Origin of the sequence: Phnomibacter sp., assembly GCF_036803085.1 — a bacterium.
Classification (GTDB): domain Bacteria; phylum Bacteroidota; class Bacteroidia; order Chitinophagales; family Chitinophagaceae; genus Phnomibacter.
The window spans coordinates 184,314-241,984 of record NZ_DAIRUZ010000006.1 but is presented as its reverse complement, the minus strand read 5'-3'; the positions used below and the strand labels follow the sequence as shown (position 1 = coordinate 241,984).

The window sequence follows — 57,671 nt, the reverse complement described above, 5'->3', positions numbered from 1 at the left end:
GAAATACAGGCATTTTAATAGCAAAAGCAATGAAGAAGAACCAGAAGAAATAAGCCTGTTCTTTAGCTGTAAGCACTACTGCTTTAAAACTATTCCATGCAAAACTTTGGTCGGCAGTTTTATTGTAGAGATAAATGATACCAATCAACATTAGCACAGAGCCAATGAAGGTGTAAATGAAAAACTTAAATGTAACAGCGATACGTTTTTCGCCACCCCAAATACTACACAGGAAATACACCGGAATAAGTGCCAGCTCCCAGAAGAAGTAAAACAACAACGCATCGGCACTCAGAAAAACGCCCATAAGGCCGCTCATGCTCAGCAGCATCAAGGCATAATAACTGCTGCTGTTGGCATAGTTATTATTCCACGTAGCCAAAAAGATGAGCACAAAGCTAACAGCCGTGAGTAGCGTAGTAATTTTTGCAGGGCCATCTAACAACAAAGCAAAGTTGCTGTTGATGCTACCCAGCCAGCTGGTGCTATAGCTAAGCGAAGCATGCCCTGCAGGCAAATACACCGCATACAATACCACCGCCAATACTGCAACGGAAGCAGCCAGCGAAAGTGCCTTTACCAACTGCTGCTGTTGTACAAAAAACAACAGTAAGCCTACCAACAGCGGAATGAATATGAATGAAGAGAGAATCATCTGTAATTATTTGTGCGTTTGCAGTTACAGTTTTACGTAAAAAACCAATCGGATAAGCAGGATGATAGCGATAACAATCATAAGCAGGTAACTACCAACATTGCCACTTTGCAATAACCTCAATTGGCGACTGCTGTAGTGAAGCCCCTTGCCTACTCCGTTTACTAAACGATCGATGCCGCTCTTTTCTACCACGGTGTTGAAGAAACCGCCAATGGCCAGCAAGGGCTTCACAATGATTGTATCGTACAATTCATCTACATACCACTTGTTTTCGAGCACTTTGCCCAAGCCAGTTGCTTCTGCATCTACTGATTTGCTGTATTTGCGAATAGCGAGCACAATCATCACAACAATCAGACTCACGCTAATTGCAATCATCATCCACTCCTGACTGTGACTCAATGGCTCATGTTTTTCGAGGTATTGCTTCGAGCCTTCAAAAACAGGTGTAAGGAACGTATTGAGTTTGTGCCCATCGTGCATAAATAATGCAGGGATACCGATAATACCTCCAACCACACTCAGCACTGCCAGCACTATCAAGGGAATGGTCATTGCCTTCGGGCTTTCATGCGGATGGTGGTGCGATAAATCGCTGCGGTGTTCACCCATAAAAGTCATGGCGTATAAACGGAACATATAAAATGCAGTCATCAAAGCGCCGAGCAAGCCAAGTATGTAGTAAATGGGGTTGGCTTCAAATGCATGCACCAGTATTTCATCTTTTGAAAAGAAACCACTGAATGGCGGAATACCAGCAATGGCCAAACAACCCATGAGCATAGTAAAATGTGTAATGGGCATAAACTTTTTGAGCCCACCATAAAAACGCATGTCTTGCTGATGATGCATGGCATGAATAACACTGCCAGCACCCAGGAACAACAGAGCTTTGAAAAAAGCATGTGTCATTACATGGAAAACTGCTCCGGTGAAAGCACCTACGCCCAAACCAAGGAACATGTAACCGAGCTGGCTAACCGTAGAGTATGCCAACACTTTTTTAATGTCGTTTTGCTTAATGGCAATAGTTGCAGCCAGCAGCGCTGTAGCCAAACCAACGATAGCCACCACATGCATACTTGCCGGCGCCAATGCATACATGAGGTTGCTGCGGGCAATCATGTAAATACCGGCGGTAACCATGGTAGCGGCATGGATGAGGGCTGATACAGGTGTAGGGCCAGCCATGGCGTCGGGTAGCCAAGTGTACAAAGGAATCTGTGCACTTTTACCCATAGCACCAACCAGCAGCAACAAAGTAATTCCAGTAAGCACAGCAGTTGAAGCTTCGCCAGGCAACTGCGTAAATATGTTTGCGTAACTGGTGCTGCCAAAGGTTTGAATCATCCAAAACACAGCTATCAAAAAACCGAGGTCACCTATGCGGTTCATCACAAAAGCTTTCTTAGCCGCATTGTTGTATTCTCGGTTTTTAAACCAGTACCCAATGAGCAAGTAAGAGCAAAGGCCCACCCCTTCCCAACCAATAAACATGATGACATAGTTGCCGCCCATTACCAGCAGCAGCATGCTAAATACAAACAGGTTGAGGTAGGCAAAGTAGCGGGCAAAATGAGCATTGCTTTCTTCGTGCATGTATGCTGTAGAATACACATGTATCAGAAAACCAACGCCGGTAATCACCAGCAAAAACAAAGCTGTGAGTTGGTCTACCTGAAACTCAAATGGAATGTTGAGCGAACCAACTTTGATAAACTCGAACAGTTGGAAAATCTGCGACTGGCCGGCAGCAGCACTGTTGAACACCAATATGCTCAGCACAAAGGCAATCAACACTACTCCACTGCCTACAATACCGGTAGCAGTTTTGCTCAGCCGGTTGCGCAGCAATCCATTGATCAGGAAGCCTGCCAGTGGAAGTAATGGTATAAAAGGTGCAAATTTCATAATCGTACTATTCTTCAGTTAGTTCTTCAATCGGTTCAGGAAGTTGATATCAACGCTATGCACGTTGCGGTACATCAATACGATAATAGCCAGGCCCACACTTACTTCTGCAGCGGCTACCACCATTATGAAAAACACAAACAACTGGCCTTCGGTACCGGCCGTAATATTGGCTGGATCGAGTGCCAGCATTCGTTGATGATGCAGCTTTGAGAAAGCCACCAGCAACAAGTTCACGGCATTCAGCATGAGCTCAATGCACATAAACACAATGATGGAATTTCTACGGGTAAGCACACCGGTTACTCCAATGGAAAAAATGATAACCGCTAAAAAAATGTAATAAGATATAGGCATAAAATACCGTTTGTTTCTTGTGAAATTTAATCGCCCTTTTTACCAATCACTACTGCACCCACCATTGCACTCAAAAACAAAATGCTGCTGATTTCGAAAGGCACCACATAATCGGTAAACAGTTTGGTACCCAAATTTTTGATGAGTCCAATTTCACCTGTGCCCGGCTTCGTGATGATAGCAGGATCTGGCGTATCCAAAGCGGCAATCAGCACTATCATGAGCATGCCACCGGCAATGCCGCTACTCCACAGCAGGTATTTGTTTTTTTGTTGCTCCGATTCCTTGTTGAGGTTCATGAGCATTAGCACAAACAGGAACAATACCATGATGGCACCGGCATATACAATGATGTTGACAATGGCGAGAAACTGCGCATTCATCAAAATGTAATGACCACTAATGGCAAAAAACGTAATGATGAGAAACAGTACGCTGTACACCGGATTTTTTCTGGTAATCACCATGAGAGAACTGAACACGGCCAGTGCACTCAAAAACCAGAATGTAATTTGAAAGGTATTCATTGGTTGTTTCAATAATAGTGAGGTCAAAGTAGTATGCAAGGCATACGTGTGTGCAAGTGCAATGCGTGTGAGCTGCGGCAGTTAAGCCACTTTCAATTATTCGTTCACTGGCTTACGAACCCTGCCACCGGCAGCTTTTTCATAAGCTTCTTTTTCTGTCACCGGATTGGGAATCAGCAATTCTTGTTTGTTGTAAATGAAACCCTGGCGGTTGAAGTTAGCTGGCGCAAAAGTTTCACTCAGGTAAATGGCATCTTTCGGACAAGCTTCTTCGCACAAGCCACAGAAAATGCAACGCAGCATGTTGATTTCATACTTGGCGGCATACTTTTCTTCACGGTACAGGTTTTCTTCACCGTCCTGGCGTTCGGCTGCCTCCATTGTAATGGCTTCTGCAGGACAAGCCACTGCACAAAGCCCACATGCGGTACAGCGTTCACGGCCTTCTTCGTCGCGGTTCAATACATGCAACCCACGAAATACCTGGCTGAACGGACGAGTCTGCTCAGGATACTGAATGGTAGGACGTTTTTTGAAAAGGTGCGAAAAAGTGATGGCCATGCCCTTGGCAATACTTGGCAGATACAGCTTCTCCGAAAAAGTCATCGGGCTGCGGTCTACCTGCTTCGATCTGTTGGTTAATGGTTGCATATCTGAACAGCGTTTGCGATTAATTCAAAACGAAGAAATTTCGCTGTGGTTGTTTTAGGTGAAGGATGAATTATTTAGGCCAGCCATTTTGCAAATACAATACCACGGCTGCAGTAATGAGCATATTGATAAGGGCCAGCGGAATGAGTTTCTTCCAACCCAAATTCATCAATTGGTCGTAACGGAAACGCGGTATGGTCCAGCGTACCCACATAAAGAAGAATACAAAGAATACTGTTTTAATCATCAGTGCTCCAAAGCCCAGCAACGTAAGTACATTGGGATCGAGCCCCCATTTGGTTTCATCTACAAAAGGCAGGATATCATACCCACCAAAATAGAGTGTGCTCATGATAACACTGCTGATGAACATATTGATGTATTCAGCAAACAGGTAGAAACCCAGTTTCATAGAGCTGTACTCCTGGTGGTAACCAAAGTTCAGTTCGTTCTCAGCTTCTGGCAAGTCAAATGGTGTACGGTTACATTCGGCAAACGCACAAATCATGAAGAGTAAAAAACCGAGCGGTTGTAAAAAGAAATTCCAGCCAATGGTTTGCTGCGACACCACAATGTCTTTGAGGCTAAGCGAACCCGTCACAAATACAAGGGCGATAATAGAGAGGCCCATAGCCAGTTCGTAACTAATGTTTTGCGAAGCACCACGGATAGCCGCCAACAATGAAAACTTGTTGTTGCTACTCCAGCCGCCAATCATTACACCATACACACCGAGTGCTACCACGGCAAACACATACAGCATACCAATATTGATGTCGGCTATTTGCAGACTAACAGCACGGTCGCCAATAGTGAGTGTATCGCCCCAAGGAATAACAGCACTGGTCATAAGGGCGGCCAGCATAGCCAGGCCCGGGCCAAGCACAAACAATACCTTGTTGGCTTTATTGGGAATGATGTCTTCTTTGGCAAACAGCTTGATGGCATCGGCCACAGGCTGCAGCAAACCAAACCAGCCGAAGCGGTTGGGTCCAAGACGGTCTTGCAAAAAACCAGCCACCTTACGCTCAGCGTAAGTGCTGTACATCGCAAAGCCCAGAGAGATAGATACAACCACCAGTATCAACAAAAATTTCTCCAACACCAGTGCCCAATCCAATGTGATGGCTAATAGTGAAAATGTCATTGCTTATTGATTATTCGTGATTGTTTTTCTTAAATACAGCACTGGTTGCAGGACCGTTGATTTCGCTCAGTTCAATCGCCGGATTGTTTACCTCACTCACACTGTGAATGTCCATGAGCAAACGAGGCTTGCGGCCATCCAGCACTTTTTGAATGGTTTCTTCCGGCTTCTTCAAGCCCTTGTACTTACCCTGTCCAATTACAGAATGACGATCGATAGGAGCCAGTCCTTCTATGGTCCAGTCGCTGGCTTTCTTTTTATCGAAACGGCAGTCGTTGCAAATCCAACCGGTCTTACCAGTTTTTTCGCTGGTTTTAATTTCACCCCATTCATCCTTACGGGCCGTTACACGAAACACTTCATCGCCACGCATCCACAGGGTTACTTCGCCGCAGCACTTGTCGCAATCGCGGTGTGCTGTCATAGGCTTGGTAAACCAAACACGGTTCTTGAAACGGAACGTTTTATCAGTTAATGCACCAACGGGGCAAACGTCAATGACGTTACCAATGAATTCGTTGTTGAGGTTTTGCTCAATGTACGTAGCAATTTCAGCATGGTCGCCACGATCGAGTACACCATGCACCCGCTTTTCAGAAACCTGATCGGCAGTAAATACGCAACGATAGCAAAGAATGCAACGCGTCATGTGCAGTTGAATGTACTGGCCGAGGTCACGTTTTTTGAATGTGCGGCGCTGAAACTCGTATCGGGTACCGTTTTTGCCATGCTCGTAGCTCAGGTCTTGCAGGTGGCATTCGCCGGCCTGATCGCAAATGGGGCAATCCAGCGGATGGTTGAGCAGCAAAAATTCCACCACACCGGCACGGGCATCGAGCACCCGCTGGCTGGTAATGCTTTTTATTTCCATGCCATCCATTACGGTGGTGCGGCAGCTGGCTACCAGCTTGGGCATGGGGCGAGGATCTTTTTCAGAGCCCTTGCTTACTTCCACCAGGCAGGTTCTGCACTTACCACCGCTACCTTTCAATGGCGTGTAAAAGCACATGGCAGGCGGCGTAACATCACCGCCAATTTTGCGGGCTGCCTGCAAAATGGTGGTGCCATTCGGTACTTCTACCGTAATGTTATCAATGGTTACTTTCAACAGTTGGTCCGACATATGTTGAATCCTTACTTTTTAATTTGATTGCTGCTGTTGCAACAATATTGGAGCATGTTTGCGTAGCTGTACTGTGTATAACATCTGTACACTTACGCATTACAATCAGGCGGGTGTGGGTACGTGAATCGGATCGGCATAGTGGGCCAATCCGTAGTTGCGCTGCAAGCACTCCTTCGGATTGTTGACATGCCATTCAAATTCATCGCGGAAGTGACGGATGGCAGCTGCAACGGGCCATGCGGCCGCATCGCCCAAGGGGCAAATGGTGTTGCCTTCAATCTTGCTTTGAATGTCTACCAGCAAATCGATGTCGCTCAGTTTGCCCTGACCATTTTCCAGGCGCCACAAAATCTTTTCCATCCAGCCGGTGCCTTCGCGGCAAGGTGAACACTGACCACAACTCTCATGACGATAGAAGCGGGCCAATGTATACGTGTGTTTTACAATGCACTGGTCTTCATCCAACACAATAAAACCACCAGAACCCATCATAGAACCGGTAGCAAAACCACCGTCGCTCAGGCCTTCGTAGTGCATCATGCGTTGCTCACCTTTCGCAGTTTTCAGCAGCAGGTTAGCTGGCAAAATGGGTACAGAAGATCCACCGGGAATACAGGCTTTCAGGCGTTTGCCGTTGGCAATACCACCACAGTATTCATCGCTGAAAATGAATTCTTCCACACTGATGGTCATATCAATTTCGTACACACCCGGCTTGTTGATATTGCCGCAGGCACTCATGAGTTTGGTACCCGTAGAACGACCTACACCAATTTTTGCATAGTCATCTCCACCATTATTAATGATGGGCACAACTGCTGCAATGGTTTCTACGTTGTTTACCACCGTTGGGCAATCCCACAAACCTTTTACCGCAGGAAATGGCGGCTTAATGCGAGGGTTACCCCGCTTGCCTTCCAGGCTTTCAATGAGGGCAGTTTCTTCACCACAGATATAAGCTCCGCCACCACGCTGTACATATACTTCGAGATTGTAGCCTGTGCCCAAAATGTTTTTGCCCAGCCAGCCGTTGTTCTTGGCTTCGGCAATGGCTTGTTCCAGAATATCAGGAATCCATGCGTACTCACCACGGATGTAGATGTATGCACTATTGGCACCCAATGCATAAGATGAAGTGATGATACCCTCGATGAGAATATGCGGAATGAACTCCATCAGGTATCGGTCTTTGAAAGTACCGGGCTCCGATTCATCGGCATTTACTACCAGGTAACGGGGTACACCTTCTGGCTTTGCCAAAAAGCTCCACTTCATACCGGTAGGAAAACCGGCACCACCGCGGCCTCGAAGACCACTTTTTTTCACTTCTTCTGTTACTTCATCGGGCGTCATGCTTTTGAGCGCTTTCTCTACACTCCGGTAGCCACCTTCGCGGCGGTAAACGTCGTAGTAGCGAATGCCTTCTACATGTGCTTTTTCCAACAATAATTTACGTCCCATGCTATTGCTTTAGCCTGCTGTGCAGGATTATTGTGCTTTGGTCAGAATCTGCGTTTCTAAAAAAGTGCTTAGTTGTTGGCGGCTGCCTGTGTTCTGCACTCTTCTATAATGCGGTCAATTTTTTCTTTTGTCAGATGCTCTTTGTAATACTTACCCATTTGCATCATGGGAGCGTATCCGCAGGCACCAAGGCATTCGGCTGTTTTGAGGGTAAACAAACCATCGGCAGTTGTTTCACCTACACCAATGCCCAGCTTTTCTTTGATATAAGCCAGTATGTCGTCGCTGCCCCGCAGCATGCAAGGACCGGTATGGCATACTTCAAACACATGCTTACCAACAGGCTTCAGGTTGTACATGGTGTAGAAGGTAGCCACCTCATATACTTCAATGGGTTCCAGCTTCAGCAAGCCGGCTACATAATCCATGGTTTCGGCACTCAACCATCCCCACTGTTCCTGTGCCAAATGCAGCAAAGGCATGAGTGCACTTTTCTGCCTTCCTTCAGGATAACGGGCGATGATTTCTTCCACCTTCGCCAAATTTTCTTGTGAAAACTGTACCATATTTCAGTTATTCAAATTCCATTTTTACAATCTCAATTCCTACTTCGTACTTAACACATCTTACTTCTACCCTCGTCCTTCGCACTTCAGTTTACGCATCCAGCTCACCTGCTATCAGGTTCAGCGACGACATGGTTACGATGGCATCACTCAACATGGCCCCTTTTACCAGCTCGGGGTAAGCCTGATAGTAAATGAAGCAAGGACGACGGAAATGCAAGCGGTACGGAGTACGGCCACCATCGCTGATGAGGTAGTAGCCCAACTCACCGTTGGCACCTTCCACAGCGTGGTATACTTCACCCTTCGGCATTTCTATTTCACCCATGATGATTTTGAAGTGCCAGATCAGCGCCTCCATCTTGGTGTAAACGTCTTTCTTTTCGGGCAGGTAATATTCCGGTACATCGGCGTGGTACACATCGGCTTCGGCACCTTTGAACTGTGCCAGCTTTTGCATGGCTTGTTCAATAATGCTGAGGCTCTGCCACATTTCGCCATTGCGTACCATAAATCGGTCGTAGTTATCGCCGGTGGTACCTACGGGAATATCAAACTGGAAATCTTCGTAGCTGCTGTATGGCTTGGCCACACGTACGTCGTAATCTACACCGGCAGCCCGCAGGTTGGGGCCGGTAAAGCTGTACGCCAACGCTCTTTCGGCACTGATGGCACCAGTGCCTTGTGTACGATCCATGAAAATGCGGTTGCGGCTGAAGAGGTTTTCAAACTCTTTCAGCACCACAGGATATTCTTTCAGGAACTTTTCAATCTTCGTAAATGCAGTGTCGTTAAAGTTGCGTTCGAAACCACCAATGCGACCAATATTGGTAGTCAATCGGCTGCCGCATACTTCTTCGTAAATTTCATAAATCAGTTCACGATACTGCATTACATACAGGAAGCCTGTGTAAGCACCTGTATCTACACCCACAATAGAGTTACAAATAAGGTGGTCGGCAATACGGGCCAGCTCCATGATGATGACACGCAGGTAATCTACCCGCTTCGGCGTTTGAATACCCAGTAGTTTTTCGCAGGTAGTGTGCCAGCCCATGTTGTTCAGCGGGCTACTACAATAGTTAAGTCGGTCGGTAATAGGTGTTACCTGATACAGCGGACGTCGTTCGGCCAGTTTTTCAAAAGCCCGGTGGATGTAACCAACGGTTTGCTCTGTATCTACAATGGTTTCACCATCCAATTCTACCACATTCTGAAACACGCCATGTGTAGCCGGGTGCGTAGGCCCCAGGTTCATGGTGGTGGTTTGCTTTTGAATGCTGCCTTCTGGCAGTGGAATGTGGTGTGTTACTGATTGATTACTCATATGCTACAGGCTCTTGTGAGAGCTTTAATGCTGTCGTTAAAAATCTTTATCCGGGCCGGTTAGTTGTACGAACCGCCACGGCCAAACATCTCATCGTCTTTGTCAATACGGCTCTGGTCTTCCAGCGGGTACTCTTTGCGCAGCGGGAAATAATCCATTTCATCTACATTGAGAATACGCTTGAGCTTGGGATGGCCCACGAAGTTGATGCCATAGAAATCATAGGTTTCACGTTCCATCCAGTTGGCACCAGGAAATATACTGGTGGCAGTGTACACATCTGGTTTTTCGATAGCTGTGAACACTTTCATGCGCAGCCGCACGTTAGCAACCAGGTTGTGCAGGTGATATACCACGGCCAGCTCAGCTCCGGTATTGTCGGGATAGTGAACGGCACAGATATCGGTCAGAAAACGAAAGGCAAGCGTTTCGTCTTCAAACAAAAACTGAAGGATTTTCAGGTTGAGCTCTTTGGGTGCCGTTACCGTCAATTGGTCGTAGGTATTTTCCCACTGCAAATTGTCAGCACCAAACTTGTCGTTCAGTTTTTCTTGTATGGTTTCGTAGGTAAGCCCCATTGAAAAAGGTCTTAATGATAATTGGATTATTGAATGCCGTATTCGCCGAGCAAAGCTTTGTATTGCTCACCATTGCGCCGGCGGATGCTTTCTTTACCCACCAAGTCTTGAATTTTCATCAGTCCATCGAGTATTGCTTCGGGCCGAGGAGGACAACCCGGTACATATACATCTACCGGTATTACCTGATCGATGCCTTGCAGTACACTGTAAGTATCGAAAATGCCGCCAGAAGAGGCACAGGCACCAACAGATAATACCCAGCGTGGCTCGGCCATTTGCAAATACACCTGGCGCAATACCGGACCCATTTTTTTGGCAATGGTACCCATTACCATCAGCAGGTCGCACTGGCGTGGGCTAAAGCCTACCCTTTCGCTACCAAAGCGGGCAATATCGTAGTGGCTACCCATGGTGGCCATAAATTCGATACCGCAACAGCTGGTGGCAAATGGCAGCGGCCATAAAGAGTTTTTACGGCCGAGGCCTACTACTTCGCTCAGCTTGGTCACAAAAAAACCTTCGCCTTCGATGCCGGGAGGTGCTTCGGCTATTTTGATGCCGCTGTTAAATCGTACGGGGCGTCCCTGATATATCAAATCACTCATACGCTATTATTTGAATGGTGAAAGAAAACTGATGCTTCGATAACCGATTTCAGCTGAAAATGTTTTGCTGAAATCACTGTTGGTTATAGTGTTGGCATCAATCTTCCCATTTCAATGCTCCTTTTTTAATGATGTAGGTGAAGCCTGCAAAAAAGAAACCTACAAACATCAATACTGCCCAAAAACCGTCCCATCCCAATGATTTGAAATTGACAGCATAGGGATAGAAGAAAATTACTTCCACATCGAACAGAACAAACAAGATAGCCACGAGGAAATACTTAACTGCCATGGGCTGGCGGGCATTGCCAACCTGCTCAATACCACTCTCAAAGTTGTCGAGCTTGTCGCTGGTGTTGCGTTTTGGCCCAAGGTAATGGCTTACCGCAATCATAACGGCAATAAAGCCAATGGCAAAAAGCAACTGAATTCCGATGGGCAAATACTGTGAGGGGCTTCCGATTACTTCAGCTAATGAATACATGCTGCTTAAAGTTGATGCGGCGCAAAAATAAGTTCCTGCGTACTAATAACCGTGTGAATTGTACAAATTCAATAAATAAAAATCCCCCGCATACAACGGGGGATTTTTATTTATACAAAATCACTTTAAATCTAAGGTTTTCGCTGGCCCGAGCCACTTGCAGCACTTGCGGCAGGAGCGGGTTTAGTGCCGGCTCCGGAAGTTCCTTTGTTAGCTCCGTTTGCCTTCAGCAATCGTTGCGCTTCGGCTACTGCCATTTGGCCGTATGCGTTTACAGGGTCGATCGCCAAAATTAAATTGGCAGCATCCAGTGCTTTTTGATAATCCTGTGCTTTTACCAGGTAGTAAAATACTTTGTAGCCATGGTTTTGAATAATACGGCCTTTGTTTTTGGCAGTATCCTTCATCAAGAACTGGGTGTATTCATCCAGTGCAGGAATAGCTGAACCCTTACTTGTATCAGGGTCGGCAGCTACTGCAGCTCTCGATTTGAAAATATAACCCTGAGGCTGATCGGGGTAATTGCTGATATAGGTAGAGGCAATTGTTTGACAAGCGTCATACTGTTTTGCCTTGTAGGCGGCATCGCTCAAAAAGTACAGCGTACGGGCACTGTTGTCAGGCTTTACTTCTTGCTTGCGGGCCATCCATTTGTAGGCGCCTACCCAATCTTGCTGAGCGGTATAGGCATTGGCCATACCATCCATGATGATTACTTTGCCAGCCACAGATGTATCGAGACCAATAGCTTTTTCAGCCATGGTTTCTGCTTTTACTACATTGCCGGGCACTTTCAGGTAAGAAGCCGCCATGTAGGCATAATCTTCTCCTTCAATTTTATCTACATCTTCCTGAGCAATGTATTTTTCCATGTATTCCATGGCTTTAACCGAATCTTTCAGGCGGTCGTAGTTGAAGCTGTACAGCTTATTCACTTTGGCAAATTTTTCGCCATTAAGGCTGGCTTCAATGTCTTTGGCTTTTTGCAAAGACTCCTGGTATTTACCAGCACGAAACAGGTAGTCAGCATAGAAATAATCGGTCTCTACGTCTTTATCGGCATTAGCAATAAAAAGCTCGATGTATTCTTTGGCCTTATTTACATCACGGTTTTTGTAGTGGTCATACATGCTCAGGTAAGACAATGAAAACTTATCGCTGGCTTTGATGGCTTTTTCGTAGTAGTCCAGATACATTTCGGGGTTCTTCTGGCTTTCGAAGATTTTACCAATACGCCAGTAAGCAGCGGCAAATGTGGGATCCAGCGCAATGGCTTTTTCGAAAGCCCGCTTGGCCTGTCCGCCAAACTCACCACCTCTCTTGAGGTAGGTAATACCCAGGTTCAAAAACATATCTGGAGTAGCACCAAGGAGTTCTTCGCTTTGTGCTGCTTTTGAGGCAGCATAATCAACATCGCCCGTTTTGCTATCACCACCGGCATTAGCCCGTACAATAGCATTCAAAATAGCGGGGTCGCCGTATTTCTTATTTTTTTTGGTAGCGGTAGCCAAAATAGCCCCTTCAAAATGAGCTTTCGCTTCAGTGGCTTTGCCTTCCAACAATTCAATTTGGGCCTGCGCCACTACCAGCAGCGGGTTTTGAGCGGTGGCAGCCATTGCTTTACTGTACAGTTCTTTGGCTTTATCACGCCATGTATTGGTGCGGTGCAATTGTGCCTGAACCAGGTACACCTGACCCAGCCAATAATTATACTCTGCATTGGCCGGTTCTTTTGCTACTAATCCTTCGAAAATGGTTTGAGCCTTATCTACACGGCCATCCACCAGGTCCTTAAACCCTTCCTGCTGTGTTTGAGCAAACACGCCAAACGCCACTGCCAGGGACATCATGGAAAGAAAAAAACGCTTCATCATGCTTAGTTGTGTTTTTTGCAAATTGTTCTTTAGAATGAGGTGTGCTGAACTTGTGAGGGTGTCAAATTATTATTCTAAGACGAAAAGATGGGATGTTCGATACAAAACAAAGGATTTCTTAGAAATCCGTTAACAGAATTTACTATTTTATGTTCATGTTTCTAACATTAAACTGCATTCTGCCGGGTAACAAATAGGCTCTTTTGAAAATGAGCTGTCCTCTTTCATAAATCAGGAAGTTGACAAAGCCTTTGCCCAGGCCCTGATAGTTTTCTTTTACGATATAATTGAGGCTTCGGATGAGTGGATAGCGGCCCAATGCAATGTTGCCCTGATAAGGTTTTACATAGGCAGCTTCGTCGCAGGTTTCACAGGCCAGCGAGGCCACGTTTACTTTGGAAAGGAAACTCAATTGGTCCTGATCGTCGCTATTGCCAATCCAGCTTACGCCAATCATACCAATGGCGTTGGGGTCATTGGCCACATATTCAATCACTTCGGGACTGGTTTTGGCAGCCACTACATTTTTACCTAAGGGCTTGCCGCGGAGCAGGCTATCCATTGCAAATCGAACGGTACTGGTAGCACTCAGGCCATCCATCACCACTTTGTACTTAAAACTGCTATTGCCTGCCAGCATGTTTTTAATATCGCCCATGGTAAAAGTGCTGTCCTTGGCCTTTTTATTGGTTACGATGGCAACGGCATCGTAGGCGAGTATGCCCCAAGCCGGCTTAAACCCGAGCTTTTGCTCAAACTGTGTTGATTCATCTTCGCTGAGGCCGCGGGTTACAATCACCATGCGGGTGCTGTCGCTTTCCAAATCTTTCAGGCATTCGGCCTCTGGTTTGTACTCTGCTATAATTTCTGCGTTGGGAAACGAAGACTGAAACACCTTGATCTGTGAATCAATAACGGGTTTGAATGATTCATCAATGCTGATACGAATGCGGCCACTGGTAGGTGTATCGTCGGACACAACCGCAGGTGACGTGCCGTTATTACCGCAGGCCATCAGCAAAAAGCCGAGCACAAACACTACCCAAGCGTTATGTTTCTTATTCATCTTCATGTTGAAATTCCTTTTCTAATTTGGCTGCCACATAACCCCGGTAGGCTTTGAACACACCATACAGCATGAACAAAATGCCTATCACCCATTTCATTTTGCCTGTAACAAAATTGCTGCCCTCGAAGTAGTCGTATCCAATAATTTTTTCTGAAAACATGATGAATACGCCAAAGAAAACCATCAATGAGGCCATGAAGTAATCCATCATAGCCCTCACATTGGGTGTACTTTTTCGACGTGATGTTTTGCGAGTCTGCATAATTTTTAGGAAAGGGTGGAAAGATAATCAATTCAAGGCTTGTGCAATGTGTGTAATGGTCACCGGTTTGTCAGTCAGCAATCTTAATACCATTATTTCTGCTGCTAAGATGCCAAGTGGGGCATTTTCCACACAAGGCTGAAAGGCAAACATTACTTTTGCCCCTCAAAAAAAGCCGTGTGTGCATGAAGATATTGATGGTATGTCTGGGAAATATTTGCCGCAGCCCGTTGGCAGAGGGCATTATGCGGCACAAAGCACTGGCAGCCGGTTTGTCTTGGGAAATTGACAGCGCCGGCACCGGTAGCTGGCATGTGGGCGAACCACCACACCGGCTGTCGCAAAAAACGGCGCTGCACTATGGCGTAGATATCAGCAGCCAGCGGGGCCGCCAGTTTCACGCCAGCGATATGGAGCGGTTTGATGTGATTTTCTTTATGGAAGAAAGCAACCGCCGCGATGCCAAAGCCTTGGCCCGCCATACCTGGAATGATGCAAAAGCCCACCTTTTGCTGAACGAGGTAACACCCGGTGCCAACGAGCCCGTGCCCGACCCTTACTACGGCACGGAGGAAGATTACCACCATGTGTTTCGTCTCATCAGCAATGCCTGTGATGCTTTTATTGCCCGACAAATGAATGTGTAACTTTTCTGATTTTTCCAATATGTCAAAACCTTCTTTGCCGCAAGGCACCCGTGATTTCAACGCTTCGGTGGTACGCAAACGCCAGTTTATTTTCAGCACCATTCAGCAGGTTTTTCAGCTGTATGGTTTTGAACCGCTGGAAACACCGGCCATGGAAAACCTCGACACCCTGATGGGCAAGTATGGCGAAGAAGGCGACAAACTCATTTTCAAAATTTTGAACAACGGCCTCGACCGCCCCGAAAAGCATGCCAAGGCCAAAGAAGATTTTGACAAAATACTGCAGGGCAAAAATGTAAAAGACCTAACGGAAAGGGCTTTACGCTACGACCTCACCATTCCATTTGCCCGTTATGTAGCCATGAATCATGGGCAGCTCACCTTTCCTTACAAACGCTACCAAATGCAACCCGTGTGGCGTGCCGACCGGCCGCAGCGTGGCCGCTACCGTGAGTTTTACCAATGTGATGCCGATGTGGTGGGCAGCAAAAGTTTGCTAAACGAAGTGGAGCTGGTGCAATTGTATGCCACCGCATTCAGCCAACTGGATGTGCCGGTAGATATCCGCATCAACAACCGCAAAATACTGGCTGCACTGGCCGAAGTATGCGGCGGTGCCGATAAGCTGACCGACATTACCATTGCTATTGACAAGCTCGATAAAATTGGCATTGATAAAGTAAAAGAAGAACTAACGCAACGTGGATTGCTGCCGGCACAAATTGCAGCCATTGAGCAGTACCTGAGCATAGAAGGCAGCAACGAAGAAAAGCTGGCGCAACTCAACAACATTGTAGGCAGCAACAGCATTGGCGCTGAAGGCATTGCTGAGCTGCAAACCGTTATCAACTTTGCACCACTGCCCGATAGTCGTTGTACGCTTACTGCCGACTTCACCCTAGCCCGTGGCCTCAACTATTACACAGGAACCATTTTTGAAGTAAAAGCCATAGGTGTGCAAATGGGCAGCATTGGCGGCGGTGGTCGCTACGATGATTTGACCGGCCTGTTTGATGTGCCCAATATTCCCGGCGTTGGCATCAGCTTTGGTGTAGATAGGATTTTTGATGTGATGGAAGAGCTGCAACTTTTCCCAGAAGCGGTGCAGCAAGGCACACAGGTATTGTTCTTCAATTTGGGCGATGCAGAAAGTAAGGCCGCCTTTGGTTTGATGCAACAATTGCGCAGCCGCGGCATCTCTGCCATGCTGTATCATGAGCAAGCGAAGTTTGACAAGCAATTCAAGTTTGCCGATAAGAAAGGCATTGCCTATGTAGTGGTGATTGGCTCCAACGAACTGGATCAAGGCATTTGCAAAGTGAAACATTTGGCCAGTGGTAACGAGCAGGTATTTACGCAGCAAGATTTTGCTGCTCAATGGCAGCCGGCCTAATCAGGCAGGTTTTGTTTGTTGCGTTGTTTTTTTACTTACCCACAGTACACCTGCTACCACCAGTACGGTACCAATGGCTTGCTGCCAACCAAAGGGTTCGCCCAAAAAATACCATGCCTGAAAAATGGTGACGATGGGGCCCACTGAACTAATGATGGCCACGTTGCTGCTGCCCACCCGCTTAAGCCCGGCTGATACGAGCAGTGACGGCACCACCGTGGTAAATACGGCCATCAACAACATGTACCCATACACCTGCGGCGAGAAAGAAAGCAGTTGCTGTACAGCACCACCCATTACAAAATAGTGGAGAAAAATAGCGGTGGTTGCACTGAGCATGGCCACAGCCGTAAACTTAGATACGCCTACTTGTGGCACCAGTTTTCCGCTAAACAATACATACAACGAAAACGTGATGGCGCAGCCCACAATAAAGGCAGCACCAATCCAAACATTGCCCGTTTGCGGCTGGTCAAAATCGGCTGCAAAAGCAACACCAATACCTGCGTAGGAAAGCAGTAAAGCCAACACCTGATGCCGTTGAATTTTTTCTTTGAAAAACCAGGCACCAAACAACACTACCATGGTGGGATAGGAAAACAAGATGACTCTTTCGAGGCCGGCAGAAATATGTTTGAGCCCCCAGAAATCGAAAAAGGAACTGATGTAATAACCGAGCAAACCCAACAAAATGGTGGGCAATACATGCGACTGTTGCATGAACGATTGATGTGTGGCATTTCGCTTGTGCTGCTGCCATTGCAACAGCAACATGGCCACATAAAATGGCAGCGAAAACAACATACGCAGCACCAGCAGCTCACTCACACTCATGCTGCTTTGGCGGTACACCAGCTTGGCCAGCACGGCTTTGCCCGAAAACAAAACCGCAGACAACAGCACCATCAGCACTCCGTAAAGTGCTACCCGATCTTTCTGCTGTTGTTGATGTGCTGCTTGCAAAGTGCTGCGAATGTACAGCCAGCACCTTTGCCAAATAAAAAAGGACTGAATCATCAGTCCTTTTTGTATGCTTCTACTCGTTTATAGTTTTTGCAAAATCATCCGGTGATTCCAAAACTTGGCGAAAGATTCTTTGGTGCCCGTCACATCCAAATCGGCCACCACCACATGAATGCTGACGATTTTGCCCGCATCATTTCTTTTGAATACAGCAGTGCCGTTGTATTCCACAATAGAAAAACGGTCGGCTTCGATTTTAGATAATGTAGCAGAACCGATGGCAGAACTAATGCTCAATACACCCGATTCAAAATTGACCATGGCTTCGGATACTGCACTGCCTTGCGGAAAAATGTATTTGCCGGCATATTGCTGCAAAGTGCTGTCTTGTTGGGCATGCACAGCAGTGCCCACACCAATCATCAGCAGTAAAACAACCAGAATTCTTTTCATTGTTAAAAGGGGTTTGAAACAGAAAATTAGAAGGAATAATAATCAACCACGACTTAAATTTTCATACACCACTGCAGCACCCTGGCCTACGCCAATGCACATAGTAGCCAGCCCGTAGCGACCGCCGCTGCGTACCAGTTCGTGTATGAGGGTGGTTGAAATTCGGGCACCGCTGCAACCTAGCGGATGGCCAATGGCAATGGCGCCACCGTTCACATTCACTTTTGCCGGGTCGGCTTGCAGCTCCTGCACACAGGCCAGCGATTGCGACGCAAAAGCCTCATTCAATTCTATCACATCCATGTCGTTGATGTTGAGGCCGGCTCTTTGCAACGCTTTTTGCGAAGCAGGCACCGGGCCAATGCCCATCACCGCAGGGTCTACACCCGATACCGCCATACTTACCACCCGGGCCAATGGCTGCAGGCCAAACTTTTTTACAGCAGTGTCGTTCGCCAGCAGCAAAGCACTTGCGCCATCATTGATGCCCGATGAGTTGCCAGCAGTAACCGTACCCGATGGTACAAACGCCGGTTTCAATTTGGCTAATTGCTCCATGGTTGTTGCCCTTGGATGTTCATCTTGCGTCACCTGCGTTGCTTGTCCTTTTGCATCGTACACAGCTACGGGCACCAGCTCATCCTGCCATTTGCCCGCTGCCAATGCCGCCGCATATTTCTGCTGCGATTGCAGGGCAAATGCATCTTGAGCCTCACGACTGATCTGCCACTGCCGAGCCACATTTTCTGCCGTTTCGCCCATGCTGTACGGGTGGTACAGCGCCGTCAATTGCTTGTTGATGAAGCGCCAGCCCATGGTGGTATCAAACGTATTTACTTGCCGCGAAAAAGCCGATTCTGCCTTGCCCGTTACAAACGGAGCACGGCTCATGCTTTCGGCACCGCCGGCTATGTATACATCGCCATCGCCATGGTGAATGGCCCTTGCCGCATCCATAATGGCTTGCAGGCCACTGGCACACAAACGATTTACTGTTGTGCCCGCCACACTTACCGGCAAGCCAGCCAGCAGTGCCGCCATGCGGGCCACATTTCGGTTGTCTTCGCCGCTCTGGTTGGCCGCACCGGCAATCACATCTTCAATGGCAGCCGCATCCACCGTGGGGTTGCGTTGCAATAATTGTTGAATGGAAGTGGCCAATAAATCGTCGGGGCGAACCGAAGCCAAAACACCGCCATAGCGGCCAATGGGTGTACGAACAGCATCAATGATATAAACAGCACTCATACAGGCAAGATGTGATTTTAAATCCGTTGAAGAACAAAAATATCCTTCCTGGTGCTTCGTTATTTACCTTTTACAAAAAACAGGTTGCACCGGGCAATGGCATTCCTTCTTAGTAAAAGCTTTGCAGCCCGGCGGCTTATCTTTGCCGCATGCAAAACATTCGCCAGCTCAGCAAGGAAGAACTCACCCAATGGATGACCGCTCAGGGTTTGCAAAAATTCAGGGCCAACCAGGTGTGGGAATGGCTGTGGACCAAACAGGCTCACAGTTTTGCCGACATGACCAACCTGAGCAAAGAACTGCGCCAGCAGTTGGGCGAACATTTCAGCCTGCCAGCCCTCATTATTGACGAGTCGCAATACAGCGCCGATGGGACGGTAAAAAGCCGTTTCAAAACCTGGGATGGCCATGCGGTAGAAGGCGTACTCATTCCGACCGACGAACGCAAAACAGCCTGTGTGAGCAGCCAAATTGGTTGCAGCCTCAGCTGTAAGTTTTGCGCCACCGGCTATCTCGACCGCAAACGCAACCTCACGTTTGATGAAATCTACGATGAAGTGGTACTCATCAACCAGCAGAGCCTGCGGGTGTACGATCAGAAGCTCACGAACATTGTATTTATGGGTATGGGCGAACCACTACTCAATTATCAAAATGTATTGAAGGCCATCGAACGCATTAGTGCACCCGATGGTTTGGGCATGAGTCCACGCCGCATTACAGTAAGTACCGCAGGTGTGGCCAAAATGATTAAGAAACTGGGCGATGACGAAGTGAAATTTAAACTGGCCCTGAGCCTGCATGCCGCCAACGATTCCAAGCGGCATGAAATCATGCCCATCAACGATACCAACGACATCAAATCGTTGATAGAAGCGCTGAATTATTTCTATCAAAAAACGAAGAACGAAATTACCCTGGAGTACATTCTTTTTGATTCTTTCAACGATAGTTTGAAAGATGCAGATGAGCTCATCAAACTCTACCGCCAAATACCTGCCGACCTCATCAACATCATTGAGTATAACCCCATTGATATGGCGCAGTTCTGCAAGCCTACTGAAGAAAAAACGGATGCGTTCATGGCCTACCTCGACAAGCATAAAGTGAATGCCCGCCTGCGTCGCAGCCGAGGCAAAGATATTGATGCGGCTTGTGGTCAATTGGCCAATAAATAGGTGCAGCACCGTTTTCTATATGGCATATAAAAAGGAGCATTCATCGCTGAATGCTCTTTGTCGGGAAGACCACGCTTCTAGCGTGGCGACCCTCCCGCCCTACAGCGGGATGCGCTACCGGCCTGCACTACTCCGGATGATCATTCATCCATCTGCCAATTCCTCGTTTCTTGATTTGAATTTCTAACTGCAAAGCTTCTCGTTTGCTTTCGCAAATGATTATTCTTCTTACTGCCCATGGCACTCCAGTTTTGGTGCTGGGTGTAGCCTTGGAATTATGCTTTTGCAACCGCACATCCACATCAGCACTAGAACCGCAATAGTATCCCTGATGTTTCAGGCTTTGAAGTATGTATACGTAATGAGGCATAAAAAAAGAGTGATGGCTTTCGCTCATCACTCCTCTTTGTCGGGAAGACCACGCTTCTAGCGTGGCGACCCTCCCGCCCTAAAGCGGGATTCACTACTCGGGATGTTCAGCTATCCATCTGCCAATACCCCTCTTTTTGATAATTATTTCCAACTGCAATGCCTCTTGCTTTGTGGCACACTCTACAATGCGTACCAGTACCCATGGTACACCATTTCTGGTACTGGTTGTGGCTTTAGCATTATGCTTTTCTAGCCTTGACTCCACATCTGCAGATGCACCACAGTAGTAGCGATGATGTTTTAAACTTTGAATGATGTAAACAAAATGGAGCATAAAAAAAGAGTGATGGCTTTCGCTCATCACTCCTCTTTGTCGGGAAGACAGGATTCGAACCTGCGACCCCCTGGTCCCAAACCAGGTGCGCTACCGGCCTGCGCTACTTCCCGAACTATCTTTAAAAACCAGTGCTTTAGATTTTAGTCTCACTGCTGAAACTGCGAATCATACCCAGCATCATTTTACTCATTTGCTCGTAGCGAGTATAAAAATGCTCAAAAGTAGTTTGGTCAATCCAGCCGATTTCTTTGCCCAGTTCCATGAGTGCAACACAACTATTAATGTTGCCTCTGGCAATGGTCAGGAAATGTTTCTTTTCCGGATGCGTCATACGGGCAGTGCTTTCAGCCAAATTAATGACCGTGCCCATACTGGCTTCTTTCCACTGCGTGGCGAAGTCGGCATTTAAATCGTTTTGCTGAAACAAAAACTTGAGCACCTCGATGTTCTGCGTTTTTGTAACCTGATAAACCTCTAACTTTTCAAAGTCAAACATGCGTGTGTTTAAATGTGGGTCGAGATCAGATCTTCAACATTTTCGGGTTTTGTTCTGGTCACGCACCTATTTCAACCATTAAGTCTTTCATCATCCAAAGGTTCTGCCAATTTCATTTTAGAACCTTAAAAAAACCATTTGCGGTGAGGGCGGGATTCGAACCCGCGGTACAGTTTAACCCGTACGGCAGTTTAGCAAACTACTGATTTCAGCCACTCATCCACCTCACCGGCCGAACACCTTCTCTTTTTGAAGGGGCAGCAAAAATAGTTATTTATGCTTTCGAGCAAAATCAATTTTCAAAATTTGCCTTCCATTGCAATAAAACAGTGGTTGGAATTTCAAAAAGGTCACGTTTGCGGGCAATCTCTAAAAGCGGTAACGTATTCAATTCCAGCAACTTATCTGTTCTGGAGATGATATAAACTGGTGATTTATTTTGCGCAGAAAAAGCTGAACAGAATTTGTGCAACTCCGCAGTATCTGTAAAAACTTGTATCCGAAAACCTGGATTTTTGGCATTAAAAAGGAAAGCTGGATTGAAATCTTTGTATGCCACCACTGTGTTTTTGCCCTTGTTTAAAATGGGCTGTAACAGCGTAACCGGATTTTGCTGATAGACCAACGGATAAGCAATGGCCAGAAAAAAAGTATTGAATAACAAATAAGTGCCCGCCAGCCACGCAATGGCATTGCCGGGTTTGCTTTGTGGCCGTAGGGCGGCCAGCAAAATGCCAACGGGCAGCACCAGCAAACCAAGGGCCCACCAGCGATAAGGGGCTGTTTCCGGTTCCATGCCCAACGCCACAAAACCACCTATGGGCAGTGCCAGCCCGATTATCCCCAGCACCCACCAGGTGTATTTTTTCCAAGTGGCATTTCCGTGCAGTATTTCTGTAAGCAGATAGCCCAGCAGTACCGCTACAAATGGATAGCAAGGCATGGGATAGTTGGGCAGTTTTGTGCTGCTAATGGTAAAAAACAAGATGTATACCAATGATACCAGCAGGCTAAACAACACCAGATCAGACATGGGCTTACGGCGCATCAAGCCTGCGAGTGAAGCAATGTGCGTACTAAAAGGCAACATGCCAATAAGTACAATGAGGATGGTAACAAAAAACGGACCGCCATGGCCTTCCATTTCGCTGCTAAAGCGGCTAAGGTTGTGCTCCAGAAAAAAACCTTGTGTAAAGGCCCCTTGTGTGGCCTGATGTACTGCCCAATACCAAGGTGCTGCTATGCCTGTGTACACCACAGCTGCCAGTAATAACCGTACATCTGTGAGCACCCACCACTGCTTGCGAATTACTACATACAACAGTATTACAATACCGGGCAAACCCAATGCTACCGGACCTTTGGCCAATGTAGCCAATGCCAATGAGGCTGCTGTAGCCAGCAACCACCAAGTGCTTTTTTGCTGTAAATACTGCAACGCAGAAAACAAGCCAAGTGCTGTAAAAAATATGAGGTACGGGTCGGGTACGGCCAACCTGAACTCGAATAAAAAATGCGTAGACAGCGCCAGTGCAAGAGCCGAAAAAAAAGCATGCGTAGCGGTGCTGAGTTTTCGTACAAACAAAAAAGTAATAAGTACGGTACCAATACCCATGATGGCACTAAAAAAACGGGCTTGCCATGCGCCATCGCCAAACATAGAGAAGGCCACATGCATGAACCAATAATGCAACGCTGGTTTATCAGTACGTAGGTCGCCATTAAAAGTGGGCACCACCCATGCGCCGGCATGCCACATTTCTCGGGCACACTGGGCATTTTTGGCTTCGTCTAAAATGTACACCGGAGCTGCGCCCAAGTGTAAAAACAATAAGCCTGCAACCGCCAGCAGCAACCACCAAAACCTTTTTTGATAATAAACATTCGTGTACATACCTCAGCATTAAAACCGAGGGCAATGTACCGCATTTTTAGTGCTGTTATCTCTGTCGAAAAATGCCTGATAAGTAATGGACAACTCAAACCCTCCCCTGCCCAGGCTAGCGGTACGCAGTGGCGAAATATTAATATCGTAGCTCAAGGCCGCAGAAAATGGTTTGAAATCGAGTTTTACCACAGGAATAACCGCATCTTTCAAACGCAGAAAGCCCCCGAAATGAATGTTGTATTGACTGTCGGTAAAATCGTATCCGCTCAAAGCAAAACCTACCATGCCGCCGGCCAGCGTTTCATTGTAGCTGTTTTGCCGGGTATGGTCTGCCTGCAAAGTGAGGTAAGTATTGGGCGTCATGCCAAAGCGGAGCCCGAATGAATACACCCATTTTGGGCTCAATTCAATATCAGGGTTTCTGTAAAATGAATTGGATGGCCTGTTGAAGTGATGATAAGCCACACCAACGAAATAATTATCGTATTCACTTTCGCCCATACCCGAGTTGAAAGACAACCCCACACTGGCATCGCCATAGCCACGATTGTAATTGGCCAACGATTCATTGATGCTCAACATCGGATTCCAGCCGGTACCATCGTACTGGCTGTTGGTGGTTACTTTACTTTGATCGATAGATCGCTGCACATATCCCCCCATAAAACCCAGCGACAGATATTTGGTTTTGTTATCGCTCAGCGATTTATGATAGTTAATGGTTGGTAAAAGATGGGTGGTTTTGAAATTAGTAGTACCCGCCATGTCATACATCATTTGCCCGCCGATGGTAAGAAAATCGTTGGCGGCTCCAATAGGCATTTTGTATTCAGCATTAAATGAACCAGTACGATAAGGTACAGTAACAGCCCCCCATTGGGTACGATACACACCCTGCGCCCTGAAGTCGCCGGTAAAAATGCCCGCCAGTGATGGATTGCGCCACAGCGGTGCTTCAAAAAACTGTGACAAATGGATATCCTGACTGAACAGCCCCAAAGGCAGCAGTAAGATAAAGAATGATATGTGCAGGTAGTGTTTACGCATGATGGCTGTTTGCTACTTCAATAGCGTTACGTTACCTTTTAATCCAAAAATTTCATTATTGCCACATTGCACTTCAACCAGATAAACATACACATCCGGAGTAAGGGCGACGCCTTTGTACGTGCCATTCCAACCGGTTGTCGGATCATTCAATGCAAAATTCTTTCGTTCATACATCACTTCTCCCCACCGGTTAAAAATGATCATACTCTTAATACCTATTACTCCCTCTCCACGAGGATAGAACACATCATTCTGTCCATCACCATTAGGCGAAAAAGTATTGGGTAAAAACACATTATCGCCAGTGCAATAGGGCTCTACAAAAATGGTATCCTTTGCCACACAGCCACCTGCATTGGTAGCAGTAGCAGTGTAGGTAATACGTCTGTTAACTGTTGCATTAGGCTCGGGACAAACAATGCAACTAAGGCCCTGTGCCGGCGACCAACTCCACCTGATGATATCGGGCGATGATTGTGTACGCAATGGTACGACTACTCCACCTGCAGTTCTAATGCTGGTTTCTACAATATTAAACTGCGGAATTGGATACACTACTACAGATACAAATGCAGAGTCGGTGAAACAGCCTAAAGAATCGGAACCGGTAACTCTATAGCGGGTAGTGCTTACAGGCCGGGCTACAGGATTAGCCACATTGGGGTTGCTTAACCCGGCTGATGGCGACCAGGAAAGTATATCATAACCCTGCGACCGTAACTGTACTGATTCACCCACACAAATGGTATCGCCTAAGCCAATACTTAAAATACCGGGAGCTTTTACCCTTACCAAAGCAGTATCGCTGGAAGTACACCCGTTTACATCGGTACCAGTAACACGGTAAATGCGATTCGATGGAGGATTAGCAAGTGGTGATGCGCAACTGGTACAACTTAACGTTGGGTCTGCATCCCACACATACGTAGCTGCGCCTGTGGCCAGTAATGCTTGTGGTGTGCCGCGGCAAATGTATAAGCCCGGCCCTGCTACCACCCTCGGCGTATCATTCACAATCAATGGTTGCAACACGGTATCAGTACATCCAAACCTGTTTACACCAATCAGTTGTACGTTATACGTACCAGGCAGTGTATAACTTACCAGCGAAGGGATGAGTTGATTGCTCACCTGCCCGTTGCCAAAACTCCATTGATAGCTCATTTGCGTTGTATCGGCATTGAGCCATACACCCGTAAACTGCACCTGCGCCGGCACACAAACGGCTGGTGGAGCATTGTAGGCCAGTTGTGGCGATGGAGAAATTATCACAGGTACATCCAACGTGTCGGAAGCATAACAATTATTGGCCGTCCACACTTCAAAAGTAACCTGATACACACCCGGCGTTCTGTAAGTATGAGTAGGATTTCGAAGCGAAGACTCAATGCCATCGCCAAAGCGCCAGCGGTACCGCACCACTATATCGTTGGTAATAGAAGAATCGGTAAACGATACAGTAGCTGAATCGCAAAAGGCGTTTTGCATAACCGATTGTATGAGTGCTCTTGCACCAAGCACATGTATGGTATCCGTTCCCTGAACAGGTACTTTACAGCCAAGGCCGTCTTCCAAAATAAGGCGTGGCACATAAGAACCCGGCGTAAGATAATTGTGGTTTGCCGTGTTGTTTCCTGTAAGGTCAGAAGTACCGTCGCTGTAATCCCATGTATAATATCGGGTGTTAATGGTTGTAGCCGAAAAAGAAACCCCCAGCGGCGGACATCCAATGAGCGGTCCATAGGTAAAAGTACCTTGTGGGCCACGAATTTCTACCTGACGGGTTACCGAATCCACACAACCGCCATTGCCCACCACTCGAAGCTTAACATTAAAAATACCGGGGCTTGTAAATGTATGTGCAGGACTTACCACAATGGAATTATTGCCATTGCCGAAGTCCCAAAAGTTTTGCCTGTTGTTGATAGAAGTATTGGAAAAAATCACCAACAAAGGCGGGCAGGTACTAAAAGAATCACTCATAGAAAAACTGGCCCTGGCATTGGCTACGGTTATGTACTGAGGTCTTGTTAATGTATCCACACAACCATAGCTATCTGCAATGGCCAGCGAAACAGTGTACACGCCTTCGGCTGCATAAGTTACCGAAGGATTGAGTATGGTGCTCTGTTGTCCATTGCCAAAATCCCAGTTATACGTTAGTACAGAACCATTTGAACCAATGGATTGATTAGTGAAACGAATTGGAGTGTTCAAACACACCAACGTATCGCTGGCAATAAACCGGGCGGTAGATTCATGCACTTCTACAGCGGCGGGGCGTGTAAGTGTATATCTGCAGCCCAAAGAATCGACCACTGTTAGCCGTACATTGTAAACACCCGCTGCATTGTACACCACTCCAAAGGGGGCCGACGTAAATACAGAGTCGTTACCAAATCCGAAGTTCCACTCCCAGCTTCTTACAGGATTAGTACTGGTAAACCTGGTAGAGTCTGTAAAATTGACAAGGCTACCAACGCATACATCTTGCCTGATTGGCCCAAAGTTGATGCGTGTACCTATGTCTGCAATAGTAAAGGTTTGCAAGGTTGTATCGCTGCAACCATTTCTATCTGTAATCACCAGTCGTACTACAAGGGTTGCAGTATCTGTCAATACCCGATCTAAAAAATTGACACCGGTGTTGATGGGAGACTCCGCATTAATCGTCCATTCATAGTTGGCAATATTAGCCGGATTGAGCTTAGGGCCCCGGGCATAAAACCGAAGTTCGTTACTCCGGCAGGTGCCCATTTTTTCCATTTCAATATTGGCCTCTTCATCATAAATATTTATCCCTATAGATGCTTCATGCTCACATAAAGAATCTGAAGCCACCAACCTTACGGTGTAAGCACCTGTATTGGTGTAGGTATAATTGGGACTATAGGTAGATGATGAATCGCCATTGCCGAAATACCATTTCCACTGTGTACCGCCAATGCTGGCATTAGTAAAAAAACGCTGAAACTGATTGGTACAACTAAATGAATCTGTAAACCTGGCAATCGGCGGACGTACGTAGATGTAGCGATTCACCGTCAATGTATCATGGCATTGATTATTACTCACAATCAACCGCACATTCATCCATCCTGTATCGTTATACTGATAGGTTGGATTTTGTGTGCCAGAAGAACCGCCATCGCCAAAAAACCATTGCCAGCGGGTAATAGCGCCAGTGCTTTGATCGGTAAAAGATACATCCGTAGAAGGGCATACATCCCTTGGCGTTGCAGTAAATGCAGCTACAGGCTTTTCACTTACCAGAACATTACCTGTGAGTGTGGCCGTACACCCGCCCAGTGTAGTTATTGTTAGCCGAACAGTAAACGAGCCTGCCACTCCAAAGGTTTTGGTCGGATTGCGAACTGCTGCAGTGGTACCATCTCCAAAATCCCATGCATAGCTTACAATAGAATCATTGGTTACAATAACGGGTACAAAGGTTTGCACATAGGGCACACAACCATCAAAAGGCAATCCGCTGATTGATGTAATTCTGGGCGCTTCCACTCTTACAGCTGCCGGAACATTCAGTGTGTCAATACAACCATTATCATGTCGCACAATCATGCGTACACTAAATGTGCCCAACGAATTGTAAGTAGCAGTTGCAGATTGCTGCGTACTGGTTTGGCCGTTTCCAAAAGTCCAGCCTATGACGGTGCTATTGGGTGTGGTATTTTGAAAATTAACCACATGAGGTACCCGGCACCCAATAGCAGGACTATAACTAAATGTTGGCGCTGGCTTATCAAGCACCGTAAAACTGCCTTGAGTTGAATCAACACAACCACCCTTCCACACAGCCATACTAAATGTGTACACACCGGGGGTATTAAAAATGCGACTCACATCTCTTTGCCGCACCACCACTCCATCGCTAAACCGCCATATGGTAGAATCAAAAGTGGCAAAGGGGGTTGACGTATTTTGAATTGCCACCGGGCGACCAATACAAAATGGCCCAGCACCTATGTTAAAGGCTGCCGTAGGGCTGCCCACAGTTACTGCTGCTCTTTGTATAATGGTATCAGAGCAACCTCCTGCATTGGTTACAATCAGTTCAACATCATATTCTCCGGCAGCATTATAGGTATGAATCGGGTTGGTGGCAGCGCTGCTGTTTCCATCACCAAAATTCCATTGCCACGAGGTGATGTTAGTACCAATACTGGTACTGGTGAATGCCACATTAACCGGCACCACGCAATTTCGGGCCACAGTTTTTGTAAACTGTGCCAACAGCGAGTCTCCCACCCGAACATAATTATCCAACGATAAAGTGCGGCTGCAACCTTCACTATTTTGCACAGTAAGTGTAATGGTAAAACTGCCGGGGGTGGTATATGAGTGTAATGGATTACGTTGATTACTGAGAGTGCCGTCGCCAAAATCCCATGTCCAGCTTTGTAATGTACCGCTGCCCGCTATGCTACTGTCGGTAAATTGAACACTCAATGGCAAGCAACCAAACCGGGGAACAGCCCCAAAATTTACAGTTGGGTTGGCATATACGTTAATGAAAGAAGTTTTAGTGATAGTTGCAGAATCGGTAGTGCCTCTGTATACGGTAAGGCTTACTGTATAAACCCCCGGCGTAAAATAAGTTGTGCTCGGGTTTTGAGCCGTGCTGATTACACCATTGCCCAAGTCCCAGCGCCAGCGATCGGGTGTACCAGTAGATTGATCAGTAAATATGACCCTGATAGGTGCGCAACCACTCAATTGATCGGCGGAAAATTGCGCCGTCAATTGTGCATTGCCCTGTAAGCAGGCAAACAGTAAACTCCATAAAAAAAGTAATCGGATATTCATGTATTTGCCTCGTCCTCCGGGTGCCTGTGCCCCTCCATTGTGTATTGTATGCCTCAGCCTCTGCCAAGATAGTTTTGGTTTTGTGCCTGCTATTGGGTGTTTATTCAGATGTACACATTTGTTTACCCGCCAGCCACTGCACCTTTTGCTCATAAGTTACAAATTGCCTGCCAAAAAAACTGCTCTCAAACTGCAATGCTTAAATGTGGACAACCAATTACAATCTGGCTAAGTTTGTACCCAATCATTACCCAATTGTAACCACCATGCTCATCAGCGATATTCTTTTTCAATTAGAACTACTGGCGCCGCTTGCCTGGCAAGAGTCTTACGACAATGCCGGTCTCATAACGGGAAAAAAGTCCTGGAATTGCACAGGTATCATTTGTAGCCTCGATGCTACCGAAGAAGTAATTGCAGAAGCCATCGAAAAAAACTGCAATCTGGTAGTAGCGCATCACCCTATCCTTTTTCGGGGGGTAAAAAAACTTTCCGGCGACAGCTACCCCGAAAGAGCCATTATTAAAGCCATCAAACACGATATTGCTATTTATGCCATTCATACCAACCTGGATAATTATCAGTTTGGTGTAAACTACTGGATGGCTGAAAAGCTAGGCCTCAAAACCAAAAGCCTGCAGGTGCTGCAACCCCGGCCCGGCACTTTGCAATACCTCATTACTTATGTACCCGCTGCACAATCAGCAATGCTGAGAGAAGCACTGTATGCTGCCGGAGCCGGCGCCATTGGCCAATATGCCGAATGCAGTTTCAATACCGAAGGCATGGGCAGTTTTCGTCCGTTGGAAAATGCCCAGCCCGCCATTGGTGCAGCCGGCGGGCCGCTGGAGTGGGTGGAGGAAACCCGCATAGAAGTAGCTGTTCCTGCTCATTTGGCGGGCAAAATAATGGCTGCGCTTCACCAGGCACACCCCTACGAAACCCCTGCTTACCAATTGATTTCATTACAAAATGAGCTACCACAAACCGGAGCAGGTATTATTGGAGAGCTATCTGGCAGTATTACCGAAACAGATTTTTTGCAGCGCATCAAAACGGCGTTTGGCTTACAAATCATCCGGCATACGCCGTTTATCAACCGGCCCATTCGCACCATAGCCATGTGTGGCGGAGCTGGCAGCTTTTTAACTGGTGCTGCCATAGCCGCCGGCGCTGATGCATTCATAACCGCCGATGTGAAATACCACGAGTTTTTCGATGCTGATGGCCGCCTTTTACTGGCCGATATTGGCCACTACGAAAGCGAACAGTACACAGTACAAGGGCTGGCCACATATTTGAAGGCCAAATTCCCTACCTTTGCCGTCCTTCATTCAGCCGTACAAACCAATCCGGTCCGTTACTTTGCCTGAGTTTGGTTTCAATTCGCTGATTTTCAATTAAAATTGATATTTATCCATGGCCACTGTTAAGGATTTTTCGGTTCAGGAAAAACTCGCATCGCTGGTAAGACTCCAAAAGATTGAATCTAAGCTCGACGAAATGAGCATCCTCAAGGGCGAACTTCCTATGGAAGTAGCCGATTTGGAAGATGAACTGCAGGGTTTGCATCACCGCCGTACCCGCATCGAAGAAGAAATTAATGGCATCAACGAATTTGTTGACCAGAAAAAAGCCAGCATTGTTGAATCTGAAGAGCTCATCAAAAAGTATGAAGCTCAGAGCAACAACGTAAAAAACAGCCGCGAATTCGAAGCCATCAATAAAGAAATTGAGATGCAGCAGCTGGAAGTAAAACTGGCTGAAAAGCACATCAAAGACGCTCAGGAAGAACTGCAGGAAAAAGCCCGCCGACTCGATAGCGCCAATAAAGCTATTCAAACCAAAGAGGGTACACTGGCTGCCAAAAAAGGCGAACTCGAAAAAATTATTGCAGATACTGAAAAAGAAGAGCTTCATTATCAAGGTCTTGCCAACGAAGCCCGTGGCAAGGTTGAAGAACGCCTGTTGGCTTCTTACGACCGCATCCGCTCTAACTACCGCAATGGCCTGGCCGTGGTACCCGTACTGCGTGATGCCTGCGGCGGTTGCTTTAATGCTGTGCCCCCGCAGCGCCAAAGCGAAATTCGCCAGCACAAAAAAATTATTGTGTGCGAAAACTGCGGCCGCATCCTCGTAGATCAGGAGACCAACGATAGCATCGAAATTAAATAAGCCTTTGGCCCAACTATATCAAAAGCGAAGTTCCACGTGGGCTTCGCTTTTTTGTTTTCTTTGCAGGGTGAGGATTTTTCTACAGGCCATTTATAGCTTCATTTTTTTACTGACCTTTTTGCCGGGGCAAGCCCAGCAAGATTTCCGGTTCAACGACCGGTGCTATCAAGCCTATCAGCACATCATTGCCCTTCGGTTGCAACCCGCCATTAAGTTGATTGCAGCCGAAAAAGCTGCCGACCCCAACAACCTCGCCACCGTGCTGCTCGATAATTACATCGACTTTTTCACCCTCTTTTTTAATGAAGAAAAAGCAGCCTACGACAGGGCTAAACCACTGCGCAGCCAGCGGTTGGAGCGATTAGCCACCGCACCCAAAACATCGCCACTCCGCCTTTTTTCCCAAGCCATTGTACACCTGCAATGGGCAGCCATCCATATTAAGTTCAACCAAAAATGGGCTGCCGGCTGGGACTTTAGAGATGCTTTTAAACTTGCCCACGATAACAAAGAAAAATTTCCGGGTTTTTCGCCCAACAACATGATAACTGGCCCCATGGAAATGGTGGCATCCACCATACCCAAAAGTATGCGCTGGCTAAGCAGTGTTATGGGCCTTAGCGGAACCATGCAACAAGGGCAGCTTCAGCTCCATCAGTTTTTGCAAGCCAATGATTACTGGGGCAAACTCTTTCGGCAAGAAGGTATTTTTTACCACTGCTACCTGCAAAACTACCTGCTCAACCAGCCCGAAGAAGCTATGGCTTTTATTGAGCAACAGCAGCTCGACCTGGTGAACAATCACTTGTTTGCTTACATGGCGGCCAACCTGCACCTCACCAATAAACGCAGCCGCACTACCCAGGTTATTATTCAGCAACGTAAGCAATCGGCCGACTACCTCATCACTCCCGTTTGGGATTTTGAAATGGCTTACGCAAAACTGTTTCATCTGGAAGCAGACGCCCATGTGTACTTCCTTCGTTTTTTGCAGCATTTCAAAGGCAGTTTTTATGTAAAAGATGCCTGGCTGAAGTTGGGTTACCACTACTTTTTACAAGGCAATATGCCACAATACCGGTTTTGTATGCAGCAGGTGATAGCCAAAGGAAATACGCTGGCTGATGCTGATAAAAGAGCCATGAAAGAAGCCAAGGCACAGGTATTGCCCAACCCCATGCTGCTGAAAGCCAGGCTGTTATCGGACGGGGGCTACAGCCAGGAAGCTTACCAGCTTCTGGAAGGCAAAAGTGCCAACGACTTTGCCGATGTGGCCGAAAGGTTGGAATTTGCCTATCGGCTCGGCCGCATTTACGACGATCTCGGTTACGACGACCGTGCCCTGAAAGCCTACGATTATACCATCGCTCAGGGCAGCCTACGGACTGAGTATTATGCTGCCCGGTCAGCATTGCAGGCCGGCATGATTTGCGAAAAAACCGGGCAGTTTGGTAAAGCCCGGGCATATTTTCAAAAAGCCATGGACATGCAAAACCACGATTATGAAGAATCGATAGAACAGCGGGCCAAGGCAGGTTTGGAACGATGCAAGGGCAAATAAACATCCGCCGCTTTCCACGGTATTCGGCTTGTCGTGTATAAAAGCTGCACCTCTCATCCCTCTTCATGAGGTAGTTTGCCCTCGTTTGTAGAATTGGCACTTATTTTGCCGCCAGAAAAGCATGAGTATGAGGAAATTGAAAAAAGGAATTGTAACACTATTTTTTACACTCACCATTTGTGGGGCCGTGGCACAAGATGCGGCCTATCAACAATACATTGACACCTACGCCCCTCTTGCCATAGCCGAACAACAACGCACCGGCGTACCGGCGTCCATCAAGCTGGCACAGGGCCTGCTGGAAAGCGGTGCCGGCAAAGGCGATTTGGTAAGCCGCAGCAACAATCATTTCGGTATTAAATGCAAAGCCACCTGGACAGGCGATAAAGTGTACCACGATGATGATGCCCGTGGCGAATGCTTCCGGGCTTATGCCTCTGCTGAAGAATCGTACCGCGACCACTCCAACTTTCTGAAAGCCAATGGTCGTTATGCGGCCCTGTTTACCCTCGACGTAAATGATTACAAAGGCTGGGCCGAAGGTTTGAAAAAAGCGGGCTATGCTACCAACCCGAGGTATGTGGCACAGCTCATAAAAGTGATTGAAGAAAACAACCTGCAGAGCATTACTGCATTGGCTTTGCAAAATAATATACCTGCGCCTGTAACACCCGCAGTAGCAATACCCGCCAGCGAAGAAAAAGTAGAGCCCAAACCGGCAGTGGTGGAGCAAGTAGTAGTGCCAGTGGTAGCCAAGCCTGCTGCACCTGAGGTAAACAACGAACCTGCCCCTTCAAAACCAACAGCTGCTGTAGCCCCCAGTACAGCTTATCCGTCCGGCTATTTTTACATTAATGAAACCAAGGTAATGTGGGCCGAGGCTGGCACCAGCCTGCTGGCCATTGCTGCCAGCAACAATTTGGCATTGGCAGATTTGCTCCAGTTCAACGACATGGCCCGCACCGATATTTTGCCGCAGGCACAACTGCTGTTTGTTGAGCGAAAAAAGAAAAAATCCGACAAGCCATTTGTGACCAGCAACACAGGCCAAACCTTGTGGCACATCAGCCAAACAGAGGGCATCCGGCTGGCACAACTGCAAGAGTGGAACAAGCTTAACGCCAACGAACCATTGGCTGCCGGCACCAAAGTATTGCTGCAGCCAGCGACTAACAGCACTGTACGTAGCAAATAAGTGTACTGCTTTGCCCGCAGTTCTTTTTGCTGATGGCGGGTGGGGTCGTACTTTCGCCGCTTTAAAACTCAGCCGTTATGTCTGCCAGCGTTCAGGTTCTCGATAAATCGTTTGTACCCTTTTTGGATGCCGAAACCATTGATGCAAGTATTGCTACGCTGGCGGCACAAATCAAAGCAGACTATGGCGACAAAACGCCGTTGTTTATTGCCATCCTGAACGGCTCTTTCATGTTTTCTTCCGACCTGTTTAAGAAGCTCGACTTTCCGGCTGAAATCTGTTTTATCAAACTGGCTTCTTACAAGGGCACCAAGAGCAGCGGCCATGTGATTACGGCTATCGGTTTGGATACAGTGATTAAAAACCGGCACGTTATTATCCTCGAAGACATTGTAGATACCGGCAAAACTCTGTCGGCATTTCTGCCCGAAATAGAACACCAGCAGCCCGCCAGCTTGTCTATTTGTACCCTGCTGCACAAGCCCGAGGCCCAGGTGCATCCCCTCGACCTGAAATACATCGGCATCACCATCCCCAACAAATTTGTGGTAGGCTATGGCCTTGATTATGATGGTTTTGGCCGCAATTTGCCTGAAATTTATCAGCTGAAAGACTAATAAAACCACGGCCGCTACGTTGTAGGTACTGAAGAAATGCCGTGGTACCGCTGTGCCATCATGCTACACTACCTGCAACATATCGGTAAATGCGCTTTGCTGTGCCTGCTCCTCTGCCCCGCCGTGAGCCATGCACAGTCATTCTATTTTACAGGTGGTTTCAAAGACAGCACCGGCACCCTCATACCTTTTGTCAACATCAAACTGCGCAGCAATCAATTGCTGTATCAGGCCGGCAGTGGTGGCGAGTTTGGCATTTCTGCATTTGTAGCTACAGATACCGCCACCTGCTACGCAGAAGGTTTTGACACTACGCAAATAGTATTGATGCACGGCAAATACCAGCAGGTTGTGCTTCGATACAACGCTACCATGCTGCAAAAAGCTAAACTGGAAAGCAGACTATCGAGCCTGAGCATGGCGCCACAGCAAAAACAACATGCTCCGGAAATAGCCACGGGCAATGGCGAATCGTACAACGAAATTGTGCCCAATCATTTCACCAATACAAATGCGTTTCCATCCGTTGGTTTTGTGCCCAACAACAACCATGCATCGTATAGCAATATCCGGCGGTTCATCACCCACAGCACACAGGTACCGCCCAATGCCGTACGTATCGAAGAACTCTGGAATTACTTTAATCTTCAATTGCCACAGGCACAACCCGGCGACAGCAGCATGGGCATGGCATCGGCATTATCCGTTTGCCCATGGAATGCCAGCCATTTGTTGTTGATGCTGAATGTGGTAGCGCCAAAAATTCCCGTAGAAAATTTGCCCCCGGCCAACATGGTTTTTCTTATTGATAACAGTGGCTCCATGGAAGAAAACAACCGCCTGCCATTGTTGAAGAATGGTTTTAAAAAACTGGTGGAGCATTTGCGGCCGCAAGACAGGGTTGCTATTGTCACTTACGGCGGTTCGCCGGGCATTATGTTGCCACCCGTTTCGGGGAAGTATAAAGACAGCATACGTGCAGCTATTGATGCACTCATTGCGGGTGGCGCCACAGCAGGTTCCAATGGCATTCAACTGGCGTATGAACTTGCTACGACCAATGCACTGGATAGCGGGGTAAACAAAGTGATACTGGCTACCGATGGCGATTTCAACATGGGCATTACAGAAGATGAAGCACTGGAAAGACTCATCAAAGCATACAGACATACCGGAGTCACACTCAGTTGTTTGGGTGTAGGCATGGGCAACTATAAAGACAGTAAAATTGAAGTGTTGGCCAAAATGGGCAATGGCAATTTTGCCTACCTCGATACCGAAGAAGAAGCGCAAAAAGTGATGGTGCAAGAGCTGACGGAGAACCTCTACCATGTAGCCGCCGACGCCAGCATTCATGTGTATTTCGACAGCAGCGTGGTGCAGCAATACAAGCTCGTTGGCTACGACAACAGGCGGCAGGCTTTGGCCAACAACACACTATTATTGAATGGCGCCAACATTGGCTCTGGCCAAACCATAGTGGCCATGCTGGAAATTGTACCCAAGGGCAATGCCAGTATTCAAACGCCGCTGCAAGGCTCTTGGGAATTGCAATACAAATGCCTGCTGCGGGATAGTGTGCAGATTGCCCACAACATTCCATTTACTGCAGCCCCAATGGCTTTGCCGTTGGCAGATGCCACGTTTAAAAAAGCAACAACCCTGGCCTGGTACGGTCAGTTGCTCCGCCAGGCTACGCCACAACAGCCCGTATCTTTTACAGATGTGATGACGCTGGCTGCACAATGCTTTGCCGCCGAGAACAAATCGGATGCAGGCTTTTTACAATTGCTGCAGAAAACACAACAGGTGTACAATCCAGCACCCATTCAACAGCGCTGGCGCAAAAAGCGGAAAACAAAATAGCCACCCTTTTTGGATGGCTATTGATTACTGAAATACAGTTCCGTTATTCAAACATTTCCTTCACTTTCTGGAAGAAGGATTTGCTGTTTTTATCTGGTGCAGGTTGAAAGTTTTGACTGCCATTCATTTTTTCCAACATGGCTTTTTCTTCGCTGCTTACATGCTGTGGCGTCCACACATTTACATGAATGAGCTGGTCGCCTTTTTCGTAGCTCTGCAAGCTGGGGAAACCTTTGCCTTTGAGGCGGAAAATTTTACCACTCTGCGTACCGGCTGGTATTTTGATTTTGGCCTTACCATCAATGGTCGGCACCTGTACTTCGGTGCCAAACACCGCATCGGGGAAAGAAACATATAACTCGTAAGCCACGTTCAATCCATCGCGGTGCAGTTCTGCATGGGGTTCTTCTTCAATCAGCACCCGCAGATCACCAGCATAGCCACCCCGTTCGCCGGCGTTGCCTTTGCCTTCTACCCGCAGCTCTATGCCCTCATGCACACCAGCAGGTATGTTCACAGTTACCGTCTCCTCGCCAAACACCCGACCATCGCCTTTGCAGCTGCCGCACTTGGCGGTGATGCTGGTGCCTTCACCATTACAAGTAGGGCAAGTGGTTACGGTTTGCATTTGACCGAGGAAGGTGTTTTGCACCCGGCGCACCTGGCCGCTACCGCCGCAGGTACCGCAGGTTTGCACACTGCTTTTGTCTTCGGCCCCGCTGCCACCGCAGGTTTGGCAACCCACGTATTTTTTCACCTTGATGGTTTTGCTGGCGCCTTTGGCAATCTCTTCAAAGTTGAGTTTGATTTTTACCCGCAGGTCGCTGCCTCGGGTACCACGGGCACGGCTCTGGCCGCCACGACCGCCACGGCCACCACCGCCGCCGCCAAAGAAGCTGCCAAAAATATCATCACCAAAAATGTCGCCGAACTGGCTGAAAATATCATCCATGTTCATGCCGCCTGGATGACCACCGCCACCGGGACCACGGCCAGGACCAAATGCTGCATGACCAAAACGGTCATACTGTGCCCGTTTATCAGCGTCGCTCAACACTTCGTAGGCTTCTGCTGCTTCTTTAAATTTTTCTTCTGCCGCTTTATCGCCGGGGTTACGGTCGGGGTGAAACTGCATGGCCACTTTGCGATAAGCTTTTTTAATCTCATCGGCCGAAGCGGTTTTGCTAACGCCCAGTATTTCGTAAAAATCTCTTTTCGAACTCATAAACTTAATTTGCCAATGTGCCAATTAGCGAATGTGCTAATGGAGCTTGGTGATATAAAACAGGCTGATGATAAATGAGTGCATTGACACATTTTCCCATTTGCCCATTTACACATTATTTACCGACCACCACTTTTGCAAAGCGAATGATTTTTTCGCCGAGGTAATAGCCTTTCTGTATCTCATCTATCACTTTGCCCTGCATGTCTTCAGTTGGAGCCGGTATTTCGGTAATGGCTTCGTGCAAATCGGGGTTGAACTCCTCGCCTACGCTGCTCATGGGTTTGAGGCCTTTTTGCTCCAGGGTACTGCGCAGCTTGGCAAATACCAGCTGAACACCTTCTTTCACCACGGCTACATCTTGTGCCGCTTCCATGGTTTTTTCGGCCCGTTCGCAATCGTCGAGCACATCGAGCAGGGAGCCAATTACTTCGCGGCCTGCGGTTTGGATCAGCTCAATGCGTTCTTTAGCCGTACGGCGTTTGTAGTTGTCGAACTCGGCAAACAGGCGCAGGTATTTGTCTTTTTGTTCTGCCAGTTCTGCCTGCAGTTTTTCCATTTCATTTTCGGTAGCCACGGCTTCATTCAGGTTGTTGGTACCTGCTACATTTTCATCAGTATTCATGCTTTCGCCTGCTACTGATTCTGCGTTATTGTCAGTCATTTCTTCGTTTTTATGCAATTCTTGCTGTTCCATAGCTAAAAATTGAGTGCAAATGTAGAAGCGACAAGAATGCTGCCAACGGCCTTTTTGTGTAAAAATGGCAGTGCCACTACACTTTAATGGTTCAGTAAAATTGAAACAGGCATTGCTATGAAAAGCCAACAGCCCGCAATGTGCAGGCTGTTGGCTTTTTTATCATTAAAAAAATTACTGCTTCACAAACCGAATTTGTTGCAACAGGTTTGATTCGTCAGACAAAACGATCGTATACATACCCGCTGGCAAAGTGGCTGTTTGCAAAGCAACGCTTTGGCTACCAGCTACGAGGTTTACCCGCTGCGACTGCAATACCTGTCCGCCAGCAGACACCACACGGATAAGGGCGTTGCCTTTTTGATTACTGCTCAGTTGCGGCAATGCATTGCCGGATACAACATTGGGCACCAGGCTCATACTAAATCCTTGTGCCGAACCGGTAGCCATCAGTATGGCTACGCTGCTGTAGGTAACTCTGCCCGCATCGCTGGTAAGTTTTAAGCGATAAAAAAGCTTGCCGGCACCTGCTGATGCATCTGCAAAGGTGAAAGGCTCGTTGCAACGGGCTGCGGTAGCTTTTTCTGAATATACTTTCGAAAAGTTTTTACCATCGGCACTGCGCTGCAGCTCAAATGTGGCATAAGCACCTGTGCAGCTAACCTTCCAGTTAAGCTCTGCAGACTGACCTTGCCTGCGGGCACCAAATTGCTTAAGCGTTACATTTAATGGTACCAGCGGAAAATCGTTACTGGCAGAGAAAGTGATGGGATTAAAACCGAAGTTTCCGCCACTTTCCGAGCCATCACCAATGTTTTGCACCAATGCTTCGTTGCTACGATAAGCCGAGTTTGATACATAAGTAGCTACAAATTTGAATGTAATAGCACCAGTAATTCCTAACTCAGATTTGGGGATAGTTCTGCTGCTGGTGTTGCTGTTGGAGCTCACAAACGTAAGAGAACCACTACCACCGGGAGTGAGCTTAAACAACGCCGAGCCAAAAGTTCCCCATGCCAAACCGTAATCGGCAGTAAAGCCGGCAGGGAAGGTTACTTCAGAAGTGTTGCTCCCACTGTTGCCAGATACTGAAGCACGGCCACCGTCTGCATCATCGTTGATGGTTGTGGTATTGGCAAGCCCGCCAGCTTCTGAATCAAAATAAATGACCAGATTGTCGTTGGCGCCAAATGCCGCACCAGTTGTAAGTGAGAATATAATATCATTCCCCGATTCGGTTACAACGAGTGAACCGTTACCGATGGTTCCGCCAAAGCCGGTTTTTGTATTGCCACTATAAGTGGATTGACCATAGGCCTGACCGACCAGCAATACTGCTGCGAGTAAAAGTTTTTTCATAAGCAAGACATGTAAAATATACACAATATTAAGGACAATTCAGATTCAAATCATTCAGAATCTGAGAAAAAAATACCCACTTGTTAAACCAGTAAAAGTCCGGCTTTGTTCATGCCCAACATGGGTTTGTTGTCCCAAAATAATTCAAAATGCTCCAAGCCAGCCGCGGCATAATCAGCCTTCACTTCTTGCAGTGTCCATTGCTTTGGTTGGTCAATGTGTATTTTTTGGAGTAGCTCATGCAGCCATTTACCCTGCGTATCGGCCACGCTGATGCTGATGGTTTTGCTACGGCTTTCGAACTTTAAAGATGCCATGCTCCAGCTGCTACCCTTTTTGCTTTTTACAAAATATTCTATACCTGGCAGTGGTCCCAAAAAAATGAGTTTAGCATTGGGTGAATGGCTGCTGAATTCGGGCTCCAACAGTATCTGCCGTATGTAATCTGGTGGCACAGCAGTTTTGGGCACTTTATGTTCAAACCACTTGTACAACGGCACATCAAAACCTACACCGTGCATGTAGTTATGCAGCGATTTTTTTAACCCATCGCTAAACAGTTCATGTTCGGCACCGGTGGGGTCTTCGTGCACCACATCATTATCGGCAAAAGATGGCACCTCAGGAATAACCGCCTTCACCCCAAATTTTTCGGGGGCCAAACCAACGGGGCTATGGGCGGTCATAGCAAACTGATGCCAGAAGCCCGATTGCAGCACACCAGCTTCAAACAACTGTCGTACCATTTCGAGTGAGTCAATGGTTTCCTGTGCCGTTTGTGTTGGAAAACCGTACATGAGGTAGGCATGCACCATAATACCAGCTTCGGTAAAATGCTTGTTTACCCGGGCCACCTGTGCCACCGTTATGCCTTTGTTGATAAGCTGCAACAGACGGTCGCTGGCTACCTCGAGGCCACCACTTACAGCAATGCAGCCAGCTGCTTTCAGCAAATAGCAAAGGTCTTGCGTAAAACTTTTTTCGAAACGAACATTCGTCCACCACGCAACATTTAGTTTGCGCCGGATAATTTCGATACTCAATGCTTTCATGAGAGATGGCGGTGCTGCTTCATCTACAAAATGAAACCCATTGAAACCGGTTTGTGCAATGAGTTGTTCCATGCGGTCGACAATCTGCGCTGCGGCCACAGGTTCGTACAGCCTGATGTAATCGAGGCTTACATCGCAAAAGGTACATTTACCCCAATAGCAGCCATGTGCCATGGTGAGTTTATTCCAACGGCCATCGCTCCACAGGCTGTGCATGGGGTTGGCTATTTCAATGGCGTTAATGTATTCCGACAAGAGCAAATCGCTGTAATCCGGCGTACCCACTTCACTCATTTTATAATCGCTGCAGGTAGTGGTATTTATGTACAGCAACTCATTATTGTTTATCAAAAAACAACGCTTCAATTCATCTTTGGTACAATCACCATCTATGTATTTCAGCAGTTGCTCTAAAGGCCTTTCGCCATCATCTAAAGTGATGAAATGATAAAACTCAAAAACCCGCTTATCGGTTAGGCTGCGCAATTCTGTATTAGCAAAGCCTCCACCCATGGCCACTTTTATGTGCGGATATTGCTGTCGTAAATATTGCGCAATGCGCAATGAACTAAACAAGTTACCGGGAAATGGAACAGATAGCGTAACCAGCTTTGGCTGCGCTGCTTGTACATGAATGTCTAATTGCTCAATCGTTAGTTCGTCTATAAAACTGAGTGGCTGTTGCAATGTTGCATACAATTCATCAAAGCTGTTGGCACTGCGGCCTAGCCTTTCTGCATACCTGCTAAAGCCGAAATGTTCATCGATATTTTCTTTAATAAAATCGCCGAGGTCTTCGAGGTACATGGTAGCCACATGTTTGGCCTGATCCTGAAAACCCATGCTGCCAAATGAAAAATGTAAATCATCGAGCTGTGCAAAGCGACTTGCTTCGGGTAGGTAGCCCCGTTTAGCAATGAGTTGTGCCAGGGTAGGCTTTTTACCTTGCAGCAATGCCACCACATCGTTGATGGTGTGTATGTACAAATCTTGTAATGAAAAAATTCGCCGGCTGTTGTCGCTGAAAGATTCCTGCTTGTGGGCTGCCATGTCGAAAATGCGGCGGAGACCAGTGGCACAGAACATACGCAGGGTTACTTCGATACCTAAATCGGCCTGGCGACTACTGATGCCTTTGGTGTTGAAAAAACCTTTTAGGTAGGCAGTAGCTGGATAGGGCGTATTGAGCTGAGTAAACGGCGGCGTAAGCAGCAAAACATCTGTTGGCAACGGAAAAATTTTGGGCAAAAATAAGGTGGATTGCAGCTGCAGTGGGTTTCTGTTTCAGCAACTGCTTAAATGGATATTGCTGGTAACTACACCTACAAGTGATGTGTGCAAAAAGCAGGAATGCTGACAACTGTACTACTGCTGATGATAGCCCCGATGGTAGCGGTAGCTGCACCGCCTTAGCGGGGCACTATAAGCGAACAGCGGGAAACCGAAGCCCGGATATGTACAACTGCTGATGCTTCAGATTATTTTCTCTTAAATACATTTATGCAATTTTTCACCTGACAGCATCTGCGAAGCTGTCAGGTGAAAAAATCATCTTGCCCAGGTTTCTACGAGGCGAACGAATTCGCTGCGGTAGCCATCGATATCGGTATCTTTTGCATAGCGGGCAAGGTGAATAAGATCTTCTAATTTGAATTCGCCTATCAATTCGGAGTGGCGCAATACCAACCCAAACCACGCTACTGCTGCTGCAAACCGAAAATCATTACTGCTCTTGTCCAACTGCTGCGATTGTGCATCAATTACCTGCAAGCCTTCAGTACTCTTGCTTTCTTGTGGCAGCTTGTAGCGAAACTTGATGGTGGCCAACTCTTGCTGATACCGTGTATTATTCTTATCACGGTTGTTGTATTTAAGTATTGGTTCATTTTGTAAAAATTTACTGTCGGCGCCGGTGGGAATAATTTCATACAAAGCTGTTACCACGTGGCCGCTGCCCAACTCACCGGCATCAATGGTATCGTTGGCAAAGTCTTCTGCTTTCAACATGCGGGTTTCGTAGCCCAACAACCGGTAGCGCTGTACATGCTGCGGATTGAATTCAATTTGAATTTTTACATCCTTCGCCACTGCATGCACCGTGCCTGCAAACTCTTTTCCCAACACCCGGTTGGCTTCCTGCAAATTGTCGATGTAAGCATAGTTGCCATTTCCTTTTTCGGCGAGAGATTCCATGACATCATCGCGGTAGTTGCCATCGCCAAAACCAAGGCAGGTAAGGTATACACCGGTTTGGCGCTTTTGTGCAATGAGCTTTTGCAAATCGCCGGTGCTGCTGATGCCTACATTAAAATCGCCATCGGTAGCCAGCACTATGCGGTTGTTTCCTTTCTTGATAAAATTGTCAACCGCAATTTTATAAGCCAGGTCGATGCCTTCGCCGCCGGCTGTGCTGCCACCTGCAGCCAATTTATCAATGGCTTGAATAATGCTGTCTTTGTATTGTGCACTGGTGCTGGGCAATACCACACCCGCAGCACCGGCATACACCACAATAGCTACCCGATCTACTGCCCGCAGTTTCTTTATCAACACTTTCATGGATTGCTTGAGCAAGGGCAACTTGTTGGGCTCATTCATGGAGCCCGATACATCAATTAAAAACACCAGATTAGAAGCCGGCAAATCATCTTGTGGCAGCTCTTTTGCTTTGAGAGCAACCCGCAGCAATGTATGTCCGTTATTCCATGGCGCCTGGCTGTACTCGGTGTACATGGCAAAAGGCATATTGCCCGTAGGTGCAGCATAATTATACTTGAAGTAGTTCACCATTTCTTCAATCTTAACGGCACTGGGTGGTACCTGCTCACCATTGTTGATGAAGCGCCGCACATTGCTGTACGAAGCATTGTCAACATCAATACTAAATGTACTAAGCGGCTCTAGTGCAGGATTGGTAAACGGATTTTCTACAAACGGATTGTACGACTCTGCTTCTATAGGATATGGTTCAATTTGTAATCTTCCATTTTCGGCGGAAACGCCTATCTGCTGCAGGTTTAGCTTGAGTTTATCTACCTGAGCATCTTCTTTTTTGCTGCGCTTTTTGGTATTGATGACAACCACACCCTGCGCAGCACGACTACCATAAATAGCGGATGCTTTGCCGTCTTTCAACACATCAATGGATTCTATTTCTGCAGGATTGATTTTTTTGATATAATTATCTGACACGGGCACTCCATTGAGTACATAGAGCGGTTGGTCGTTTGCATTGAGGCTGGCAGCACCACGGATGCGTACTTGTGTAGCAGCACCGGTTATGCTGAAGTTGGATGATGGCTTTGGCGGTACGGCCTGATTGCTTCGTACATCCAACCCCGCTACCCTGCCCTGCAAGGCTTGTGTAAGTTCTCTGCGTTGTTGTTGCTCTTGTTTGGACTGTGCTACAGCCATACTTTTTTTCTTTGCCGAAACAGAACCTGTTACCACAACTTCATCCAAGCCACTGGTAAGTGTTTCAGCTGGTTTGGCAATGGCTACAGTTTGTACTGTATCCTGCACAGTTGTAGGAGCAGCAGGTGGTAATACAGTAGCCACTTCCTGCAATTGATTGCCCGTATTGGTAGACGTGGTATTGGAGGCTGCAATTTCTTTTTGTGGCGAGGCTTCTTCGTTCTCTCTTACTGATGCAGGTGCTGGTGTGTTGCTAATGCTGGCAATGGATGCCGCAGTGTCTTGTGGAACGGTAGGAGCTACTGGCTCCACTTTCACCACATCAACTGAAGGAGCAATGGTTGGTGCTGTTGCATTATATCGCCAAATGCCCAGCATGAGTATCACGATGGCGGCGGCAGCAATGCTCAGTATCCGCTTCCACTGAAATATAACGGCCTTGGGTTGCTGCTGTTCATCCAGCCGCTGTTCTACCCGCTGCCACACGGCGTCAAAGCCATCAAAACGTTGCTCTTCGGTATGGCGGGCCGCATCTTTAAACGATTCGAAAAATTTATCTTGATTGCTCATGGCGCTGAAAAGATTGGTCATAAAATGTTTGTACCATCTCCTGCAATTTTTTGCGGGAGAAACTCAACTGCGATTTCGACGTGCCTTCGGAAATGCTGAGCAGTTCAGCAATTTCGCGGTGGGTGTAGCCTTCTATCACATAGAGGTTAAACACTGCTTTGCAACCATCGGGCAACTGGTGTACCATTGCCATTAAATCGGCGCTGGCCATGGGAATGGGCGTGTTGTCGTCGGGCATATGTGCCACGGCATCCTCATCCATGTGAACCGCAAAGCTGGTTTTCTTTTTCAGGTAAGCCAGGCATTCATGCACGGCTATGCGTTTGGCCCAGCCCTCAAAAGCCTGCACTTCTTTGAGCTGCCCAATTTTGGTGAGGATAATAAAACAGGTTTCGGCCAGTACATCTTCTACTTCGTGTGGGTGCCGTAGGTACCGCCTGCAGGTGTGGTACAGTTTGGGCGCCACTTGCTCGTACAACATGCGCTGGGCCGGTCGCTTCATTTGCTGACAGTCACGTATCAGTTGTTCGTTGATCACTACGCGGTGCTTTATTATCCAAGAGGGAATGTAGGCGCAAAAGGTTGGAAAGGGCGTGATTTTTTATGCATCGGTAACGGCCTGCATGACAGGCCAATGAAAAAGATGCCCATCCTTAACAAAACCATTTTCGCTTTCTTTCAACCTTTTTTTCGCAGTATTGTAGTATTAGCCGGTAACATGCTGCACTATCTGTTGATGGCTTTGCCAGTGCTTAACACACTTTTAAGCCAGCAAAACCAATGGTTTTCTACTTCAGGGAAACAGTGTTGATACCGAAAAAAAATTTCTATGAGAGTATCTGTGTTCAGAAAAGAACACTTCAATGCTGCGCATCGCCTGCACAATCCGGCGCTGTCGGCAGAGGAGAATGCCGCCATTTTTGGTAAATGCAATTACCCCAACTACCATGGGCATAATTATGAATTAATTGTGCAGGTAACGGGAGAGATTGACCCCAAAACCGGCTATGTGATTGACATGAAAGTACTGAGCGACCTGATCAAGCGGGAAGTACATCAGCGTTTCGACCACAAAAACCTGAACCTCGACACGGATGCTTTTGTAAACCTCATTCCTACGGCCGAAAACATAGTAGTAGTTATTTACCAATTGCTACGGCCACATATAGATCCATCGCATGACCTTAAAATCAGATTGTATGAAACAGAACGGAACTTTGTGGAATACCCCGGCTAAGCAAGTGTTGGAAGAAACAGGTTTTGAAACACATGAAACCTTAGCCAACATGAAAGAAGTAGATGGCATTGGCCAACTCACCATTGACGAAATAGGCGATGAACACATTGCCACCAGTTACGATACACCGATGCGTCCTGATGCATTCGACCTGAGCGACGACAGCAAAATGGATATTATCGAAGGCCATTTTCGTGAAATCATGCTTACACTCGGCCTCGACCTTACCGACGATAGCCTGAAGGGTACACCCCGCCGCGTAGCCAAAATGTATGTGCAGGAAATCTTCAACGGCCTTGACCCCAAGAACATGCCGAAGATTGCCCTGTTCGACAACAAGTATCAGTACAACGAAATGCTGGTAGAAAAAAACATTAGTTTTTACAGCAACTGTGAGCACCACTTTGTACCCATCATTGGCAAGGCGCATGTAGCCTACATTTCCAATGGTAAAGTCATTGGCCTCAGCAAAATCAACCGCATTGTACAGCACTTTGCCAAGCGGCCACAAGTGCAGGAGCGCCTTACTGTGCAAATTGCCAATCACCTCAAGCAAGTGTTGGAAACAGAAGACATCGCCGTGATTATTGACGCAGCCCACATGTGTGTAAGCAGCCGTGGTATCAAAGACCAAACCAGCACTACGGTTACCAGCCACTTTAGTGGCGCCTTCCGCAGCGAAGCCAAAAAGAATGAGCTACTGCATTATATTGGCAAAATGGCCGGCTAATCAATAGCAGACTTTCCTTCATAAATAGAAAAGCGTAGGCAACAACCTACGCTTTTCTATTTATGTACTTTTTCCAAAAGAAATTATTGTACTTGTGCCAATACCGATTCGTACAATGCTTCGTATTTAGGTACTATTTGCTGTATGTCGAACTTGCAGGCATGCTCGTAGGCTTGCTTTTTAAAGCGGGCCAAGGTGTCGTCATCTTTGAGCATGCTGATGGCGTATTCAGCCATTTCATCAATGTGGCCAACTGGTGCCATGTATCCGGTTACACCATGTACATTTATTTCGGGAATACCGCCGGCATTGCTGCTTAACACAGGTACGCTGGCAGCCATGGCTTCCAATGCACTCAGGCCAAAACTTTCGTATTCGCTGGTCAGCAAAAACAAATCACTAATCACCATCACATCTTCCATTTGCTCCTGCTTGCCCACAAAGCGAACATGGTCACAAATATTCAATTCGCGGCTCAGCTCTTCGGCCATGTGGCGTTCAGGACCATCACCCACCATCATGAGTTTGCTGGGCACCTGTTTCAATACTTTGGCAAAAATGCGGATCACATCATCTACCCTTTTCAGCTTTCTGAAGTTGGAGGCATGTATGAGAATACGTTCGCCATTCGGCGCCACTGCTTTGCGGAAAGCATCAATCGGCTTTTTAGAAAACCGGCTAACGTCTACGAAGTTGTGAATGACTTCAATCTCTTTTTTTACATGAAAAGACTTGTAGGTTTCTTCTTTCAGGTTCTCTGATACGGCCGTAATAGCATCACTTTCATTGATGCTGAAAGTAACCACCGGTTCGTAAGTTTTGTCTTTACCTACCAGCGTAATATCTGTACCATGCAGGGTGGTAATAACCGGCAAACGAATGCCATCATTCTTCTCCAAAATTTGCCGGGCTATGTAGGCACTCAATGCATGCGGAATGGCATAGTGCACATGCAGCAAATCGAGTTTTTGATTGAGCACCACATCTACAATGGTGCTGGCCAGCGCCGACTCGTATGGTGGATATTCAAACAGCGGATAAGTGGTAATACGAACCTCGTGGTAAAAAATATTGGCATTGAATGCACTTAACCGAACGGGTTGGCGATAGGTGATAAAATGCACCTGATGTCCCTGGTTGGCCAGTGCCATACCCAGTTCTGTAGCAAGCACGCCACTACCGCCAAATGTGGGGTAGAGCACTATTCCAATTCTCATACTGAACGTCGGTTGTTTTTTTGAACCTGTGAAGTAACGATAAAATACTTGGAAGGTTCGCTAATTATTGATGAAGCAATCTTGAACAATCCCACGACTAAAATTTTAGACGCTGCCGGGTGTTCCTTACATTCGTACAAACCGTTTTCCATGCGCAAATTTGTTGGCATTACCACACTTATCATTCTTGTTGCCGCCGGCCTGTTGTTTTGGTGGCGTTTTTATTTCCCTTTTGGCGAAAAAGGCGTGAAAGCTGGCGAACTCAACTTTGTGGTGTACAAAGGCTATGTGTTTAAAACCTGGGAAGGCAGGCTCATTCAGGCCGGTTACAAATCGCAGGTACCGGGTAGTGTGCAGAGCAACGAGTTTGAATTCAGCGTAACCAACGAAGCCATTGCCGAAAAACTGCGCCTGAGCAGTGGCAAACAGGTTGAGCTTAGCTATACTGAATATTTGGGTGCCATACCCTGGCGCGGAAACAGCAAATACATTGTGGATAGTATCATTTCCATTAAGGAAATTGCACCGCCACAAAAATCACCCTATTAAAAAAATAACGGGTCTTTTGTGCAGTGAAGGAATGGTAGTTACTCTCCATTCCTTTATTGTTTTTGTAACAACCCATTCACTGTGTGCCGTCATATCTGCTGCTATACATAAGCGGGTATTGGGCTGCAGGTGTTGCAGCATGTCCTTCAACATCGGCTCATTGCGGTATGGCGTTTCAATAAACAAATGACAGCCCTGCGTTTTTTGTGCTTCGGCTTCCAGTTGCTGTAATTTCTTTTTCCGCTCTGCGGCATCTATGGGCAAATAGCCATGAAAAGAAAAATGCTGTCCGTTGAGCCCGCTAGCCATAAGTGCAAGCAAAATAGAAGACGGCCCAACCAAGGGTTTCACGGTTGCCTGCAACTGCTGCGCTTTGGCTACCAATAGTTGGCCGGGGTCGGCTACACCCGGGCAGCCACCCTCGCTGATGATGCCAATGTTGGCGCCATTTTTTACTTCTTGTGCAAAGGCATTCAGCACATCTTCTTCTGCTTTGCCAATGGCATACCAGCGGTAATCATCAATCACCATTTCCCGCCACATGCTTTTGAGATAGCGCCTTGCCGTCCGTTCATTTTCTACAAAAAAAACACTGCACTGCTTCACTGCATCCAGCACATACGGCGGAATGGTTTCATTCACACCTTCGTAGAGATAACAGGGAATAAGATAAACGGACATAGTGAAGATTTCTGATGTATGATGTTTGATGTCGGATTTCATCCGTGGTCGGTCGTCAGTGGTCTGTGGTCAGCCTTATAAATTTTCTTCCCGATGATACAAACTTATAGTAGCAGCTACCACCGCATAAGCTGGTGCCAGCACCCAACCTATAATGGGCACAATGTGCATGAGATAAAACACCATACCATTGCCAATGGCCAATCCTTTGTGCTGACTGATAAATTCAATGCTTTGGCCGGCACTCATTTTGTGACGCTCCGCACTATAATCGAGCATGCTGAAACCGTAGTAATAGCATTCAATAAACAAGCCCAGCAATGGCGCTGCCCAACCAACCAATGGCACTAGTGAAAGTAGCATCACTGCAATGATGTACACCGTTTGCCAAAGAGTATTGCGCAATGCCAGTTTGATACCCCGCACCATGTCTTTCAATAATTGCGCTACGCTAAAAGGAAAATCGCGGCCTTCGAGAATGGCTTCTGTTTTTTCGCTGAGATAGGCAAATACGGGAGAACCAATGATGAGCCATAAAAACTTGAACAACGAAAAATAAAACTGCAGCATGATGAGCGTTAGCACAAACTCTGCAAACGACACGAGGAAGCTGAGCCAACCACTGTTCATACGATCGAGCCAACTGCGCAAACCCGTGATGGTGTTGAGATAATCCACGGCATCGCTGGCGGTGTTCCAAAAGAAATACATGCTTACGGCAAACAACAGCATGTATAAAATACCCGGTATTAAAATCCAACGCCACAGTTTGTGGGTGGCAATGAACCGGTGTGCCTTGCCGTAGGCTTCAATGGATATGATGATTTCTTTGAGCAAAATATATGTATCCTATTTTTTCGTCACGCTTTTCCAAACAATATTACAGCCCACACAGGATATTTGATGCATGAAACCTTTGTCCATCTCTTTTTACAGGCAAACAGATGTGGTACAAGTAGCTGCGCAACTCTTGGGCAAGGTACTGCATACCCGTTGGGATAACGAGCACTGCTATGCCAGAATTGTAGAAACAGAAGCGTACAACGGCGTAGTAGACAAAGCCAGCCATGCCTATGGCAACCGCCGCACCAAACGCACAGAAACCATGTACGCAACTGGCGGAATAGCGTACGTATATTTATGCTATGGCATGCATCATTTGTTCAATGTGGTTACTGGTAAAAAAGATGTACCACAAGCTGTACTCATCAGAGCGGCAGAGCCGATGTTTGGCATAGAGCAAATGTTGGAACGCCGCAATAAAAACCAATTGGATGCTACACTCACCAAAGGACCCGGCAGTTTGGCACAAGCCATGGGCATTCATACCCTGCACAGCGGCGAAAGCCTTACGGGACAACAGATTTGGATTGCCGATGATGGTTTCAGTTACAAAGAATCAGACATTATTGCTACACCCCGCATTGGGGTAGATTATGCCGGAGAAGACGCTTTACTTCCCTATCGGTTCATTGTAAAAGGCAACAAATTTGTGAGTGGTAAAACAGCTCAAAACCGTTAGAACTTCGGACAGTTGATGCCTATAGAACCATCTTTTTTATGGATGTAAATCAGCGAGATTTCAAACCCGCCCCGGCTGTTACTTGCAGATTTTAATGAAGAGGTATTCACATCGTAAGAAGCACCAAAACGCCAGTTGCCAAATTCTAATCCGATGTAAGGAATCAATGCATCGCCAAAGCGATACCAGCTGCCGGCATAAAAAGTAGTGGGGCGGTAATCAATATCATTGTTCAAATTGAAACCAACAGCTGCACCCAGCACTGCTTCACGGGCACCCGCCTGACTTTGGTACAAGCCCGATGTGTATACAGTTGCCGTACCACTGGCCAACGGCCAATACAATCCGCCATGCAACGTATAGCGGTGCTGCAAATCGAAATTGGCTCCCCGAAATGATTCTTTCGGCCTGTTGATATGGTACAAAGAAGCACCGGCGTAATAGTTCATGTTGCCATCAAACACACCACTGAACAGTACACCGGTATTCAAACCGAAATAATTGATATTGAGGTTTTGCGGATTGAAAATTTCATTGGTAATACCCGTGAAACCATCGCTGCGCAACTGGTCTTCGAACTTCAGGTTGGCGGTGTTCAACCGCTTTTGCGCATATGTGCCCTGAAAGCCTACCGTTACCGAATGGAAACCATCTTCATCAAGCCCTTTGTGATACGCAAGACTGAGAGAGTAATAGGTATTTTTCAATACGCCATCAGCTTGCTCATCGGCAAAAGCCATACCGCCAATGGCAAGCCGGTCTATCTCCGGTAAGCGGCCGGTGAGAATCGGCGCATCTACACTTACCGTATAAGTAGTGAATGCGTTGTTGATAGTCGGCCACTGGTTGCGATAGTTGCCCGCCACCCGCATGCTGCCATCAAATCGGCCAGTGAGTGCAGGATTCAGCGAAAGCGGTGATGCAAAAAACTGACTGAAACGAGGATCCTGTGCATGCGTTGCCTGAAGGGTAAAGAGCAGTATGATGGTGGTGAGAATGCGCATAATTTGATCAGCAGACAACACTAATTTATGGATACGTTGCTTTGCAGCCGCAACAAATGCGATGTTTAACAAATAAAGCGGCGACTACTGCTGTGTTTTCGGACCGTATGCCAAATCACCCGCATCGCCCAAGCCAGGTACAATGTAGCCCTTGGCCGTCAGCTCATCATCAATATCACCACACCAGATTTTTACGTTGGGGGCGTTTCTGTGTACATACTCGATGCCCACACTGCAGGCAATGGCACATACAATATGTATTTGTGCAGGCGAGCCTTCGCCCACCAGTTCTTCAATGGTCTTTACCAACGAAGCACCAGTAGCCAGCATAGGGTCTGCAATAATGAGCACTTTACCATCCAAATCCGGACAGCTCACGTACTCGAGTTTTATTTCAAATGAACCATCACGATGATGTTTACGATAGGCAGAAATAAAGGCATTGTCGGCCCTGTCGAAATAATTGAGTAAGCCTTCGTGCATGGGCAAACCGGCACGAAGAATGGTGGCCAGCACAGGTTGTTTTTTCAAACGGATAGCAGGGCTGCTTCCCAGCGGCGTTTCTACATCGTAGGTTTCCCAATCGAGTGATTTGGAGATTTCGTAAGCGGCTATTTCGGCAATGCGCTGCAGGTTGCGCCGAAAGCGCATCCTGTCCGTTTGTACGGTTACATCTCTCAACTCTGCCACCCAGGTATTTACCAGGCTGTTTTGCTCACTCAAATTAATGACCATCTGCTGCTATCTAATTGTAAATAAAAAGTAATGTAGCTGCCGCAAAAAAGGGTTTTGCCGGCCTGCAAAAGCCTGCAGATATTGCGGTTGCATTTATCAAAATCAAATATCAATTATCTGTCCGAACTTTCGGGCCGAAAATTGAAATATGTTTTACAGAGTTATCGGTTTAATGAGCGGCAGCAGCCTCGACGGATTAGATATTGTTTTTGCAGAGCTGGATGAAATCCGGGGTAAGTGGAGCTACCAGATAAAGGCTTCCGCATGCATGCCGTATAGCGAAACATGGACCCACAAACTGCGCCATGCCACCGACCTCAATGCAGCCGATTACTTGCGCCTGCACACCGAATATGGTCATTACCTCGGCGAACAAGTCAATGCTTTTATAGAAACGCATCACCTGCAACATCAGGTACAGCTCATTGCCAGCCATGGGCACACCACTTTTCATGAGCCGGAGCGCCGCACGACGGCACAGCTTGGCGATGGTGCTGCTATTGCAGCTACCAGCGGCATCAACGTAGTAAGCGACCTACGGGCCATGGATGTAGCCCTCGGTGGACAAGGGGCTCCCATTGTGCCCATGGGCGAGAAGTTGTTGCTGGCCGACTACCCTCTCCTCCTCAATATTGGTGGCATTGCCAATCTTTCTGCCAATGTAGGCGATGGTTATGTAGCCTTCGACATTTGCCCGGCCAATCGGGTGCTCAATATGTTTGCTGCACAAGCAGGCCAAGCTTACGATGCTGGCGGTGCGTTGGCTGCCAAAGGTTTTGTGCGGGATGAAGTGCTGGCCAAAATGAATCAGCAGCCGTATTACAGCCAACCATTTCCTAAATCACTGGCCAACCAGTTTGGCACCGATGTTATTTATCCATTGCTGAAAGATGCCAACCTTTCGGTGCAAGATGCACTACGCACTATGGTGGAGCACATTTGCATACAAACTACCCGCAGCCTGGGTAAAGTCTTACCAATGTTGTCTGCAGATCAACCCCGAAAACTATTGGTGACTGGCGGCGGTGCGTTCAACGATTTTTTAATTGCCCGGCTTCGCCAAAGTTTACAAGCCATGCAGGTAGAAGTAATTGTACCCGAAGCTGGATTGGTGAACTACAAAGAAGCCTTGGTGATGGCATTATTGGGTGTACTCCGCTGGCGGGAAGAAAACACCGTGATGCACACCGTAACTGGTGCCAGCCGCAGCAGCATTGGCGGTGCAGTGTGGGTTGGTCAGTCGGCATAACTTGCTACTCGTTATACTATTGATGAGTTAAAATAGTACCAGGTTTTACAACTTTAATCAAGTGATTGGTTTTGACTTGTTGTTGCTCCACTTTGAGTTTATCTGCTTTGGTAAATAGTTGCGGATTACTGGTTTCTACCTGTTGTTTCAACTGTGGATTTTTTTCCAAAAAACCAGCCACGGCTACCACCGAATCTTTTTCGGCGCTGTTGATGTCGATGGGTTTGCGGATCACGATTTCATGATTGTCTTCGTTGAACTGCACATCAAAAGCTGCAATGTCGGGATGGTTCACTTCTCTGTTGAGGCTCACCACTCTGTAGCCCGTAATGGGATTGTACACACAAATCCATTTGGGTGGTTTGGCCGAACCTTGTGTGGCCACGCTTCTTTTAATCAATTCAAAACTGCCGTCGGGATTTTTGGTGGTGGTGCCATCATCAAAAAAGAAACGGGTGCCTTCTTTTTCGCCGGGCATCACTACGCCTTTTACATGCCAGTCTATCACCGGCGATTTGGCCAGCTGGCTTTTCATCACCGCAATAGCAGAGTCTTGTTCTTTTACTTGTGCCGTCAATGCTTCCAGTTGTTTGGTTTGCTCATTGCCCAAAATGAAATACTGCAACCCAAGGCCAATAAGTACCAATAAAAAATAGCCAGCAAAAGCACCTTTCAACTTCAGGTTGAGCTTTTTGTAAGGCCCCTCTACATTGGTTTCACTTTCGGGCAAAAACTTATAAATGATAAAAGCAGGTAGCAATGGCAGCAGCAGTATAGCTGAGAGTGCCAGATAAAAATTGTTAGTCATGTGGGAGTGATTTGAATCGATAAGGTAATCGATTCAAATGCCAAATGCAAGCCCTGCTACACAAAGGAGAAACTATCGCCATCGAAGAGGCCCTTGTCGCTCAGCTTGAGGTGCGGTATTACCAGCAGCGCCATAAAAGACAATGTCATAAACGGTGAAGCCAACGTAGAACCCAGCTCCTGCTTTACAAACTGATCGATGGCGGTGTATTTTTCAGCCACTGCGTAACCATCTTCATTGGTCATGAGCCCTGCTACCGGCAAGCCCAATACATGCTGTTCTCCCTTGCCACAAGCAGCTACGCCACCTTGTGCTGCAATTACCAAATTCACAGCAGCACTCAGGCTTTCATCATCCACACCAACGGCTACAATGTTGTGGCTATCGTGGGCTACACTACTGGCAATGGCACCCGCTTTCAGACCAAAATTTCTTATGAATGATTTGGCAATGGGTGCCTGGTGATACCGGTTGACAACCACAATTTTCAACAGGTCATTTGCAACAGATGCATGCATGGCATCACCGTGTACCGGAAAATCGGTGATAGGTAACGTCAACTTATTGGTGATGAGTTGTCCATCTAATGCTTCGATGGCATACACTTGCTCAAAGTTTTCTTCTTCACCCCATTTATGGTGTGGGTAAGAAAAGTCGGCAGCTGTTGTCGGAGCACAATCAAAGTGATTGATGATATGCCATTCTTGTGGCTGAATATGTGCAACGCCGTTGCTGGCCACCAGTTCACCATTGATGTAGGTGGCTGCAACTTCAAATTGCTGCAGGTTTTTCAGTACAATAAAATCAGCAGGATCTCCGGGCTGCAGCAACCCCACATCGAGTTTGTAGTGCTGCACAGGGTTTACACAGGCTACCTGCAACACGTTGAACACATCCATGCCCAGTGCCACAGCTCTGGCACATAGCTGGTTGATGTGACCGAGTACCAAACTATCAGGATGTTTATCATCGCTGCAAAACATCATTTGCGCATACCACTCCGGCAACAGCGGAATGAGTGCATTAAAGTTTTTAGCAGCACTTCCTTCACGAATCAAAATTTTCATGCCCCGCTGTAGTTTATCGAGGGCTTCTTCCAGTGTAAAACATTCATGATCGGTACTGATGCCGGCATCAATGTATTGCTGGGCCGCATCGCCGCGAAGGCCGGGGGCATGACCGTCTACAGGTTTGCCCAACGCATGTGCAGCGGCTATTTTTTCCATCACTTCCGGGTCTTTGTACAATACACCCGGAAAGTTCATCATCTCACTCAGGTATTTTATTTCTGGCCGTTGCAATAATGCAGTAACATCTTTGGCATTGAGGGCTGCACCGGCTGTTTCAAATATGGTGGCAGGCACACAACTGGGGGCACCAAAGTTGAACTTGAAAGGCACCGTCTTGCCATTCTCAATCATGTATTCAACCCCTTCCATGCCACATACATTGGCTATTTCATGCGGGTCGCTGATGGTTGATACGGTGCCATGCACCACAGCCAACCGGGCAAACTCAGATGGAATGAGCATGCTGCTTTCCACATGCACATGGGCATCAACAAAGCCTGGCGTAATGAAAGGAAGCGATGGAATAATAGCGTCACCCAAGGGCTCAATGCTGGCAATGCAGCCTTCAGCAATATGAATATTGGCGGGGAAAATGGAACTGCGGGCAATGTCCACCAGATTGCCGGTAACTGTATGGTTCATGCTGCCAAGTTCTTGCAAAAGCAGCAGCCTACCAAAATACAAGCAACTTGCATTGCGATGAGATACATATGCAAAAAATCCCGCACCCAAAGGGGCGGGACCTTTTTATTCACCTCTAAAAAACCAATTTTAAAAGCGGAGGAAAGATTATACACGGAAGTGACTGAACGCCTTGTTGGCTTCGGCCATACGGTGTGTATCTTCTTTCTTTTTGAAGGCAGCGCCTTCACCTTTGCTGGCAGCAACGATTTCGTTAGCCAGTTTGTCGGCCATACTGCGACCGTTACGCTCACGGCTGTAGCGAACGAGCCACTTGATGCTCAGGCTGATTTTACGGTCGGGGCGAACTTCGGCAGGAATCTGGAAGGTAGCACCACCGATACGACGGCTGCGCACTTCAACAGCAGGCGTAACGTTGGTCAATGCTTTTTTCCAAATTTCGTATCCGTCTTCACCGGTTATTTTGGCTACTTTTTCCAAAGAATCGTAGAAAATAGTCAGAGCAGTGCTCTTCTTACCTTCCCACATCAGGTTGTTGACAAAACGGGTTACCAGTTTGTCGTTGAATTTTGGATCTGGTGCCAGTGGCAACTTTTTGGCTTGCGCTTTCCTCATGATATATGATCAGTTGAAATCTTGATAGAAATTATTTCTTAGCCTTCTCTTTCTTGGTACCATACTTAGAGCGGCTCTGCTTACGGTCTTTTACACCGGCAGTATCGAGGCTACCACGAACGATGTGGTAACGTACACCTGGCAGGTCTTTTACACGACCACCACGGATTAGTACAATACTGTGCTCTTGCAGGTTGTGGCCTTCACCGGGGATGTAGGCAATCACTTCAATCTTGTTGGTCAAACGAACCTTCGCTACTTTACGAAGTGCGGAGTTTGGTTTCTTAGGCGTTGTTGTATATACACGGGTACAAACACCACGGCGCTGAGGGCATGCATCCAGTGCACGGCTCTTGCTCTTGGCTTTAATTACTTCTCTACCCTTGCGTACCAGTTGTTGAATAGTAGGCATTCGATGCTTTTTAA

General features: G+C 47.1%; 54 protein-coding genes and 2 tRNA genes (1 of these 56 only partly in view). 14 read left to right on the top strand and 42 right to left on the bottom strand.

Annotation, left to right across the window (positions count from 1 at the left end; all coding sequences use genetic code 11):
• The 16 genes from V7Q13_RS13370 to V7Q13_RS13295 all read right to left on the bottom strand — a co-directional run.
• Nucleotides 1–655, bottom strand: the 5' portion of a protein-coding gene (locus V7Q13_RS13370) for a complex I subunit 4 family protein (RefSeq protein WP_333801174.1). 785 nt of this gene lie to the left of the window's left edge; 655 of the gene's 1,440 nt are visible here — the first part of the coding sequence; it begins with the start codon at nucleotides 653–655; the stop codon falls past the left edge of the window.
• A gap of 24 nt (nucleotides 656–679) precedes the next feature.
• Entirely contained in the window at nucleotides 680–2,569 is a 1,890-nt protein-coding gene (gene nuoL, locus V7Q13_RS13365; protein WP_333801173.1) for an NADH-quinone oxidoreductase subunit L, read from the bottom strand.
• Between the two features lie 18 nt (nucleotides 2,570–2,587).
• A complete protein-coding gene (gene nuoK / locus V7Q13_RS13360; protein ID WP_333801172.1) occupies nucleotides 2,588–2,926 on the bottom strand; it encodes an NADH-quinone oxidoreductase subunit NuoK in 339 nt (112 codons plus the stop codon).
• 26 nt (nucleotides 2,927–2,952) lie between these two features.
• Nucleotides 2,953–3,453: an NADH-quinone oxidoreductase subunit J family protein gene (locus V7Q13_RS13355; protein WP_157477050.1), complete on the bottom strand. Its 501-nt coding sequence runs from the start codon at nucleotides 3,451–3,453 to the stop codon at nucleotides 2,953–2,955.
• 96 nt (nucleotides 3,454–3,549) lie between these two features.
• Nucleotides 3,550–4,104 (bottom strand): NADH-quinone oxidoreductase subunit NuoI, encoded by a 555-nt coding sequence (gene nuoI / locus V7Q13_RS13350; RefSeq protein WP_157477048.1) that lies wholly within the window; start codon nucleotides 4,102–4,104, stop codon nucleotides 3,550–3,552.
• Nucleotides 4,105–4,174: 70 nt separating this feature from the next.
• Nucleotides 4,175–5,251 (bottom strand): NADH-quinone oxidoreductase subunit NuoH, encoded by a 1,077-nt coding sequence (gene nuoH / locus V7Q13_RS13345; protein ID WP_333801171.1) that lies wholly within the window; start codon nucleotides 5,249–5,251, stop codon nucleotides 4,175–4,177.
• A 10-nt stretch (nucleotides 5,252–5,261) separates the two neighbouring features.
• On the bottom strand, nucleotides 5,262–6,374 hold the full coding sequence (locus V7Q13_RS13340) for a 2Fe-2S iron-sulfur cluster-binding protein (protein ID WP_333801170.1): 1,113 nt from the start codon (nucleotides 6,372–6,374) through the stop codon (nucleotides 5,262–5,264).
• Nucleotides 6,375–6,479: 105 nt separating this feature from the next.
• Nucleotides 6,480–7,838: an NADH-quinone oxidoreductase subunit NuoF gene (gene nuoF / locus V7Q13_RS13335; RefSeq protein ID WP_333801169.1), complete on the bottom strand. Its 1,359-nt coding sequence runs from the start codon at nucleotides 7,836–7,838 to the stop codon at nucleotides 6,480–6,482.
• Nucleotides 7,839–7,906: 68 nt separating this feature from the next.
• On the bottom strand, nucleotides 7,907–8,404 hold the full coding sequence (locus tag V7Q13_RS13330) for an NADH-quinone oxidoreductase subunit NuoE family protein (protein WP_333801168.1): 498 nt from the start codon (nucleotides 8,402–8,404) through the stop codon (nucleotides 7,907–7,909).
• A gap of 91 nt (nucleotides 8,405–8,495) precedes the next feature.
• Nucleotides 8,496–9,731, bottom strand: coding sequence for an NADH-quinone oxidoreductase subunit D (locus V7Q13_RS13325; protein WP_333801167.1), 1,236 nt, complete (start codon nucleotides 9,729–9,731; stop codon nucleotides 8,496–8,498).
• A 59-nt stretch (nucleotides 9,732–9,790) separates the two neighbouring features.
• Nucleotides 9,791–10,309 carry an NADH-quinone oxidoreductase subunit C gene (locus V7Q13_RS13320; RefSeq protein ID WP_333801166.1) on the bottom strand — a complete coding sequence of 173 codons (519 nt, stop codon included), beginning with the start codon at nucleotides 10,307–10,309 and terminating at the stop codon, nucleotides 9,791–9,793.
• Between the two features lie 26 nt (nucleotides 10,310–10,335).
• Nucleotides 10,336–10,917: an NADH-quinone oxidoreductase subunit B gene (locus V7Q13_RS13315; RefSeq protein WP_333801165.1), complete on the bottom strand. Its 582-nt coding sequence runs from the start codon at nucleotides 10,915–10,917 to the stop codon at nucleotides 10,336–10,338.
• Between the two features lie 97 nt (nucleotides 10,918–11,014).
• Nucleotides 11,015–11,401 carry an NADH-quinone oxidoreductase subunit A gene (locus V7Q13_RS13310; protein WP_333801164.1) on the bottom strand — a complete coding sequence of 129 codons (387 nt, stop codon included), beginning with the start codon at nucleotides 11,399–11,401 and terminating at the stop codon, nucleotides 11,015–11,017.
• A 131-nt stretch (nucleotides 11,402–11,532) separates the two neighbouring features.
• Nucleotides 11,533–13,275, bottom strand: coding sequence for a tetratricopeptide repeat protein (locus tag V7Q13_RS13305; RefSeq protein ID WP_333801163.1), 1,743 nt, complete (start codon nucleotides 13,273–13,275; stop codon nucleotides 11,533–11,535).
• Nucleotides 13,276–13,417: 142 nt separating this feature from the next.
• Nucleotides 13,418–14,341 (bottom strand): PstS family phosphate ABC transporter substrate-binding protein, encoded by a 924-nt coding sequence (locus V7Q13_RS13300; protein WP_333801162.1) that lies wholly within the window; start codon nucleotides 14,339–14,341, stop codon nucleotides 13,418–13,420.
• Nucleotides 14,334–14,606 carry a hypothetical protein gene (locus tag V7Q13_RS13295; RefSeq protein ID WP_333801161.1) on the bottom strand — a complete coding sequence of 91 codons (273 nt, stop codon included), beginning with the start codon at nucleotides 14,604–14,606 and terminating at the stop codon, nucleotides 14,334–14,336. Before V7Q13_RS13295 ends, V7Q13_RS13300 begins: the two co-directional genes overlap by 8 nt.
• Nucleotides 14,607–14,791: 185 nt before the next feature.
• Between V7Q13_RS13295 and V7Q13_RS13290 the strand changes: the two genes are divergently transcribed.
• Together V7Q13_RS13290 and hisS are read left to right on the top strand one after the other, a co-directional pair.
• The gene (locus V7Q13_RS13290; protein WP_333801160.1) at nucleotides 14,792–15,253 is read left to right on the top strand and encodes a low molecular weight protein-tyrosine-phosphatase; all 462 of its coding nucleotides are present in this window, start codon (nucleotides 14,792–14,794) and stop codon (nucleotides 15,251–15,253) included.
• Between the two features lie 19 nt (nucleotides 15,254–15,272).
• On the top strand, nucleotides 15,273–16,646 hold the full coding sequence (gene hisS, locus V7Q13_RS13285) for a histidine--tRNA ligase (protein WP_333801159.1): 1,374 nt from the start codon (nucleotides 15,273–15,275) through the stop codon (nucleotides 16,644–16,646).
• Here hisS and V7Q13_RS13280 read toward each other — a convergent pair whose 3' ends face one another.
• From V7Q13_RS13280 to pcaF, 3 genes are read right to left on the bottom strand one after another with little or no spacing between them, the layout of a single operon-like run.
• Entirely contained in the window at nucleotides 16,647–17,663 is a 1,017-nt protein-coding gene (locus tag V7Q13_RS13280) for a DMT family transporter (protein WP_333801158.1), read from the bottom strand. It lies immediately after the preceding gene.
• 27 nt (nucleotides 17,664–17,690) lie between these two features.
• Nucleotides 17,691–18,062 (bottom strand): hypothetical protein, encoded by a 372-nt coding sequence (locus V7Q13_RS13275; protein WP_333801157.1) that lies wholly within the window; start codon nucleotides 18,060–18,062, stop codon nucleotides 17,691–17,693.
• Nucleotides 18,063–18,104: 42 nt separating this feature from the next.
• Nucleotides 18,105–19,310 (bottom strand): 3-oxoadipyl-CoA thiolase, encoded by a 1,206-nt coding sequence (gene pcaF, locus V7Q13_RS13270; RefSeq protein WP_333801156.1) that lies wholly within the window; start codon nucleotides 19,308–19,310, stop codon nucleotides 18,105–18,107.
• A gap of 149 nt (nucleotides 19,311–19,459) precedes the next feature.
• Between pcaF and rlmN the strand changes: the two genes are divergently transcribed.
• Nucleotides 19,460–20,488, top strand: coding sequence for a 23S rRNA (adenine(2503)-C(2))-methyltransferase RlmN (gene rlmN / locus V7Q13_RS13265; protein ID WP_333801155.1), 1,029 nt, complete (start codon nucleotides 19,460–19,462; stop codon nucleotides 20,486–20,488).
• Nucleotides 20,489–20,615: 127 nt separating this feature from the next.
• Here the strand turns inward: rlmN and V7Q13_RS13260 are convergent, their stop codons facing one another.
• From V7Q13_RS13260 to V7Q13_RS13230, 8 genes are all read right to left on the bottom strand, one after another.
• Entirely contained in the window at nucleotides 20,616–20,858 is a 243-nt protein-coding gene (locus V7Q13_RS13260) for a GIY-YIG nuclease family protein (protein WP_333801154.1), read from the bottom strand.
• A gap of 93 nt (nucleotides 20,859–20,951) precedes the next feature.
• On the bottom strand, nucleotides 20,952–21,194 hold the full coding sequence (locus V7Q13_RS17440; RefSeq protein WP_442958261.1) for a GIY-YIG nuclease family protein: 243 nt from the start codon (nucleotides 21,192–21,194) through the stop codon (nucleotides 20,952–20,954).
• 39 nt (nucleotides 21,195–21,233) lie between these two features.
• Nucleotides 21,234–21,307: transfer RNA gene (locus V7Q13_RS13255), tRNA-Pro, on the bottom strand.
• 23 nt (nucleotides 21,308–21,330) lie between these two features.
• Complete coding sequence (locus V7Q13_RS13250) at nucleotides 21,331–21,693, bottom strand: four helix bundle protein (protein WP_333801153.1); 363 nt, start codon at nucleotides 21,691–21,693, stop codon at nucleotides 21,331–21,333.
• A gap of 141 nt (nucleotides 21,694–21,834) precedes the next feature.
• Nucleotides 21,835–21,923 (bottom strand) — tRNA-Ser (locus tag V7Q13_RS13245).
• Nucleotides 21,924–21,985: 62 nt separating this feature from the next.
• On the bottom strand, nucleotides 21,986–23,587 hold the full coding sequence (locus tag V7Q13_RS13240) for an ArnT family glycosyltransferase (protein ID WP_333801152.1): 1,602 nt from the start codon (nucleotides 23,585–23,587) through the stop codon (nucleotides 21,986–21,988).
• A 9-nt stretch (nucleotides 23,588–23,596) separates the two neighbouring features.
• Nucleotides 23,597–24,628: a PorP/SprF family type IX secretion system membrane protein gene (locus tag V7Q13_RS13235; RefSeq protein WP_333801151.1), complete on the bottom strand. Its 1,032-nt coding sequence runs from the start codon at nucleotides 24,626–24,628 to the stop codon at nucleotides 23,597–23,599.
• 12 nt (nucleotides 24,629–24,640) lie between these two features.
• Nucleotides 24,641–29,455: a PKD domain-containing protein gene (locus tag V7Q13_RS13230; RefSeq protein ID WP_333801150.1), complete on the bottom strand. Its 4,815-nt coding sequence runs from the start codon at nucleotides 29,453–29,455 to the stop codon at nucleotides 24,641–24,643.
• Between the two features lie 203 nt (nucleotides 29,456–29,658).
• Here V7Q13_RS13230 and V7Q13_RS13225 point away from each other — a divergent pair, with 203 nt between their 5' ends.
• The 6 genes from V7Q13_RS13225 to V7Q13_RS13200 all read left to right on the top strand — a co-directional run bounded on the left by V7Q13_RS13225 (nucleotide 29,659) and on the right by V7Q13_RS13200 (nucleotide 36,869).
• Nucleotides 29,659–30,828 (top strand): Nif3-like dinuclear metal center hexameric protein, encoded by a 1,170-nt coding sequence (locus V7Q13_RS13225; RefSeq protein ID WP_333801149.1) that lies wholly within the window; start codon nucleotides 29,659–29,661, stop codon nucleotides 30,826–30,828.
• Nucleotides 30,829–30,874: 46 nt separating this feature from the next.
• Nucleotides 30,875–31,630: a zinc ribbon domain-containing protein gene (locus V7Q13_RS13220; protein ID WP_333801148.1), complete on the top strand. Its 756-nt coding sequence runs from the start codon at nucleotides 30,875–30,877 to the stop codon at nucleotides 31,628–31,630.
• Nucleotides 31,631–31,748: 118 nt separating this feature from the next.
• Nucleotides 31,749–33,191, top strand: a complete 1,443-nt coding sequence (locus V7Q13_RS13215; protein WP_333801147.1) for a tetratricopeptide repeat protein — start codon at nucleotides 31,749–31,751, stop codon at nucleotides 33,189–33,191.
• A gap of 127 nt (nucleotides 33,192–33,318) precedes the next feature.
• Nucleotides 33,319–34,386, top strand: a complete 1,068-nt coding sequence (locus V7Q13_RS13210) for a glucosaminidase domain-containing protein (RefSeq protein ID WP_333801146.1) — start codon at nucleotides 33,319–33,321, stop codon at nucleotides 34,384–34,386.
• A 77-nt stretch (nucleotides 34,387–34,463) separates the two neighbouring features.
• Nucleotides 34,464–35,003: a hypoxanthine phosphoribosyltransferase gene (gene hpt, locus V7Q13_RS13205; RefSeq protein WP_157477000.1), complete on the top strand. Its 540-nt coding sequence runs from the start codon at nucleotides 34,464–34,466 to the stop codon at nucleotides 35,001–35,003.
• A gap of 60 nt (nucleotides 35,004–35,063) precedes the next feature.
• On the top strand, nucleotides 35,064–36,869 hold the full coding sequence (locus V7Q13_RS13200; protein WP_333801145.1) for a vWA domain-containing protein: 1,806 nt from the start codon (nucleotides 35,064–35,066) through the stop codon (nucleotides 36,867–36,869).
• 43 nt (nucleotides 36,870–36,912) lie between these two features.
• Here the strand turns inward: V7Q13_RS13200 and dnaJ are convergent, their stop codons facing one another.
• The 6 genes from dnaJ to V7Q13_RS13170 form a co-directional block, all read right to left on the bottom strand.
• Nucleotides 36,913–38,094 (bottom strand): molecular chaperone DnaJ, encoded by a 1,182-nt coding sequence (gene dnaJ / locus V7Q13_RS13195; RefSeq protein ID WP_333801144.1) that lies wholly within the window; start codon nucleotides 38,092–38,094, stop codon nucleotides 36,913–36,915.
• A 115-nt stretch (nucleotides 38,095–38,209) separates the two neighbouring features.
• Nucleotides 38,210–38,791 (bottom strand): nucleotide exchange factor GrpE, encoded by a 582-nt coding sequence (locus V7Q13_RS13190; protein WP_333801143.1) that lies wholly within the window; start codon nucleotides 38,789–38,791, stop codon nucleotides 38,210–38,212.
• Nucleotides 38,792–38,965: 174 nt separating this feature from the next.
• Nucleotides 38,966–40,150 carry a T9SS type A sorting domain-containing protein gene (locus V7Q13_RS13185; RefSeq protein ID WP_333801142.1) on the bottom strand — a complete coding sequence of 395 codons (1,185 nt, stop codon included), beginning with the start codon at nucleotides 40,148–40,150 and terminating at the stop codon, nucleotides 38,966–38,968.
• 83 nt (nucleotides 40,151–40,233) lie between these two features.
• Nucleotides 40,234–42,432, bottom strand: a complete 2,199-nt coding sequence (locus V7Q13_RS13180) for a B12-binding domain-containing radical SAM protein (RefSeq protein ID WP_333801141.1) — start codon at nucleotides 42,430–42,432, stop codon at nucleotides 40,234–40,236.
• Nucleotides 42,433–42,750: 318 nt separating this feature from the next.
• Entirely contained in the window at nucleotides 42,751–45,207 is a 2,457-nt protein-coding gene (locus V7Q13_RS13175; RefSeq protein ID WP_333801140.1) for a YfbK domain-containing protein, read from the bottom strand.
• Entirely contained in the window at nucleotides 45,170–45,724 is a 555-nt protein-coding gene (locus tag V7Q13_RS13170) for an RNA polymerase sigma factor (RefSeq protein ID WP_333801139.1), read from the bottom strand. The genes V7Q13_RS13175 and V7Q13_RS13170 overlap by 38 nt, the downstream gene beginning before the upstream one ends.
• 291 nt (nucleotides 45,725–46,015) lie before the next feature.
• Here V7Q13_RS13170 and V7Q13_RS13165 point away from each other — a divergent pair, with 291 nt between their 5' ends.
• A complete protein-coding gene (locus V7Q13_RS13165; protein WP_333801138.1) occupies nucleotides 46,016–46,423 on the top strand; it encodes a 6-pyruvoyl trahydropterin synthase family protein in 408 nt (135 codons plus the stop codon).
• Nucleotides 46,386–47,153: a GTP cyclohydrolase I FolE gene (gene folE / locus V7Q13_RS13160; protein ID WP_333801137.1), complete on the top strand. Its 768-nt coding sequence runs from the start codon at nucleotides 46,386–46,388 to the stop codon at nucleotides 47,151–47,153. Before V7Q13_RS13165 ends, folE begins: the two co-directional genes overlap by 38 nt.
• An 83-nt stretch (nucleotides 47,154–47,236) precedes the next feature.
• On the opposite strand, the gene bshA is transcribed toward folE, so the two are convergent.
• Nucleotides 47,237–48,370: an N-acetyl-alpha-D-glucosaminyl L-malate synthase BshA gene (bshA, locus tag V7Q13_RS13155; protein WP_333801136.1), complete on the bottom strand. Its 1,134-nt coding sequence runs from the start codon at nucleotides 48,368–48,370 to the stop codon at nucleotides 47,237–47,239.
• Between the two features lie 150 nt (nucleotides 48,371–48,520).
• Between bshA and V7Q13_RS13150 the strand changes: the two genes are divergently transcribed.
• The gene (locus V7Q13_RS13150; protein WP_333801135.1) at nucleotides 48,521–48,919 is read left to right on the top strand and encodes a hypothetical protein; all 399 of its coding nucleotides are present in this window, start codon (nucleotides 48,521–48,523) and stop codon (nucleotides 48,917–48,919) included.
• On the opposite strand, the gene V7Q13_RS13145 is transcribed toward V7Q13_RS13150, so the two are convergent.
• Both V7Q13_RS13145 and V7Q13_RS13140 read right to left on the bottom strand, forming a co-directional pair.
• Entirely contained in the window at nucleotides 48,908–49,600 is a 693-nt protein-coding gene (locus tag V7Q13_RS13145) for an SAM-dependent methyltransferase (RefSeq protein ID WP_333801134.1), read from the bottom strand. The genes V7Q13_RS13150 and V7Q13_RS13145 overlap by 12 nt on opposite strands.
• 75 nt (nucleotides 49,601–49,675) lie before the next feature.
• Nucleotides 49,676–50,437: an EI24 domain-containing protein gene (locus V7Q13_RS13140; protein ID WP_333801133.1), complete on the bottom strand. Its 762-nt coding sequence runs from the start codon at nucleotides 50,435–50,437 to the stop codon at nucleotides 49,676–49,678.
• Nucleotides 50,438–50,507: 70 nt separating this feature from the next.
• On the opposite strand from V7Q13_RS13140, the gene V7Q13_RS13135 reads away from it, so the two are divergent.
• The gene (locus tag V7Q13_RS13135) at nucleotides 50,508–51,122 is read left to right on the top strand and encodes a DNA-3-methyladenine glycosylase (protein ID WP_333801132.1); all 615 of its coding nucleotides are present in this window, start codon (nucleotides 50,508–50,510) and stop codon (nucleotides 51,120–51,122) included.
• Here V7Q13_RS13135 and V7Q13_RS13130 read toward each other — a convergent pair.
• Together V7Q13_RS13130 and upp are read right to left on the bottom strand one after the other, a co-directional pair.
• A complete protein-coding gene (locus V7Q13_RS13130; protein WP_333801131.1) occupies nucleotides 51,119–52,126 on the bottom strand; it encodes a PorP/SprF family type IX secretion system membrane protein in 1,008 nt (335 codons plus the stop codon). The genes V7Q13_RS13135 and V7Q13_RS13130 overlap by 4 nt on opposite strands.
• Before the next feature lie 84 nt (nucleotides 52,127–52,210).
• Nucleotides 52,211–52,861, bottom strand: coding sequence for a uracil phosphoribosyltransferase (upp, locus tag V7Q13_RS13125; RefSeq protein WP_157479407.1), 651 nt, complete (start codon nucleotides 52,859–52,861; stop codon nucleotides 52,211–52,213).
• A gap of 148 nt (nucleotides 52,862–53,009) precedes the next feature.
• Here upp and V7Q13_RS13120 point away from each other — a divergent pair, with 148 nt between their 5' ends.
• Nucleotides 53,010–54,110, top strand: a complete 1,101-nt coding sequence (locus tag V7Q13_RS13120; protein WP_333801130.1) for an anhydro-N-acetylmuramic acid kinase — start codon at nucleotides 53,010–53,012, stop codon at nucleotides 54,108–54,110.
• 16 nt (nucleotides 54,111–54,126) lie between these two features.
• On the opposite strand, the gene V7Q13_RS13115 is transcribed toward V7Q13_RS13120, so the two are convergent.
• The 4 genes from V7Q13_RS13115 to rpsL all read right to left on the bottom strand — a co-directional run bounded on the left by V7Q13_RS13115 (nucleotide 54,127) and on the right by rpsL (nucleotide 57,657).
• A complete protein-coding gene (locus V7Q13_RS13115; RefSeq protein WP_333801129.1) occupies nucleotides 54,127–54,918 on the bottom strand; it encodes a hypothetical protein in 792 nt (263 codons plus the stop codon).
• 56 nt (nucleotides 54,919–54,974) lie between these two features.
• Nucleotides 54,975–56,630, bottom strand: a complete 1,656-nt coding sequence (gene ade / locus V7Q13_RS13110; protein ID WP_333801128.1) for an adenine deaminase — start codon at nucleotides 56,628–56,630, stop codon at nucleotides 54,975–54,977.
• Between the two features lie 147 nt (nucleotides 56,631–56,777).
• Nucleotides 56,778–57,245, bottom strand: a complete 468-nt coding sequence (gene rpsG, locus V7Q13_RS13105; protein WP_157479411.1) for a 30S ribosomal protein S7 — start codon at nucleotides 57,243–57,245, stop codon at nucleotides 56,778–56,780.
• Between the two features lie 31 nt (nucleotides 57,246–57,276).
• On the bottom strand, nucleotides 57,277–57,657 hold the full coding sequence (gene rpsL / locus V7Q13_RS13100; RefSeq protein WP_333801127.1) for a 30S ribosomal protein S12: 381 nt from the start codon (nucleotides 57,655–57,657) through the stop codon (nucleotides 57,277–57,279).
• Nucleotides 57,658–57,671: the final 14 nt, after the last annotated feature.

Coding starts and splice junctions, on each gene's coding strand:
- nuoL (WP_333801173.1), bottom strand. CDS start 2,569: ATGAAATTTGCACCTTTTATACCATTACTTCCACTGGCAGGCTTCCTG.
- nuoK (WP_333801172.1), bottom strand. CDS start 2,926: ATGCCTATATCTTATTACATTTTTTTAGCGGTTATCATTTTTTCCATT.
- V7Q13_RS13355 (WP_157477050.1), bottom strand. CDS start 3,453: ATGAATACCTTTCAAATTACATTCTGGTTTTTGAGTGCACTGGCCGTG.
- nuoI (WP_157477048.1), bottom strand. CDS start 4,104: ATGCAACCATTAACCAACAGATCGAAGCAGGTAGACCGCAGCCCGATG.
- nuoH (WP_333801171.1), bottom strand. CDS start 5,251: ATGACATTTTCACTATTAGCCATCACATTGGATTGGGCACTGGTGTTG.
- V7Q13_RS13340 (WP_333801170.1), bottom strand. CDS start 6,374: ATGTCGGACCAACTGTTGAAAGTAACCATTGATAACATTACGGTAGAA.
- nuoF (WP_333801169.1), bottom strand. CDS start 7,838: ATGGGACGTAAATTATTGTTGGAAAAAGCACATGTAGAAGGCATTCGC.
- V7Q13_RS13330 (WP_333801168.1), bottom strand. CDS start 8,404: ATGGTACAGTTTTCACAAGAAAATTTGGCGAAGGTGGAAGAAATCATC.
- V7Q13_RS13325 (WP_333801167.1), bottom strand. CDS start 9,731: ATGAGTAATCAATCAGTAACACACCACATTCCACTGCCAGAAGGCAGC.
- V7Q13_RS13320 (WP_333801166.1), bottom strand. CDS start 10,309: ATGGGGCTTACCTACGAAACCATACAAGAAAAACTGAACGACAAGTTT.
- V7Q13_RS13315 (WP_333801165.1), bottom strand. CDS start 10,917: ATGAGTGATTTGATATATCAGGGACGCCCCGTACGATTTAACAGCGGC.
- V7Q13_RS13310 (WP_333801164.1), bottom strand. CDS start 11,401: ATGTATTCATTAGCTGAAGTAATCGGAAGCCCCTCACAGTATTTGCCC.
- V7Q13_RS13305 (WP_333801163.1), bottom strand. CDS start 13,275: ATGATGAAGCGTTTTTTTCTTTCCATGATGTCCCTGGCAGTGGCGTTT.
- V7Q13_RS13300 (WP_333801162.1), bottom strand. CDS start 14,341: ATGAATAAGAAACATAACGCTTGGGTAGTGTTTGTGCTCGGCTTTTTG.
- V7Q13_RS13295 (WP_333801161.1), bottom strand. CDS start 14,606: ATGCAGACTCGCAAAACATCACGTCGAAAAAGTACACCCAATGTGAGG.
- V7Q13_RS13290 (WP_333801160.1), top strand. CDS start 14,792: ATGAAGATATTGATGGTATGTCTGGGAAATATTTGCCGCAGCCCGTTG.
- hisS (WP_333801159.1), top strand. CDS start 15,273: ATGTCAAAACCTTCTTTGCCGCAAGGCACCCGTGATTTCAACGCTTCG.
- V7Q13_RS13280 (WP_333801158.1), bottom strand. CDS start 17,663: ATGATTCAGTCCTTTTTTATTTGGCAAAGGTGCTGGCTGTACATTCGC.
- V7Q13_RS13275 (WP_333801157.1), bottom strand. CDS start 18,062: ATGAAAAGAATTCTGGTTGTTTTACTGCTGATGATTGGTGTGGGCACT.
- pcaF (WP_333801156.1), bottom strand. CDS start 19,310: ATGAGTGCTGTTTATATCATTGATGCTGTTCGTACACCCATTGGCCGC.
- rlmN (WP_333801155.1), top strand. CDS start 19,460: ATGCAAAACATTCGCCAGCTCAGCAAGGAAGAACTCACCCAATGGATG.
- V7Q13_RS13260 (WP_333801154.1), bottom strand. CDS start 20,858: ATGCCTCATTACGTATACATACTTCAAAGCCTGAAACATCAGGGATAC.
- V7Q13_RS17440 (WP_442958261.1), bottom strand. CDS start 21,194: ATGCTCCATTTTGTTTACATCATTCAAAGTTTAAAACATCATCGCTAC.
- V7Q13_RS13250 (WP_333801153.1), bottom strand. CDS start 21,693: ATGTTTGACTTTGAAAAGTTAGAGGTTTATCAGGTTACAAAAACGCAG.
- V7Q13_RS13240 (WP_333801152.1), bottom strand. CDS start 23,587: ATGTACACGAATGTTTATTATCAAAAAAGGTTTTGGTGGTTGCTGCTG.
- V7Q13_RS13235 (WP_333801151.1), bottom strand. CDS start 24,628: ATGCGTAAACACTACCTGCACATATCATTCTTTATCTTACTGCTGCCT.
- V7Q13_RS13230 (WP_333801150.1), bottom strand. CDS start 29,455: ATGAATATCCGATTACTTTTTTTATGGAGTTTACTGTTTGCCTGCTTA.
- V7Q13_RS13225 (WP_333801149.1), top strand. CDS start 29,659: ATGTGGACAACCAATTACAATCTGGCTAAGTTTGTACCCAATCATTAC.
- V7Q13_RS13220 (WP_333801148.1), top strand. CDS start 30,875: ATGGCCACTGTTAAGGATTTTTCGGTTCAGGAAAAACTCGCATCGCTG.
- V7Q13_RS13210 (WP_333801146.1), top strand. CDS start 33,319: ATGAGGAAATTGAAAAAAGGAATTGTAACACTATTTTTTACACTCACC.
- hpt (WP_157477000.1), top strand. CDS start 34,464: ATGTCTGCCAGCGTTCAGGTTCTCGATAAATCGTTTGTACCCTTTTTG.
- V7Q13_RS13200 (WP_333801145.1), top strand. CDS start 35,064: ATGCTACACTACCTGCAACATATCGGTAAATGCGCTTTGCTGTGCCTG.
- dnaJ (WP_333801144.1), bottom strand. CDS start 38,094: ATGAGTTCGAAAAGAGATTTTTACGAAATACTGGGCGTTAGCAAAACC.
- V7Q13_RS13190 (WP_333801143.1), bottom strand. CDS start 38,791: ATGGAACAGCAAGAATTGCATAAAAACGAAGAAATGACTGACAATAAC.
- V7Q13_RS13185 (WP_333801142.1), bottom strand. CDS start 40,150: ATGAAAAAACTTTTACTCGCAGCAGTATTGCTGGTCGGTCAGGCCTAT.
- V7Q13_RS13175 (WP_333801140.1), bottom strand. CDS start 45,207: ATGACCAATCTTTTCAGCGCCATGAGCAATCAAGATAAATTTTTCGAA.
- V7Q13_RS13165 (WP_333801138.1), top strand. CDS start 46,016: ATGAGAGTATCTGTGTTCAGAAAAGAACACTTCAATGCTGCGCATCGC.
- folE (WP_333801137.1), top strand. CDS start 46,386: ATGAAACAGAACGGAACTTTGTGGAATACCCCGGCTAAGCAAGTGTTG.
- bshA (WP_333801136.1), bottom strand. CDS start 48,370: ATGAGAATTGGAATAGTGCTCTACCCCACATTTGGCGGTAGTGGCGTG.
- V7Q13_RS13150 (WP_333801135.1), top strand. CDS start 48,521: ATGCGCAAATTTGTTGGCATTACCACACTTATCATTCTTGTTGCCGCC.
- V7Q13_RS13145 (WP_333801134.1), bottom strand. CDS start 49,600: ATGTCCGTTTATCTTATTCCCTGTTATCTCTACGAAGGTGTGAATGAA.
- V7Q13_RS13135 (WP_333801132.1), top strand. CDS start 50,508: ATGAAACCTTTGTCCATCTCTTTTTACAGGCAAACAGATGTGGTACAA.
- V7Q13_RS13130 (WP_333801131.1), bottom strand. CDS start 52,126: ATGCGCATTCTCACCACCATCATACTGCTCTTTACCCTTCAGGCAACG.
- upp (WP_157479407.1), bottom strand. CDS start 52,861: ATGGTCATTAATTTGAGTGAGCAAAACAGCCTGGTAAATACCTGGGTG.
- V7Q13_RS13120 (WP_333801130.1), top strand. CDS start 53,010: ATGTTTTACAGAGTTATCGGTTTAATGAGCGGCAGCAGCCTCGACGGA.
- V7Q13_RS13115 (WP_333801129.1), bottom strand. CDS start 54,918: ATGACTAACAATTTTTATCTGGCACTCTCAGCTATACTGCTGCTGCCA.
- ade (WP_333801128.1), bottom strand. CDS start 56,630: ATGAACCATACAGTTACCGGCAATCTGGTGGACATTGCCCGCAGTTCC.
- rpsG (WP_157479411.1), bottom strand. CDS start 57,245: ATGAGGAAAGCGCAAGCCAAAAAGTTGCCACTGGCACCAGATCCAAAA.
- rpsL (WP_333801127.1), bottom strand. CDS start 57,657: ATGCCTACTATTCAACAACTGGTACGCAAGGGTAGAGAAGTAATTAAA.